Origin of the sequence: Corallococcus aberystwythensis (assembly GCF_003612165.1) — a bacterium.
Lineage (GTDB): Bacteria > Myxococcota > Myxococcia > Myxococcales > Myxococcaceae > Corallococcus > Corallococcus aberystwythensis.
This window is the reverse complement of the sequence record NZ_RAWK01000031.1, coordinates 1-48,133: the sequence shown is the minus strand read 5'-3', so window position 1 is coordinate 48,133 and position 48,133 is coordinate 1. Positions and strand designations below refer to the sequence as shown.

The window sequence follows — 48,133 nt, the reverse complement described above, 5'->3', positions numbered from 1 at the left end:
CCCCAGCACGCCGCGTCCGCCGCCCACGCCGGAGCAGATCCTGGCGCTGGCGACGCGCGAGCACGTGCCGGCGCGCATCGCCAAGGGTGAGCTGGAAGGGAAGATGAAGGCGCGCATCTGGCGCAAGCTGCACGCCGAGGAGGCGAAGCGCTTCGACCAGGTCTACGAGCTGATGAACCAGACGCCGGGCCTGTCACTGGGGGACGCGTTCGGCATCCTCCAGAGCGGCCTGACGGTGCAGGAGTTCATGGCCCGCAAGGAGCGCAGCCAGCGCAAGGCGGCCATCAAGCAGGCGCGCGGCCAGGTGGACAACGCGCTCGTCGCGGACTTCCTGGGCGCGTTCATCGAGCAGAAGACCGAGCTGTCGGTGGTGCTGGCGGAGCGGTCGCTGCTGGACACGCTCCTGACGGAGGAGGCCATCGCCTTCACCTTCGAGCGCACGGGCCGGCTGGAGAAGCTCCAGGTGGTGCTCATCGCGCGCAGGGGTGACTGGGAGCGGCTGATGCCGAACCTGGAGCGCGACGCGAAGCTCACGCAGAAGCCGGCGCAGGTGGCACGGCAGCCGGACAAGCGTCCCTATTCGGATCCGCGTCCGTTCCTGCCGCACATCGGGCAGACGGTGAAGCTCACGCTGCGCAACGGCATCACGGTGGAGGCGCCGCTCTTGCGCGTGGGCCGCTTCGACGTGCTGCTGGGTGAGCCCGGGCACGAGCTGTTCGTTCCGCTGCACGCGCTCTTGCGCTTCGACGCGCCCCCGGCTCCGCCCGAGGATGACGCCGACGACGACGCGGACGCGCCCAAGCCGGACGCCGCGGGCTGAAAACCGCTCGCGGTGCCGTTACCTCCGGGCGGCCTTCGCCTTCACGGGCGGGCCGCCCTTGTCCTTTCCTCCCCTGGAGCCTTCGTCCATGCGCCCCTTCTTCTCCCGCATCATCAAGCCCTGGCTCGCGCTCACCGCGGCGGCGGTCCTCGCGGGGGCATCGCAGCAGGCGTGCTCGAAGGAGTCCTCCGCGAAGGAGCCGGACGCGCCCGCCGCGCAGGAGGTGGGGCGGCGGGAGAACGGCGTGCACGTGGTGGAGCTGGCCGTCACGGAGAAGGGCTATGAGCCCTCACCGGTGCAGCTGAAGAAGGGCGAGCCGGTGAAGCTGGTGGTGACGCGCAAGACGGACCTGACGTGCGCCACCGAGCTGGTGATGGACGAGTACAAGATCGACACGAAGCTGCCCCTGAACACGCCGGTGGACATCACCTTCACGCCGAACCAGTCCGGGACGCTGAAGTACGGCTGCGCGATGGGGAAGATGATCGCCGGCACGTTCGTCGTGGACTGAGCCCGGCCGGCCGTCGGCGCCCGTTAACTGGCGATGTCCGCCCGGCCGGGTAGGCTCGACGCCCTGCATGGGCAGCTCGGAGCTCTTCACCCGGCACGTCTTCCTGGACCTCGAAACGACGGGGCTCGACCCCCGCGTGGATGAGGTCATCGAAGTGGGCTGCCTCTTCTTCGAGCAGGGCCGGGAGGTGGACCGCTTCTCCCGGCTGTATTCGGCGTCGCGCCCGCTGAACCTCACCATCCGCCGGCTCACCGGCCTCTCCGACGGACAGCTGTCCGGGCAGCCCCGCTTCGACGCGGAGCGCGCGGAGCTCCGGAAGCGGCTGGAGGGCTGGACGGTGGTGGCGCACAACGCCCCGTTCGAGAAGGGCTTCCTGCCAGACGTGCTCGGTGGCGTGCCGGTGCTCGACTCGTGCGAGCTCATGCACTACCTGCACCCGGAGCTGCCCAGCCACTCGCTGGAGTCGCTGATGCGGTGGGCGAAGCTGGGCTCGCAGCAGCCCCACCGTGCGCTCCATGACTGCGTGGCGGTGCACGCGGTGCTGGTGCACGCGCTGGACGGCTGCGTGCGGGACGGGCGCGCGGAGGACGTGGCGGACCTGCTGGCCACGATGGACCCCCGGGCCCGCGCGGCGCTGGGGCCCACGCCGCTCCTGGACTCCCTGTCGGAGGAGGACGCGCGCGACCTGGCGGTGGACGCGGATGCGCGGCCCCTGCTGGGGCTCTTGTCCCGGCTGTGGGAGTCCTGCCGGGCCACGCCGGTGCCGCTGAGCCTGGAGACGACGGGCGGCTTCCTGCGCGCGCGGCCGGAGCGCAAGCGCGCGAATGGCGGCAGGCCGCCCCCGGAACCCGAGCTGGACGCGACGCCGCTGCCGGTGCGTCCGGAGGAGGTGGCCCAGGTGCTGGGGCCCGGCGGCGCGCTGGAGCGGGGCGGCGGGTTCCTGGCCCGGGCCGCGCAGCTGGAGATGGCGCAGGCGGTGGCGCGCACGCTGTCGGACGGCGGGCAGGTGGCGGTGGAGGCCGGCACGGGCACGGGCAAGTCGCTGGCGTACCTCACGCCCGCGGCGCTGTTCGCGGCGCGCAACGGGCTGAAGGTGGGCGTGGCGCCGCACACGAAGACGCTCCAGGACCAGCTGCTGGAGAAGGACCTGCCCCGGCTGCACCAGGCCACGGGCGGCGCGTTCGGCTACGCGCTGCTCAAGGGCCAGACGAACTACCTGTGCCGCCGCCGCGCGCTGGAGGCCACGCGCGTGGAGCCGGGGATGAACCACTCCGCGCGGGCGCCCCGGGCCTACGTGCGCGCGTACATGAGGCGCAGCCTGGACGGGGACCTGGACCGGCTGAGCCACTGGTTCCGAGAGCGCTTCCCGGGGATGCACGGGCTGGTGCCGGCGGTGCGCTCCGAGGCGGCGACGACGCTGGGCGAGCGGTGCCCGCACCACAACAAGTGCTTCTACCACTCGGCGGTAGCGCAGGCGCGCGAGGCGGACGTGCTGGTCATCAACCAGTCGCTCGCGTTCGCGTGGCCCGCGCGCTACGGGCGCCTGGACCACCTGGTGCTGGACGAAGCGCACGAGCTGGAGGACGTGGCCACCACCGCGCTCACGGTGGAGCTGTCCGACCTGGCCTTCCTGCGGCTCACGGAGCGGCTGCACGGACGCGACGGGCGCCGGGGGCTCTTCGCGGAGCTGCGCCGGGCGCTCGCCGCCACGCGCCGGGATGAGTCCCGCGTGCTGATGTCCGAGGTGGACGATGCCCTGCGCACGCTGCTCGGGGAGGCGCGCGCCCTGGGTGAACAGGTGACGGCCCTGTGCGAGCCCGCCTCGGCGATGCCCGGCGAGGACGCGGATGACGCGGCCTATGCGCCGGAGCTGCGGGTGACGGACGCGGTGCGCGCCCTGCCCGCCTGGGAGCCCGTGCGCGAGGGGCTGGTCGCGGTGCGCACGGCGCTGCAACGGGTGCACACGCTCCTGGCCGTGCGCGTGCTGGCGGCGCTGCCGGAGCTGGCGGTGAAGCAGCCCTCGCTGGAGCGGGAGCTGGCCGGCGCCACCACGGAGCTGGGCGAGCTGTCGGTGCTGGCGGGAGAGCTGGCCGGCGAGCCGGATGTGAAGCGCTGCTACGCGGCGCGGGCGGAGCCTCGGAAGCAACGCTGGAGCGTGGGCGCGCAGCCGGTGGACGTGTCCGAGTCCGTGGCGAAGGACTTCGCCGCGAACAAGCGCGCGCTGGTGATGGCGTCCGCCACGCTGGGCACGGGCGACGGCGTGCCCTTCGTGCTGAAGCGGCTGGGGTTGAGGCCGCCGCTGTTGCGCGCGCCCTCACCGTTCCACCTGGGACAGCAGGCGCTGGTGGTGCTCGTGACCGACGCGCCGCGCGCGCATGAGGAGCCGTTCATTGACTGGGCCTCCGGGCGCATCTCCGGGCTGGCGCAGGTGATGGGTGGCCGGGTGCTGGGGCTGTTCGCGTCCACGCGGCGGCTGGAGCGCGTGTCGCGCGAGGTGCAGGCGCGGCTGGAGCCGCACGGCATTGAAGTGCTGCGCCAGTCGCGCGGGCACGGCCGTTCGCTGGCGGCGCGGCAGGAGCGAGACACGGGCACGGTGCTCCTGGGCACCAAGAGCTTCTGGCAGGGCGTGGACATCCCCGGGCGCGGCGTGGGGTGTGTCTTCATCGACAAGCTTCCGCTGGAGCCGGCGTCACGGCCGCTGGTGGCCGCGCGCGAGGAGCCGCTGGCGAAGGCGGGCAACGAGTACCTGGGCTTCCTCCAGTACCGGCTGCCGCGCGCGTTGCTGCTCCTGCGTCAGGGCGTCGGGCGGCTGATCCGCTCCACCACGGACCGGGGCATCGTCGTGGTGGCGGACCCCGGACACGCGAGCTACCGGCCCCTGCTGCTCCAGGCGCTCGCGGGCTACCGCGTCGTCGCGCTGCCGTGGGCGCAGGCGCGGCTGCTGCTGCACTCGGAGTTGATGCAGATGGGGCTCGCCGCGGACACCGCGCGGGTGTGAGCCCCACCGCCCTGCCGTGGGCGCAGGCGCGGCTGCTGCTGCACTCGGAGTTGATGCAGATGGGGCTCGCCGCGGACACCGCGCGGGTGTGAGCCCCACCGCCCTGCCCTACTACCGCGCCAGCCGCTCGCGGTAGCGCGCTTCCAGGGCGCTCATCTCGTCCACCCAGGCGCCCGTGGCGCCGCTGGTGCGGGCCTGGGCCAGGAGCTCCGCCAGCACGCGCGCGTCCTCTTCCTGCTGCGTGCGCAGCCGCTGCGTCATGTCCCGCGCGGCCTCGAAGACGTCCTGGAGTTCGTCGCCCTCGCGCAGGCCGTGCTGCGGCGGATGCAGGCGCCCTTCGGCCACCTCGCGCATCATGCGCTTGATGCGGAAGAGCGGGCCCGCCATCCGGTGCGTCACCACGATGGTCGCCAGCGCCACCACCGCGATGAACATCACCAGGCAGCCGCCCAACACCCACCACGTCAGCTGCTGGTGGCGCTCCAGCTCCGCGCGCTGCGCGACGATGGCCGTGCGCTCCGCTTCGTACTTGGCGTCGATGGCCTGCGCCTGCTCCTGGAACTTCTTCTCGAACGCCGGGTCGTTCATGTGCGCCATCAGCTCGTTGGAGAGCGTGGCGCCGGACAGCTCGCGGCTCACCTCCGCCGCCGCCGAGCGGGCGTCCACCGCCGTCGCCGTCTCGTGCATCAGCGAGTTCGCCGCGCGCACCAGGAAGATGCCCAGGAGCGCCGCCATCACCAGCGACACGCCGACGATGTACGCCGTGAGCTTCAGCTGGAAGGGCGCGTCGAGCAGGAAGTTGCGCCAGCGGCGCTTCGTCGTCGGGGCCTGGGCCGTGGTGGTCGTCATGTCTCGCTGCTCCAGTCGAAGGTCGCGGCGGCTTCCTCGATGGCTCGGGGGATCAGGGCCTTCAACAGGTCCGCGGGCGGAGCTCCCGCGGCGTTCACTTCCACCTGTCCCATCAGGGACTGCTCCGGGTACGTCATGCACAGGAGCGCCAGGCGCAGGCCTCCACTGTCCGTCTTCTGGATCTCCGCCGTGATGCGGTAGCCGTGCACGCCCAGCTTCTTGAGCGTGCCCTTCGCCGCGGCCTTCGACTCCTTCTCCGGCGCCAGCTGCGCGCCCCGGCGCACCAGCTTGGAGCGGAGCCGCGCCTCCGTCACCTTCACCAGGTCCGCGGGCACGCTGCCCGTCTTGTCCTTCAGCCCGTCCAGCGACAGGTAGAAGCGCGGCCGGCGTGCCTGGTACGTCTTGATGGCCTTGATGGACTCCGCCACCGCGGCCTGCACCGTGGCGTCCGCCTCGCCCTGCACCGCCTGGAGGCAGTCGAGCCCCTTCGGCTCCAGGAGGGCGCCCAGGCCCTTGGCCACCGCCGTGCGCACCAATTCGCTGGGGTCCTTGAGGCCGCCGCACAGGGGCGTCACCGCCTCGGGGTCCTCGGTGGCGCCCAACACGAGCGCGGCTTGTGAGCGTGCACGCGGATCCCTTCCCTTCTCCAACTGACGACCCAGGAAGGTGATGCGCGTGTCCCCCTGCGCCAGCGCAGCGCACGGCAGCAGGAAGAAGAGGAGCAGGAGTGCTGTCGGCAGCCGCATGGGATGGGCAAAGAAGTGCCAACAGTGTAGCCGCGATTTACCTATCCACGACAGTTGCCTCTCAGGGCAATCGCTCCCACCTTGGAGGCGCACAATGGGCGACGTCCTCCAGGGGGGAGGACGGCTGGGGTGCGGCGGACCCGATGCGGGTCACCGCGGGCTGGGGGAGCAATGAAGCGCGGAGTCATCCTGACGGGTGTTCTTCTGCTGGCGGGGTGGATGGGCGGCTGTCGTGACTCGGACCGCCTGACGTCGGTGGGCAAGCCGCGACCTCCCGGGCCAACGCCGGTGGAGTCCACGCCCACCCTTCCCGACTCCGAGACGTCCCAACCGCCGCCCGGCAAGCCACCGCCGGAGCCGGAGGTGGTGGACCCACCTCCGCCGCCAGACCCGGAGGCGGAGGTGATGGACCCCACGCCCATCCCGACGACGGACGGCGTCCCCGGGCCGCTGCCGGGCGTCTACACGGACAAGGGCGAGGCGCCGGTGACGGACCTCATCCGCGGCCTGGTGTCCTTCCCCATCCGCGACGAGCGCGGGCTCGAGGAGCGCATCGCGGACATCTACAAGCCGGGGGGCTCCCGCTTCCGCCAGTACATGACGCAGGCCGAGTGGATGGCGAAGCACGCCCCCTTGGAGAAGGACGTCACCCTCGTCACGGACTGGCTGAAGTCCGAGGGCATGCAGGTGCCCTACGTCGCCACCAACCGGCTGCTGGTGCAGTTCGTGGGCACGGTCGCCCAGTTCAACAAGGCGTTCGGCGTGACGCTGCGCGTGCTTGAGCGCAAGTCGCCCCAGGGCGGCAATGATCCGCACGACGTCTACGGCTTGGTGGAGGGCGTCAAGGCGCCCACGTTCGTGCAGCAGCGCATCCACGCCGTCGTCGCGCTGGACCTGCCGGCGGAGACGGGCACGCTGCCCGGCGAGTTCGGCCAGCCGTCCACGGAGCCGCCCAACCCCGTCAGCCGGGGCCTCACGCCGCAGCAGGTGGCGCGCGCCTACAACGTGGACACGCTCTACGAGCAGGGGCACCAGGGCCAGGGCATGAAGCTGGGCGTGGTGATTGGCGCCAGCTTCCGGTGGAAGGACGTGCGCGCCTTCTGGAAGATGTGGGGCATCGAGCGCGAGGACCCCAAGGTCATCCAGACCATGGAGGCGCCCGTCACGCGCTACCGCGAGGGCACGCTGGACGTGGAGTGGGCCGCGGCGATGGCGCCCAAGGCGGAGGTGCTCGTCTACATGGGCCCGGACGCGCGCAACACGTCCATGCTCTACACGTACAACGAAGCCATTGGCCGGGCCGAGGTGTCCGTCATCACCACGTCCTTCGCGCACCGCGAGGACTCCGAACCGAAGGCGGTGCACGAGGCGTACAGCCACGCCAGCACCATGGCCGCCGCGCTGGGCATCACCGTCGCCGCCGCGAGCGGAGACTCCGCGGGCGTGGACGTGCCGGGCAACAGCCCCTACGTCACCGCCGTGGGCGGCACGCAACTGAAGATGAACGGCATGACGGTGACGGGCGAGACGGCCTGGTACTACTCCGGCTCCGGCATCACCCGCACCTTCGCCACGCCCGAGTGGCAGAAGGGCCTGGTCCCGATGCCCGCGAAGCGCGCGGTGGTGGACGTGGCGCTCAATGCGGACACCGGCTTCTGGTACACGTGGCTGGGCGTCACCACGCCCAACACCGGCACGTCGTTCTCCTCGCCCATCTTCGCGGGGCTCATCACCGTGGTGAACGGCGCGCGCGCGGAAGCGGCGAAGCCGCCGGTGGGCTGGCTCAACTCGCAGCTGTACACGCTGCCCAACGTCCAGAAGACGTTCCGCGACATCACCGTGGGCGTCACCGACCGCCAGTACGAAGCCGGACCGGGCTGGGACATCCCCACCGGCTGGGGCGCGCCCGACGCGCAGGGGCTGCTGCAGACCCTGCCCTGAGCGGGCAGGCGACATAGAGCGGACGGGCAGTCGAGCCCCGCTCCGGTTGTCATCCCGGATTGACGGGATGCGAATGCATGCGCAGGGCATGCTGTTCGGGACAGGACCATGTCTTTGTCCCCCCTGCGCGCGTCCCTTTCCTGCCTCCTGCTCCTCGCAGCCGCTTGCAGCAATGCCGTCGCTGGACCGAGCGATGCCCTGGCGGAGAACCCTTCCACTTCCCCTGGAAGCGTCGTCCAGACGCCCGCCTCCCCCACGCCGCCCGTGGAGGAAGTGGGCCAGGTGCCCACCACGCCGACGCCCACGGACATCGTGACGCCCGGTGAGACGCCCGCGGCCGAGACGCCGGTCGCAGGCACGCCCGCCCCCACGGCGAGCGTGTGCGCGCCGCTCAGCTCGCTCACCAGCCTGACGGGCAACCTGATGACGTGGCTTCAGACGGCGCCCATCACCGGGGCCAACAGCGGTGGCTTCAAGGAGCCGGGCGGCACGGAGCTGGCCGCGTTCGAGGGCGCCTTCCGCACGCTGCTCACCGAAGGTCCCACCGCGCAGGTGGTGCAGGACCTGGCCGGGATGGGCTACGGCGTGTCCACCTTCCGCAACGACACGGGCGGCGGCTGGCTGGTGGTGCGCGAGCAGGGCCTGCTGTCACGCGGTGGCGGCACCTTCATCATTAATATGTTCCCCGCGCGCAACCTGTGGCTGGAGGCGCCGCACGCGGACTCCGACGAGGGCACGCTGCGCCAGACGTCCACGCAGCTGGTGACGCTGGGCGCTCGCGCGCTGCTGATCACGGGCAGCAACCGCTGCGCCGTCACCACCGCCAGCCCGTGCAGCGGCACCACCAGCGTGTGCGGCACCAAGGGCCTGCGCATCTCCGACGCCGCGCACTACGGCAACAACTTCTTCACCGCCGCGCACCGCGCGCTGCGCGACACGTACCCGGACGCCATCGCCGCCAGCATCCACGGCATGGACGCGGGCGACGGTCCCGAGGCCGCCGTGGTGAGCGACGGCACCAGCGCGCTGCGCCCGGACTCGCTCTCCAACCGCCTGCGCGACGCGCTCAACACCCACCTGGTGGGCACGAAGAAGGCGTTCTCCTGCAACTCGGCGGACGACTCGGGCAAGCACCGCGCGCTGTGCGGCACCAGCAACGTGCAGGGCCGCATCGACAACGGCGCGGGGGACGCCTGCTTCACGGAGGCCGCCGCCGCCACCGACCGCTTCATCCACCTGGAGCAGTCCGCCACGCTGCGCGGCACCGGCGCGTCGTCCAAGGCCGTCATCCAGGCGCTCGCGGACACCGTGCCCTGCACGCTCACCGGCTCCGGCCTGGGCTGCCAGGCGGTCGTGGCCGCGCAGGACTGCCCGTAGGGGCGCCTCCGCCTCCCGGCCGCTCCCACCGGCCGGGCGTGACGTGACGCATCCCACATGCAACGTCCGCACCCGCGGTCCCGCCCGGCTTCGCCTTGCGTGAAGCAGGCGGCTGATCCGGTCCAGGCACCCGCTTCCAGTGTCCGGGGCTGGTCATTCAGCGGGACTGGAGGCGCGGATCATCGGTTGGACAGCGGACGGTTCTCATCCCCCGAGAGGGGCAACCCTGGTCGGGGACGGGAGCCTCCCTAGATTCGAGCGGCCACCAATGCCGCTCCTTTCGACCCTGACACTCTTTCCGGCTTACTCCCTCGACACCTCCATCCTGGTGGCGGTGCTCGTGGGCGTGCTCATCCTGGCGCTCCTCACGGAGACGCTGGGTTGGGTCTTCGTGGGCCTCGTCGTTCCTGGCTACCTGGCCTCGGTGTTCGTCATCCACCCGGAGGCGGGCTGCACCGTCGTCGCCGAGTCGCTGCTCACCTACGGCCTGGCGTTGGCGTTCTCCAGCGGACTGTCCCGGACGGGCGCCTGGAGCGAGTTCTTCGGCCGCGACCGCTTCTTCGCCGTCGTGCTGGCCAGCGTGGTGGTGCGCGCGGTGAGCGAGACGTGGCTGTTGCCCGTGCTGGGGCACTGGATGGACGAGCGCTGGGGCACGTCCTTCATCGTCGACCGCAGCCTGCACAGCATCGGCCTGGTGCTGGTGCCGCTCACCGCGAACGCCTTCTGGAAGCTGAAGCTGCGCCGCGGCCTGTGGCAGGTGTTCGTGCCGGTGGCGCTCACGTATCTGCTGCTGCGCTTCGTGCTGCTGCCCGGCACCAACCTGTCCTTCTCCAGCCTGGAGCTGATGTACGAGGACGTGGCGCAGGACTTCCTGTCCAGCCCCAAGGCCTACATCATCCTGCTGACGACGGCGTTCCTCGCCGCGCGCTTCAACCTCAAGTACGGCTGGGACTTCAACGGCATCCTGGTGCCCGCGCTGCTGGCGCTCACGTGGCTGGAGCCGCTGAAGCTCGTGGCCACGATGGCGGAGGTGCTGCTGCTGGTGGTGGCCGCGAAGGCGGTGCTGTCGGTGCCGGGGCTTCGCACGCTCAACCTGGAGGGCCCTCGCAAGACGGTGCTCGTCTTCTGTCTGGGCTTCCTCGTGAAGTGGACCATCGGCTGGGCCATGGGCGCCCGCATCCCGGGCCTGAAGGTCACGGACCTCTTCGGCTTCGGCTACCTGGTGCCCACGCTGCTGGCGGTGAAGATGCTTCAGAAGCAGGTGATTGCCCGCGTGCTCCTGCCCACGCTGCACACGTCGCTGGCGGGCTTCCTCATCGGCAGCCTCGCGGGCTTCGGGCTGTCGCTGGTGGAGCCGCGTCCGGCCACCGCGCTCACCGCGCAAGCTTCGCACGAGCACGTGCCCGGGCTGGGCCTGGACCAGTCTCCGCTGGGCCTGATGGTGATGGGCCGCGCCACCGCGCGGGAGAGCGACGTGGGCGGCTCGCTGCGGCTGAAGCACGGCGACCTGCGCGCGTACACCGGGCTGTGGAACGGACTGGACGCGTGGCTGGAGACGGGCCGCGCGGAGGGGATGAACGCGCTGCGCACGCAGGCGGTGGCGCTGGGGCTGGAGCTTCGTGAGCTGCCCAGGCAGGACGGCGTGCCCGCGCGCTTCGCGCTGGTGGAGCGCGTGGAGGGTGAAGGCAAGGCGGGCTGGGACACGTCGCTGCTCGTGCCCGGCGCGCAGGGGCCGGTGCTGGAGGTGCCGCGTCCGCTGACGGAGGCGCCGAGCGCCGAGGCCGCCGCGCTCCTGTGCGAGCGCGTGAACTGCCGCGCCATCATCGTGAGCGGCGTGGATTCCCGCCGCGCGGGCCTGGTGCTGGGTGACGCGCTGTCGCAGTCGGAGACGCCGCTGCGCCACGCGCACGACGCGCTGTCGTCGCGGGAGCGGGTGCAGCTGCGCGTGGACCCTTCGCTCAAGCCGGGCCAGGTGGTGCTGCACACGCCGGACGGCAAGGCGCCCCAGGGCCTGGACACGCTGTGGCCGGGCGCGAAGGTGACGGCGGAAGCCCCGCCGGAGCCCGGTGGCAACTGGGGTGAGGCGCGCGTGAGCGTGCTGCGCGCGGGTGCCTTCGACCTGGCCTCGCTGGTGCTGGAGAAGTCGCAGGCGCTGGCCGAGCCCATGACGGAGCGCGACGCGCTGGGCACGCTGATGGTGACGCCGGAAGTGGCGCGCGTGCCCGCGGTGCAGCCGTCGGACGCGGAGCTGCTGGTGCTGGAGCAGCAGGTGGCCTCGCCGCTGCTGGGCGGCGGGACGGCGGACGTGCCGCGGGAGCTGCGCACGCGCTGGGCCGGAGCCATGGCGGCGCTGCTGGGCCTGCGGGTGCACCCGGTGACGGAGTGCGAGGGCGCGGCGGGTTGCTGGTGGGTGACGGACGCGGAAGGGACGCCGGGCCGGCTGGGCGCGGGCCTGATGGTGCGTCCGGGCGGCTCGCCGCTCGCGCTGGAGGTGCCGTCTCCGGCCCGTGAAGCGGGCACGCTGCCGGTGGCCGCGGAGGTGTGGCACGAGGCGAAGGCCACCGCGCTGGTGTTCGCGACCGCGTCCGGTGACGTGCCCCACCCGGCCACCTTCGGTGAGCTGCGGACCAGCTTCCAGGCGTTCCACCAGGCGGTGCACCGCGCGATGCCGAAGGAGCAGGGCTGGGTGCTGCACCTGCGCGGCTTCTCCGGCCGGCCATCGGTGGACGCGGACGTGCTGGTGGACGTGGGCAGCCCCGTGCTGACCCCGGCGCAGCGGCCGGCGGACCTGGAGAAGCTCCTGTCGCAGGAAGGCCCGCTGGGCTGGCTGGGGCAGCGCGTGCGCTACCACGACGGCTCTCCGGAGCTGACCGGCCTCAACGACGCGAGCCCGCAGCAGGTCTTCTCCCGCACGTTCGGCGGGGCGCGGCTGGCCACGCTGTGGCTGTCCGAGCCGCTGCGCGGCGCCTTCGTGGGCCCCCGGCTGGCGGCGGAGGAGCTGGCCATCACGGGCCTCCTGCCCGAGCAGCCGCGCGAGTCTCCCGAGGGCGCGCTCCTGGCGGACCGCCTGGTCGCGCCGACGCAGCCGGTGTCCAACGCGCTGAAGGAGCAGTTCGCGGAGCTGACCGCGAGCGCGGAGCGCTACGTGGCGCAGCAGAACGTGCATGACCTCCGCGCGCTGGCGCAGACGAAGCGCGTGGGCCATGTGACGCGTCAGGTGAAGTCCGGCTTCAGCGCCGAGTACGGCCTGCCCTTCCTCCTGGTGGAAGCGCGGCAGGGCAAGCAGGTGCTGCGCGCCGTCTATTTCCTTCAGCAGCACCCGTCGCCGGCGAAGCGCGCGGAGCTGACCGCGGGTGACGCGGAGCTCGCGAGCACGGTGGACCTGGCGCTGCGGCACCGCCGTCCGGTGGTGTTGACCGGGGAAGTCTCCCGCGAAGAGGCCCGTCGATGAAGACCCGCAGCCGCGCCCTCGTGGCGCTCCTTGGCCTGATGGTGGGCCTGGCCCTCATCTGGGGCGCGAGCCTCGCCGTGTTGAGGAACACCGACACGCCCACCGCCCGGCGCGACGCGAAGTTCGTCAACGCCGAGCGCCTCATCTTCTACCGCCTGGAGCCGGGCCGGGAGATGCGCGTGCGCGTCCCCGCCGACGCGGAGGAACTGCTCATCGTCACGCACGAGCTGCTCCCCGACGGCACGCCCTACGCGCCGGAGAAGCAGTACCAGTACGGCCTCAAGGCCATCCTGCGCGGTCCGGACGGCGTCCTCCTGGAGCGCGCCATCTTCACGCGCACGCGCCAGAGCAAGGGCCAGCCGCAGGAGGACGGCACGTTCCTGCAGGAGAGCGCCTTCACGACGCACGCGGATCAACAGGTGACGGACGAGCGCGAGTTCGTGCTGCGCCTGCCCAAGGAGCGGCCGGACTACTCCGTGCTCTACCTGCGTCCCGCGGGCACCCACGACACGCTGCTGGCGCGCGTCTACGTCCGCGCGCACCGCACGCTGCCGCTGCTGGCGTCCCAGAAGCTGGCCCTGGCCCGCGCGGAGGTGCGCGCCGGCCGCGCCACCTTCGAGCCCTTCGAGAAGCTCTCCACCGACACGCGCCGCTGGCTCGCGGAGGAGCACTGGGAGCGCCTCAACGCGGAGGGCGAGGCGGGCACCGACTACCAGATTGAGCCCGTCTACCGCACCCCCTACCGGCTGCCGCTGGTGGAGGCCACCGAGTCCGTGCAGGAGCGCCTGGGCGCGGGCCGCGCGGTGGCCCTCAACGTCACGGGCCCCGCGAAGCCGGTGCTGTGGCTGTGGAGCGACGCGACGGACGCGAAGGCGCAGCCGCACGGCCCCGTGACGGTGCAGACGCTGTCCACGGACGGCACGGCGCACACGCTGGAGCTGCCAGGCCCGGTGGCGGGTTCGCCCATGTCGCATCCGCTGGAGCTGCCGGAGGGCGTGCACACGGTGATGGTGCGCAACGACGGCCAGGAGGACCTGCGCTACACGGTGGAGGGCCCGTTCGAGTCGTGGCTCCTGCCCGCCGATTCGCGGACCCAGCCGGGCGTCGCGTCGGAGGGCCGCGTGGCCTTCCTGCCGGACACGCGCCGCACGGAGGCGTTCGCCACCGGCCCGGCGTGCCCGGTGCTGGAGCTGGACATCGATCCGCGCATGGACGCGGTGGGACGGCTGGTGCGCATCGACGCGCGCTCGCTGGACCGCGCGCCCTCGCGTGAGCCGCTGCACCTGAACCTCACGGTGCTGGATGCCCAGGGCCAGCCCCTGGGCCAGGCCTCGCTGGACGCGACCCCGGAGCCCGCGCCGTTCGAGAGCGCGGCCCTGGTGCCGCTGCCCGGTGGCGCGCTGCCGTGCACGCCCCTGGCGCAGGTCGCGCAGGACGCGGGCTCGGCCGGCTCCGGCGAAGTGACGGACCTGCCGGCCTGGGTGTCGGGTGCCACGAGCGCCCGGGTGTTCCTGCCGATGGGGGCTCGCAAGCTGCGCGTGGAGGCGCCGCGCGCGACCATCGTGCAGCTCTACAGCTTCCTCTCCAGCGGTCAGCCCGTGGCGGCGTCGGCGCCGTACACGAACGACGCGCTCACGGCGGTGCGCTGGCGCAACGCGCCCGTGGACCAGCGCGCGTGGCACCCCATGCGTCCGGCGAACCTGCCCACGCTGCTGCAGGCGGGCGCCCGTCTGGAGCTGCTCAGCCAGGTGCGCCTGGAGCCCGTGGGCCCGGCGGAGGAGACCCTGCCGCCGTCCGGTGACGCGGTGGTGGTGCGGCCCTATGGCTCGCCCCCGGTGGTGGAGGTGCTGGAGTCCGCGCAGGCGGACACGGTGGACATGGTGAAGGCGCTGTCCACGGTGCTGGAGCCGGGCCGCGCGGTGCGGGCCCGCTTCGATGCGCGCACGCCCACCCGTCCGGAGGTCCGCCTGTCGTTGAAGGACGCGGCGGCGCTGGGCAACGAGGTGGAGGTGCTGCTCGACGGCGAGCCCCTGCACCGCTTCACCGTGCGCTCGACGCGGGCGCGGGAGCTGCTGCCGCCGCTGCCGCCGGGCGAGCACGAGGTGCTGCTGCGCTCCACGGCGCCGGGGCTGACGGCGATGCTCAACCGGCCTCCGGCGGCGGGCAGCGGTCTGCGCTCGCGTACGGTGTATCCGGTGGGCCAGGGCGGCCTGCGCGTGCCGGTGCGCAAGACGGGCGCGGGCGCCGTCACGCTCAACGTGGTCGTCTACACGCCGGTGGCGGAGGGCGCGACGATGCCCCAGCTGTCCGTGACGGTGGATGGCGGCAACCCGGTGCGCCGCGCCAGCGTGCTGGTGCCGCACGTCACCCGCGCCGAGCGCACGGTGGTGCTGCCCGCCTCCGAGCGTGACCCGGCCATGCCGGCGGGCCGCCCGGGCGTGAAGTGGTACGCGCGCACGGTGCCGGTGACGCTGGGTGAGGACATCGCGCCGGGCGTGCACACCGTGCGCGTCCAGGCGCTGGGCACCGAGCCCATGTGGGTGCGGTTCTTCATGTTCGGCCAGCCGGTGGAGAACACCGCGCCGCGCATGTGGAACCGGGGCGGCTGGCAGCCCGACGAGGACATGTTGTGAAGTTCCGTCGGAGGACCGGGTCGTGGCGCCCGCTGGTGGCAGCGGGAGTCGTGTCCGTGCTGGGCACTGGCCTGAGCGCCCGCGCGCAGACGGCTCCGGCCCCGGCGGCGACCGCGAAGCCATCCAAGCAGGACGCGTCCCACGACGGCCTGCGCGCGAAGTCCCCGGCGCGCCCTGCCCCGGAGCGCGTGCCGCAGGAGAACCCTTCCGTGAACGTTCCCGAGCACTCGGGGTGCCGCGTGGACGCGCGCTTCTCCGGGCTGTGGCCCCGCGTGGACGCCGTGATGTTCCAGCCCACCACACTGGAGGAGCGGGCCGCGTTCTCGAAGCTCGTCCCCGCGCTGCTGGCGGCGGCTCCCAAGCAGAAGGACGTGCCCCCGGAGCTGACCAACGTGGCCGCGGCCGCGGGCTTCTTCCTGGAGACGTGGACCACGCCGCGCGACACCTTCTGGGTCCTTCGCGAGCGCCCGGACAACCTCCACGGCGCGGGCGCGTATGTGATCCGCACGGGCGAGGCCACCGACGACGTGGTGCAGGTGCCCCACCCCTACTTCGACATCGGCACGGAGGACATCGGCTCCAGCCTCTTCTCCTGCCCGCCGGAAGGCCGCGCGCCGCGCCTGTTCATGACCGCCACCGCGCACCGCTACAAGGGCTCCCCCGGTGAGACGCCCGAGGACCCGGAGCACCCCGCCGACGTCGCGCACAACCCGGAGCACCTCTTCCAGACCGTCACCGACCTTGCCGCGCGCCAGCTGCCCGCCATCCGCGTGGCGCAGCTGCACGGCTTCGGCGAGTCCAAGGTCCAGAAGGGCCGCACGGAGATGCTCGCGGCGGTGATCAGCGACGGGACGCGCAAGCCCGGAGCGTGGGCCCGGAAGGTCTCTTCACCGCTGGAGGATGTGCTCGGCCCCGGAGTGAAGCTGTTCCCGAACGGGGTCCAGGTGCTCGGTGGAACACAGAACGCGCAGGCCCGGCTGCTCCAGGCCTACCCGCTCGCCCGCTTCCTGCACCTCGAAATGTCATCCCGTACGCGCAAAGCGCTGGCGGCCCCGGCGCGTCTGGACCGGCTGGCCCAGATTCTGTTCGCACCCTTGGAGGACTGAGCGCCGATGTTTCCTGTTCGACGCCGCGCCCGTTACACCCTGCTCGTGGGAGCGCTCGCGGCGCTGCCCGTCATCGCGCAGCCCACCGTTTCCCAGCCGTCCGTCATTGCCCGCAGCGAAGAGGGCATGACGTGGCAGCCTCGCGCCATCCGCGGTCCGGTGGCGCTGGAGGACCTCCGGGGCCACGCGCCCTACGTTCCCAGCGGCGTCCCCCAGGTCACGGGCGCGATGGAGGTGAGCGCGAAGAAGGGCGCGGCCGTGTGGCTGGGCCCGCTGGACGTGGTGCGTGTCACCGGCCCCGCCGGAGCGCTGCGCTTCACCCGCGTGCCGCTGTCGGAGGGTGACGAAGCGCCCGAGCTGCGCGTGGAGGAACAGGGCGTGCCGGAGCGCCCGGGCCGCTGGTACCTGGCGGAGCCCATGGGCGCCGGCAGCATCTGGTGGGTCACGGCGACGAAGAACGCCCGCATCGTGGTGGAGCGTCCCACGCACACGTCCACGGCACGCACCGAGGAGCGGATGCGGGACGCGCTCCTCAAGTGGGTGGACGGCAAGGGCCCGCGCCCGGCGCTGGCGTTCGACGCGGCCACGCGCGCGCGGCTGGACGTGGACGCGGCGCTGGAGGCGGAGCTCGTGAAGGATGAGCCCCCTTCCTCGCCCTTCCGGACCGCGGTGCGCGACTGGCGCAAGGCCGCGGCGCTGCGCGAGTGGGCGCTGGTGTCGCCGCTCTACGGTCAGGCGGTGCGCGTGGAGCGCCCGCGTCCCACCGGCACGGAGGTGGTGCTCGAAGGCATGGACGCGCCCTGGGTCCGCCCGGAGGTGAAGGGCTCGGTCTGGGCGCTGGAGCTGGAAGGCCCGGGCGTGTTCTCGCTGGAGGCGCGCGCCGTGCTGGGCAACGGCGCGCCCGCCGAGGCACCGACGGTGGAGGTCTACGGCGTGGGCGGAGTGCTCGCGCAGGCGCAGCTCACGCCGCAGCCCGCGTGGGCGGAGGCGTCCGAGGGCGCGGCGCTGCCGGACGGCCGCACCGCGCGGGTGCTCGCGTCGGGTGAGCGCGTGGGCATCGTGGAGGAGCTGCGGGTGGCGCTGCCTCCGGGCAAGCACAACTACCGCGTGAGCTGGAAGGGCCCCGCGCCCATGGTGCGCGCACGCGTCGCCACGCGCCGGCCCACGCTGTCCGAGGCGCTGTCGCACACGACGCACTGGACGGAGCTGGCGGAGAAGGCGTGGGAGGTCGTGAAGCAGGACACCGCCGCCCGCCCGTCGCTGCTGCGTCAGCGGCTGGTGGCGCTGATGCCGGACCTGGCGCGCGGCACGTACGGACGGATCAAGACGGAGGGCCTGTCGCCGCTGCTGCGCGCGATGGCCGCCCTGAGTGATGGCGACACGGACGTGGCCGTGGAGGCGCTGAAGGGCACGGACGCGTCACCGCTCGCGTGGCACGTGCGCCTCCTCACCGCGAAGAAGCTGCTGGACTCGGGCAAGCCGGACGTCGCGCACGCGCTGCTGGGCACCGCGCCCGCGCTGCCGGACGCGGGCTTCCTCACCGCCGAGGCGTCGGAGCTGGTGGCCCGCCTGCCGCTGGGAGATCCGCTGCGCAGCCGCGAGCTGGCCGCGCTGGAGTTGGCGTGGCGTGCGGAGCCGCTGTCGGAGGACATCCGCCGCAACTACCGCGCCGCGTGGTGGCGCGCGAGCCGCTGGTCGCAGGTGGCGCCCACGCCCCGTGAGGACGGGACCGAGGTGAAGGCCTCGCAGTGGCTGGACCTCCAGGGCATGGAGGCTGACGCGTCCATGGCGGGCAGCGCGATGTGGCCGCTCGCCGTGGGCGGCACCACGCGCGTGCAGGCCACGGGGCTCGCCGAGGCCCCCACCCTGCTGCGCGCCTACGTGATGACGCCGCCGGGCGCGAAGGCGAACCCGGTGCTGCGCGTGGGGAGCAACGCGTTCCCGCTGTTGCCGCTGTCGGCGGTGGAGCCGGTGGAGATTGCCCTGCCTCCGGGTGAGCACGCCCTGAAGCTGGAGGGCGCGGAGGGGACGCGCGCGTTCCTGTCGCTCGCGCCCGCGAAGGCGGAAGGCGCGCCGGGTGAAGTGGGCTACGTGCGCTCGCAGTGGCCGGTGAAGGTGGACGCGAAGGCCGTGCGCTTCCGGGTGCCGGACGCGAAGCTGCCCTCGCCCGTGCGCGTGCAGTTCCGTCCGCTGAACGCGGAGGCGGGCAAGCCCATCGTGGTCCGCATGAACACGGACGTGGGCCATCCGCGCCGGCTGGTGCTGATGCCGGGCGCCGCCAGCGCGCGCCACATCGCGCTGGAGGGTGCGAAGGGCACGTCGTCCGCGCCGGTGTCCGCGGTGGTGACGCTGCCCGCGCAGGCACGCGAGGTGTGGTTCGAGCCCGAGGATCCGAAGGTGCAGCTCGCCGTCTCGCTGGCGGTGCGCCGCGCCGAGGTGGCCACGCCCGAGGAGTCCCCTGCCCCGCCGCAGCCGCAACAGGCAGGCACGGCGTACGAGACGCTCCAGGCGCTCTCCCGCACGCTGCGCACGGAGCCCGGTGACGTGGAGCCGCGCCTCGCGCGCGCCGAGCTGCTGTCGTCCTTGCAGGAGGACGGCTTCGCTCGCGCGGACGTGGGCCGGCTGCTGGACGCGCAGGCGAAGCTGACGCCGGAGCAGCAGCGGCGCCTGCTCTCGCTGATGGACCGCATGTCGCAGGCGTCCCCGCGCACGGTGCGCTTCGCCCAGGCCATCACGCAGCCCACGCTGGTGTCCCCTGGCTTCGCGGCGCTGGGAACTGACGGCGCGAACCTCTCGGCCACCAGCGCCCAGGTGCGCGAGGGCCACGCGGACGCGGCGCTCGCGGCGGTGTCGGGCGACAAGAGCCTCGCGGGCCGCTATCTGCGCGCCCGGCTGCTGTCGGCCTCCGGTGAGGACGCGGCGGGTGCGCTGGCGATGGCCGCGCTGTACCGCGAGACGGGCCTGCCGCAGGTGGGCCTGGAAGCGCTCGGTATGCTGGAGCGGCTGCAGGACTCGCCCCAGGCGTGGAAGGACGGCGGTGCGCCGCTGGGTGCCGCGCTCGCGGGCCAGCTCCAGGCGTGGGCGGATCATCCCGGCGTGCGCCGCATGCGCTTCACCGCGGGCCGCTGGACGCGCTGGGAAGGCCTGCGCGACGCGGAGGAGACCGCGGGCTCGCTCATGGCCACGTCGGAGGCCGGCGCGGACGACGAGGACGTCGCCATGTCCGTGCGCAAGGCGCTGCTCGCGCCCCCGTGGAAGCTGTCCGAGGCGAAGCTGCTGCCCGCCGGTGCCTCGCGCGTGATGAGCCTGGTGGTGAAGCAGCCCCGGCCGCTTGGGGCGGAAGTCCTCTGCGGCACCACCCCGCGTCCGGGCGTGGACGCCACCGGCACCTGCGCCTTCGCGCTCCGCGTGGACGGCCGCGTGGTGCGCGAGCTGAAGGTCGCCGAAGGCGAGACGGCCATCCTGGGCACACGGCTGGAGGTCCCCGGCCGCCACCAGGTGGAGGTCGTGATGGCCCGCGCCGACACGCAGCAGACCGGCCTGGTGCGCTTCGTGGAGTCCGAGGAGGCCAGCGCCAACGCCCGCGTCGTGGCGGCCCCGCAGCCGCTGTCCCTGCTGCGCAGCCGTCCGGGCGCGCCGGTGGTGATGACCGTGCTGGGCCCCACCGCCCTGCGCGTGCGCGCCACCGCCCTGGGTCCCACCGCGGGCCGCGAGCTGCTCCTGCGCAGCACGCCGCTGCCCTCGGGTGACGGCACGGGCGGCTCCAGCGCGGAGGAAGGTCCGCTCATGCACCTGGGCCTGCCCGCGGACGCCGACCCCGGCCTCCAGGGCGCGTCCCAGCCGCTGGGCCGCATGGGGGAGACGTGGCTGCTGCTGCCCTCGCGCGGTCCGCACCGCGTGAGCCTGGAGTCGCCCTCGGGTGAAGCCCTGGTGCAGGTGCAACTGGGTGTCGCCGCGGATCCGAGCGCGCTCGCGGCCCCGTCGTGGGCCCAGGGCACCACGGGCCTGGAGCCGCTGCCCTGGCCCGCGCTGCCGCCCAGCCTGTCGCTCCTGCCGGAGGGCATGCCTCCGGAAGCGCGCACGGGCGGCCTGGGCATGGTGTCCGCGGAGATGGGCTACCGCAGCGAGGACGTGGAGGAAGGCGAGCTGCTCAACCGCCCGCTCCAGACGGGCCTGGAGGTCCGCCTGTCCCTGCGCCGTGAGCTGTCCCCGGGCCGCGCGTGGCTGCGCTTCACGCCCGAGGCGCGCTATCCGTTGAACCAGACCGCCGTGCTCGGCGGCACCGTGGCCGGGTATGTGAACCAGCTGCCCGGCGACCTGCGCCTGTCCATGCAGGGCTCCGTGTTCACGCAGACCATCGACGGCGCCATGCGCTGGAGCGCGCGAGGCCGCATCGCGGCGGACCGCTACCTGCGCCTGTCCCCGGACGTGGGCCTCATCCCCGGCCTGGGCCTGACGCTGGAGTCCATGCAGGGCGGCAGCGCGGTGGAGTCCACGCGCTACGACCAGAACGTCTACTGGCTCTACGGCAAGGACCACCCGCGGCGCCTGTCGCCCCGGCTGTCCCTGCGCTGGCAGCCGTTCCAGGACCACGTCGCCACGCTGGGCATGGCCGCCACGAGCAACGCCAACTTCTACACGATGGACAACGCGGGCGCGTACGCCAGCTGGGCGGCGGCGCTGGGCGGCAAGCTCCAGGGCACGCGCGTGGAACTGGGCTACGGCGCTTCCCAGCGCTTCCAGGATGATCACCGCGCCACGGCGTACCTGCGCCACCGCGTGTCGGGCCGCCTGGACTGGAACGTGTGGATGGGCAAGGGCGGCAACCGCCTCATGCTCTTCGCGGAGGACCGCGCGTTCCTCTCCGGCCCGTACGGGATGCAGAACATGTTTTCACTCGGAGCGCGGTGGGATTGGACAGGTGGACGTGGGTTGCAGGACGTCACGCCCACCGAGGAGGAGTTCGAGGAGTTGCTGGATGAACGACGTTTGCAGCCCTGAGAAGTCCTGAGCTGTCGTGATCCGAACGCGTGCCTGGGGGGGCCGGGCAGGTTTCTCAAGCAATGAATAGCTCTGGCCGCGACATGCACCCGGCGAACGAACCTCTCGAATCCCAGCTGCTGGAAGCCCTGCCCCCGCTGCACCGCCGTGTGCGGGGGGCCTCGGTCGAAGTCCTGGCCCAGCGGCTGGTGGAAACCTGTCCCCGCCCGGCCGGCCTGGAAGGGCTGGCCCCGTGGCTGGGCGTGGCCCTCGAGGCCCTGGAGACGGAGCTGGCCGCGGTCCACGCGGAGATCGTCCAGTTCACCCGCCAGCACAACGAGGCGGTGGATGACGCCGCCCGCCGTCAGGTCCTGGTGGAGCACCTCAAGTCCACGGTGAAGGACCGCAAGGACCGCAAGGAGGACCTGCGCGCCCTGGACCGGTGGATGGGCTTCGACGCGCTGCGAGAGCGGCAGGAGAAGCGCCGCCACAAGCTGCTGATCGAAGAAGAGACGGCGCTGCGCGCGCTGACGGGCGTGCTGACCACGGCCCCCGCGCAGGAGCTCCAGCCCGCCGCCGTGCCGCTGGCGAGGCAGCTGCTGGACCGCGCCGTGGACGCGCCCCGGGCGCAGAACCGCTTCGCCGCGCTGGAGGCCTTCCGGCAGCTGGCGCAGGCCGTGCCGGGCGTCGCCGCGTCGCTGCCCGAAGTGGGCCCCACGTTGACGAGCCTCGCGGGCCAGGAGGACGTGAGCCCGTTCTTCCAGGCGGAGGCCCTGCGCGCGCTGCTCACGGTGGACGCGCTCACGGGCGTGGCCCTGCTGCGCCAGAGGCTGCGCGCGACGGCCCCGTCGGAGCGGGACTTCCTCTTCCGCCGTCAGGTGCTGGAGCAGTGCGCGCCGCTGCTGCCGGAAGAGCACCGCCTGCCGCTGCTCACCGAGGTCGCGCACCACGACCCCAGCGAGTACGTGCGCATGGGCCTGTGCGCCCTCATCGCGCAGCGTCCGGAAGGCCAGCCGCTCTTGCGCCGTCTGGCGGGCCTGGAGTCCGTGCCGGCCGTCTCGGGACAGACGCTGTCGGAGCCCAGCCCGCGCGTGCGCACCGCCGCCGTGCTGGCCGCGGTGGACGCGGCGCTCGCGGCCCCAAAGGTGAAGGGCCCTGCGCTTCAAGTATTGGTGGATGTGCTGAGCCGTGACACCGCGCCGCTGGTGCTGCGCGTGTCGTGCGAGCGCGCCGCCGCGCTGGCGGAAGCGCTGGGGGCCGCGGGCCTGGGTCCCGCGCACGCGGCGCTGCTGGACGCGGTGGAATCGCTGACGACGCAGCCGGGCGCCTCGGGCCCGGTGGTGGAGGCCGCCGCTGCGGCCGCGCAGGTGCTGCGCCGGGTGAAGGACCCCGTGCGCCAGGCGTGGACGGCGTTCCTCGCGGGCCGCGTCTCCAAGCTCCGCCCGGGCAGCCGCACGCGCCTTCCGCTCCAGCCCGCGCCGGAGAACCTGCCGCCGCTGCCGGAGGGCCCCGGGTTCCTGGGCGCCATCCTCGCGGACCTGTCGCAGGACGGGCACGGCCTGTACGCGGAGCGCACGGACAAGACGCTGACGCTGTGGCACGGCGACCGGCAGGAGCGCCGCCTGTGGCGCGTGTGGCACGAACTGGGCCGCCCCGCGCCGAACAAGCGCCAGGCGTTCCTGCACACCACCGGCCGCGTCATGTCCGGCACGCTGCGCGCGCACCCGGGCCACCTGGACGAAATCACGGAGACGCTGGTCCCCGGCGAGCGCGTCCACGTGGCGAGCCAGGGCAGCTGGGGCCGCCACCTGCCCACGGTGGACGACCTGCTGGACATGCCGCTGTCGAAGGACGGCAAGGTGCACCTGTTCAGCAGCCACGGCGAGACGGTGCTCGTGCCGCCCGCGTCGCGCCTGCGCCGGCTGACCAACCGCCTGAAGGTGTCGAAGGACTACCGGCGGCTCGCGACGCTGCGGCTGGACTCGCTGGGAGGCGAGGAGCCCCGCGAGCGCCGCCGCTTCGTGGAGCACGTGGAGCGCGACCTGGGCGTCCAGGTTCGCTTCACGCCGTACGGCCAGAACAAGCAGGTCCCTTCTCCGCTCGCCACGCTCTTCCAGGAGCCGGAGGCCGCACCGAAGCCCACCTCCACGCTGCACACGCCCGCGCTCCTGGGCCTGCAGAGCGGGTTCCTGGCGCTCCTCACCGAGCGCATCATGGAGAACGAGGGCTACTTCCTGGGGATGGGAGGCAACGGCATCGCGGCGCTGGGCCTCTTCACCGCGGCGCTCTTCTCCGTCTTCCTGGGCGACACATACGTAAAGCGCCAGAACGTGCGGAAGTCCCGGGAGAAGATTCCGCTCGTCATCGGCGGCTGGGGCACGCGCGGCAAGTCCGGCACGGAGCGCCTGAAGGCGGCGCTCTTCTCCGGCATGGGCTTCGAAGTGTTCGCGAAGACGACGGGCTCGGAGGCGATGTTCGTGCACAGCGCCCCGGGCGCCGGGCCGTCCGAGTTCTTCATCTTCCGCCCCTACGACAAGGCCACCATCTGGGAACAGAAGGACATGGTGGAGCTGGGCGCGCGCCTGGGCACGGAGGTGTTCCTCTGGGAGTGCATGGCGCTTCAGCCCAACTTCGTCGAGCTGCTCCAGAACGACTGGATGAAGGACGACTTCGCCACGCTGACCAACGCCTATCCGGACCATGAGGACATCCAGGGTCCCGCGGGCATCAACGTCGCGTCCGTCATCACCAACTTCATGCCCAGGGGCGGCCGGGTGGTGACGACGGAGGACCACTTCCTGCCGCTGTTCAAGCAGGCCGCGCAGGAGAAGGACACCACGCTGCTGCACAGCGCGTGGTGGGAGGCGGAGCTGATTCCCGAGGAGTTCCTCGCGCTGTTCCCCTACCGCGAGCACCCGCGCAACATGGCGCTGGTGGCGACGCTGGCGGAGCAACTGGGCGTGTCGCGGCCGTACGCGCTGGCGCTGATGGCCGAGCACGTGCAGCCCGAAATCGGCGTGTTGAAGGTCTTCCCGCCCGCGATGGTGCGCGGCCGCCAGCTCCAGTTCATCAACGGGCACTCGGCGAACGAGCGCACGGGCTTCATGAACAACTGGATCCGCACGGGCCTGGGGGACGTGGATCCGGATGCGAACCCGGAGCGCGCGGTCATCACGGTCATCAACAACCGCTGGGACCGCGTGTCCCGCTCGGAGGTGTTCGCGCGCATCATGGTGGAGGACGCGCCCGCGGACCGGCACGTGCTCATCGGCACGAACCTGGAGGGCCTCCAGAAGTACGTGCGCGACGCGCTGGACAAGCACCTGTTGAGCACGGAGGTCGTCGCGGCGGAGGAGGTCGCGAGCCCCGAGGGCCAGGCCCGCGCGGAAGGACGGCTCGCGAAGGAGCTGGCGAAGCTGAAGGTGCCGCGTCCCACGACGGTGACGTTCATGGACCGGCTGGAGCGGTACGCGTCCGGCGCGGGACTCCAGGCCACGGCCACGCTGGCGCTGACGGCGGCGGTGGGCAAGGCGCTGGAGGGCGGCGACGACGACGTGAACGTGGAGAAGGTGCGCCGCACGCTGGAGCGCGACGTGGGCCCGCTCATCGACGAGGCCCTGTCGCCGGTGTCTCGCGCGCAGCCACAGGCACTCCCAGAGGTGCTGACGGCCGCGACGAAGGATGAGGTGCGCGAGCACGCGCTGTACCTGCTGGCGCGCATGGCGGTGCACGCGCGGCTGAAGGCGCTGCTGCCTCGCGGTGAGGCGGACGCGCAGGGACGCGTGAAGGCGTTCCACGCGAAGTTCCGCGACGCCTACAAGGCGATGATGCTGGAGCAGCTGGTGCCGGTGTCCGACTCGCAGGCGACGGGCGACCAGGTGGTGGACGCGTGCGCCCGCGCGGTGCCGCCCGGGATGCAGGTGAGCATCATGGGCGCGCAGAACATCAAGGGCACGGGCCTGGACTGGGTGTACCGCTGGATGGCGCTGGACCGGGTGACGACGGCGCTCAAGGCGCTGGAAGGCACGTCGGTGGAAGCGCGGCGGCGGGCGCTGGAGTCGCTGGAGACGTTCGACGACTCGGGCTTCGTGGACGCGGGCCTGGCGCGCACGGTGCTGCCGGGGCTGGTCAGCAAGGCCGCGTCGCCGGACGAAGCGGACCGGCTGCGCAAGCTGGCGGAGCGCGCCCGGGCCAGGCACGAGCTGAAGATTTCGGCGCTGACGCACACGGCGGCGGGCGGTGCGACGCAGGTGGTGGTGCGCAAGCTGGAGAAGGTGTTCGACTACCTGGACAGCGTGACGCGCCGGCGGCTGAGCGAGATGTTGCTGGAGGACCTGGAGTCAGGCCGCGTGTCGCACGCGCGCGCGGCGGTGGAGACGCGCAAGCTGTACGAGCGCCAGAAGGGCGGCTGGCTCTTCCGCGGCCTCAAGAAGCAGCCGAAGCGGCTGGCGCCGGTGCCCGTGGAAGCGCCCGTGCCCGTCGTGGCGGAGGCGCCGCTGCCGGCGCCCGCGGAGGCGGTGTTCAAGACGGACGTGGGGCTCCCCGGCACGAAGGTCACGGTGCCGGTGCGCTTCGTTCCGATGGACACCAACGCGATGGCGAAGGGCGACGGGCCGGTGCTGCTGCGTGACGAGCCGCTCAAGAAGCAGGGCCCGGAGGTCCTGGGGCCCGAAGCGGCGGATGACGCGGGCGAGCCGCTGTCCTGAGTCCCCCCGAGCGCGACACCCGAGGAGAGAGGTTCATGGAGGAGAGTCCCATCACGGACGCGATGCTCGGGGAGCGCGTCCCTTCCCTTCCCCGCCAGAACGCGGTGGAGTCCGCGCCGCACAAGCGGGTGGAGCCCCTGCGCGTGGAGGAGGTCCGCGACCTCGCGGCCTTCGACGCGCTGGAAATGGAGTGGAACGCGCTGGTGAAGCGCGTGGACGACCAGGTGTTCTACCGGCACGAGTTCGTGCGCTGCTGGATTGAGCACTTCGCGCCGGGAGCGAAGCTGCGGATCCTCGCGGCGAGGAACGCGTCGGGCGGACTGGCGGCAGTGCTGGGGCTCCAGGAGGAGCAGGGCCACCAGTACGGCGTGCCGGTGCGGCAGCTGTCGTCGCTGACCAACAAGCACTCCTGCCGCTTCGACCTCATCGCGGAGGAGCCCAAGCGGGCCGCGGTGGCCTTCCTGTCGCACCTGCTGGGCGACCCCAGCTGGGAGGTCCTCCGGCTGTCGGACGTGCCGGAAGGCGGCGCGGCGTGGGAGCTGCTCCACGCGGCGAAGGGCGCGGGCATGCCCTGGGGCGCGTGGCCGAGCGCTCGCTCGCCCTATCTGGTGTTGCCCTCCACGGTGGCGGCGTGGACAAAGGGCCGCGGCAACGCGAAGCCGCTGCGGCGCAGGCGCAGGCGCCTGGAGGAGAAGGGCCGCGTGGAGGTGGAGCGCGTGGCCGGAATCGAGGGCCTGGGGTCGAAGCTGGAGGAGGCCTTCGCATTGGAGCAGAGCGGCTGGAAGGCGCAGGAGGGCACCGCCATCGCACAGGCCGTGCACCGGCGCGGCTTCTACACGGGGCTGGCGCGCACGGCGGCGGAGCGCGGCTGGCTGGGGTTGTATTTCCTGCGACTGGACTCGCGTCCCATCGCCTTCCAGTACGGCCTGGAATACGCCGGTCGCTATCTCGCGATGAAGCCGGGCTACGACGAAGCCTTGTCGGAGGTGAGCCCGGGGCACCTGCTGACGGAGAACCTGATCCAGGACTGCATCGGAAGGGGCCTGGGAGAGCTGGACTTGTTGGGGGATGATGCCCCCTACAAGCGCGAGTGGACGGAGCAGACCCGGCAGCACCACTGGCTGTTCATCTACCGGGACACGTGGATGGGGCAGACGCTGCAGCGGTCGAAGTTCCGCTGGGCGCCGGTCGCCAAAAGGATGGTGGGCAGATGGGTCCGACGGCGCTGACGTTCTACCGGGCCGCGAAGCGGCTCCAGGCGCTCCAGGTGCCAAGGCTCGCGAGCATGGTGGCCACGGTGGGCGACCGCATGCACAACAGCCACGTGGACACGAAGGCCCTGCTGCACCCCACGGTGGAGCTGGGCTACGGCGGCATCGGCGTCATCATCGCGCCGGGCGTGGAGATTGGAGAGCGGAGCTTCATCTCCCAGAACGTGAGCCTGGAGCCCCTGCCCGGACACACCGGCGCGCCGCGAGTCGGCCGGGACGTCTACATCGGCGTGGGCGCGCAGATATTGGGCCCGGTGACGATTGGAGACGGAGCGAAGATTGGCGCCAACGCCATCGTGATGGATGACGTGGCGCCGGGTGCCACCGTGGCGGGCATCCCCGCGAAGGAGCTGAAGCGGCAGGCTCCTCCCACGGGGACGTAAGGCTTCTCAGCTGCCCTTGGGCATGTTCAGCGCCATCGCGACCAGCGAGAGGGTCAGGTCCTCGGGCTGGTAGGGCTTGAACGGGTTCAGCGTCGTGCCGGTCGAGTCCAGGTGATCCAATCCGGACAGCGTCACCGACTTGGAGCCGGGGATGAACGCGTCCTGCGGCAGCACCAGGCCGTCCGACTTCACGCCGTAGCGCTGGTGCATGTACTCCTGCATCGCGAACAGCGGCGACGTGGGGTTCGCTGTCGTGGAGGCCATGCTCACGGTGGGAATGCCCGAGGGCATCGGGTGCTTCGCCAGGAACTCCTTGCGCGAGTCGTACGTCAGGTCCTCACCGGCCTGGATGCTGCCGCCGAGCGCCTCGACCGCGCCGCCCACGCCGTAGCGCACCAGCGGGTTGTCCAGCAGGTCCTGCGCCATGGGCGAGCCGCCGTACGGCGACTGGATGGTGACCAGGGCGCGCACGTGCTCCTTGAGCTCCGGGTACATGGACAGGGCCGCCGCGGAATCCAGGCCGCCCTTGCTGTGGCCGATGAGCACCACCTGCTTGCCGTTCTTCGAAGCCTCCAGCACGGCCTTCCGGACGATGGCGGCGTTGTGCTCCACGCCCATGTCCGTGTCCACGGGCACGCGGCCGACCTGAAGCCCCTGCGCCTCGAGCGCGTCCAGGTTCTTGTCGAAGTAGATCTGCTTGGGCGCCGCCTCCGAAAGCAGCCCGCCCACCGCCAGGAACACGCAGTCCTTGGCCTCGGGGGGCATCACGTTCTGGCCCGCGCGCACGGCCTGGTTCAGCTTCATGAACTCCGCGGTGGAGTCCTTCGCCGGCGGATACGCCTTCTGGATCCACCCGATCTTGTCCGCCTCGCCCTTGCCGGGCCAGGGGATGGGAAGACGCAGCGCATTAACCTGCTGCGAACCCGCCGGAGTGGCCGAGGTGAAGCGGTCGCCCTTCACCACCGCGTTGTAGCCCGTCACGGCATTGGGCCGGACAGGGGCCTCCGGAGCGACCCGCGTCGTGGACGGCGTGAGGCTGGAAGGGCGCGTGACCTGGACCATGAGGGGACCTCGGGAGGGGGGAGCCGAGTAGTGCAGCGGAGAGGCTTGCCTACATTGTCGGTAAATGGCGCCGGGAGTTGCGTGTCCTGTTCCAGGCCCCTGAGAAGGCAAGAAGGCGGACCGTTCATCGTTGAACGAATTCATGCTCCCGCAGTGTTGTTGGGGGCCCCATGCCCAAGGTACCAAGCCCCATGAACATCCCCCTCCGTCCCAGTGGCATTCCCGCGGTGGGGGACCTGCCCTGGGGCTCCCACTTCTGCCAGTTCTACGGCGACCGGGATGACCTCGTGGACTCGCTGGTCCCCTACTTCAAGGCGGGCCTGGAGAACAACGAGCACTGCCTGTGGGTCACGTCCGAGCCGTTCGCGGCCACGGATGCCCGGACGATGCTGCGCAACGCCGTGCCTGACCTGGATCAGCGCATGGCCCGGGGACAGATTGAAATCATCGACCACCGCGACTGGTACATGCAGGCCGGGGGAAAGAGCCCGGACGAAGTGCTCCAGGGGTGGGTGGACCGGCACGGACGGGCGCTCGCGCAGGGCTACGCCGGACTGCGCCTGACGGGGAACACCTACTGGCTGGAGCGTCAGGACTGGTCCGGCTTCGTTGATTACGAAGCCCGCGTCACCGACACCTTCAAGAGCCACAACATCATCGGGATGTGCAGCTACTGCCTGGACAAGTGCGGCCCGATGGATGTGCTCGACGTGGTCCGCAACCACCAGTTCGCGCTCATCCGGCAGGCGGGCGCCTGGGAGCTCATCGAGAGCGCGTCGGTGAAGAGCGCGAAGGCGGAGCTGCACAAGCTCAACGCCGAGCTTGAGCAGCGCGTGCGGGAGCGGACGGCGGAGCTCCAGCACGCGCTCCAGATGCGCGAGGAGTTCCTCACCGTCGCGTCGCATGAGCTCAAGACGCCCATCACCTCGCTCCAGCTCTACATGGAGAGCCTGCTTCGCTCCAATGAGAGAGGCACGCTGACACCCGACCTGGCGGCGCCCAAGCTCCTCAAGGCCAAGGAGCAGTGCCGGCGCCTGGAGAACCTCATCAACAAGATGCTCGACGTCTCGCGAGCCTCGGCATCGGATGATCCGCTGCCCATCGAGCCCGAGGAGGAGGTGGACCTCGCGGAGGTGACCCGGAGCGTGGGCGAGGTCTTCACCGAGGCGCTTCAGCGCGCCGGCTGCCAGCTGCGCCTGCAAGCGGACCAGCCCGCCGTGGGCCATTGGGACCGGATGCGGCTGGAGCAGGTGGTGACGAACCTGCTGTCCAACGCCATCAAGTACGCCCCGGGCACCGAGGTGGAGCTGGCGGTGCACCCCAGCAAGAACAGCGCGACGCTGGTCGTCCGCGACGGCGGACCGGGCATCCCCGAGGAAGCGCAGCAGCGCGTCTTCGAGCGGTTCGTGCAGCTGTCGCCGAAGTCCCACGCCGGGGGCTTCGGGCTGGGGCTGTGGATCGTCCGGAGCATCGTGGACGCGCACGGCGGAAGCATCCAGCTGGACAGCAAGCCGGGAGAGGGAACGACCTTCAAGGTCGAGTTCCCGTCCCAGCGAAGCGCGTAGGGCCCCGGGAAGGGCTTCACCGGGTCAAAGGCTCACGCCCGTCAGCGAACCAGATACGCCGGACGGGTCCATCCGCGAGCTGCTCCTCACGCAAGATGATGCCATCCGCTCCGATGGTGCACTGCCGCGTGCGAGTTCCATGCTCCGTGCGGACCGCGCACGCATAGAACCCACGAGGCACGCCCAGGTCGTCCCGCGTCAGCAGCAGCCAATGATCCCGGAAGGCCAGGGCCAGGAGCATCAGCGCGGCACACCCTGTCAGCAGCCAGGGGGCCATGCTTCTCTCGCGAGTGGACGCCATCTCAGAACTCCGGCTGTTCATACCAGGGACGCTGCACCGGATGACGCCTCTCCCAAATCCATTCGGCAACACCGTCCCACTTCCCGCGTTTCGCCCAATAGCGGACCTGGAAGCCCAGGGGCACCGTCTTCCAGTAGGTGGCTGACCAGGGCTGCATGACCTTCCACACCGCGCTCCCAGGCACCAAGACTCTCGACGGTTGCGAGGACCACCTGGCGAACTCCTCCTCCGCGAGTTCATGCCCCCCCGCCTCAAGGCAGTGTTCTTCCCCGTCACTCCAGCCCTTGGAGTAGCGGCTCCAATCCGCTCGGGTCATGGACTCCCACGCCGCGCCACCCTCGGACGTCAGGCCGTACCAGAAGCCCGAGTAGTGCCCTGGCTTGCATTGGCTCATGGCGAACGCGCTTTCGATCTCCGGCAGCGACCGGGCGCGACCGTCTGAATCCTCACGCGTCACCTCGATGAGCCCTGCCTCGCACAGGGAGGCCAGCATTGGCGCCAGCTCCCGCGCTTCCAACCCATGGGTGCGGCGATTGGTGATGACCTCGATGTCGAGGCTCCCCAGGACCGCCAGGTTCTCCCTCGACTCCACGACGGCATCCAGGAACCAGAAGCTCCTGCGATCAACGCGCATGACCAGGCCCTGGCGAAGCAAGCCGCTCGCTCGCATGTGGGCCGCGGCCATTGTACCGCGACCGTTGCTCCGGGTCCGGAACCTGGAGCCCCAAGCGTTGGCGGCAGGGCACCCACAAGGGCCCCGGCCGCTCCCCTGCCCTCCTGGCGTCAGCCCTGCCTACATGGGCCGTCCCCCAGGGGATGACCCGTCCAGGAACTGCTGCGCCCGGCCCTCTTGTGGCATATACCCACACCATGCCTTCCGCCCTCACCGCCTCCCAGATCCGCGAGGCGTTCCTCCAGTTCTTCGAGGAGCGCGCCCACCGCCGTGTCGCCTCCTCATCGCTGGTGCCCGTTGGCGACCAGACCCTGCTGTTCACCAACGCCGGCATGGTCCAGTTCAAGGACGTCTTCACCGGCCGCGAGCAGCGGGACTACCGCCGCGCCACCACGTCCCAGAAGTGCGTGCGCGCGGGCGGCAAGCACAACGACCTCGACAACGTGGGCTACACCGCGCGCCACCACACGTTCTTCGAGATGCTCGGCAACTTCTCCTTCGGCGACTACTTCAAGGCCGACGCCATCTCGTTCGCCTGGGAGTTCGTGACGAAGCGGCTGGGTCTGGCCATCGACCGGCTCGCCGTCACCGTGTTCAACGGTGAGAACAACATCCCCTGGGACGAAGAGGCCTTCGAGCTGTGGGCGAAGGAGGGCGTGTCTCGCGACCGCATCCTGAAGCTCGGCTACAAGGACAACTTCTGGGCCATGGGCGACACCGGCCCGTGCGGCCCCTGCTCCGAAATCCACTACCACCAGGGCGACGACATCCCCTGTGTGGAAGAGGCCGCGGGCAGGAAGTGCCAGGGCGTCGCGTGTGATTGCGACCGGTGGCTGGAAATCTGGAACCTCGTGTTCATGCAGTTCGAGCGCAAGGAGAAGGACGCGCCGCTCATCCCGCTGCCCAAGCCGTCCATCGACACCGGCGCCGGCCTGGAGCGCATCGCGTCCGTCGTCCAGGGCAAGCGCTCCAACTACGACACCGACCTCTTCCAGGGCATCCTCGCCACCGTCAGCGAGCTGTGCGGCAAGCCCTACTCGCAGGAGACCGGCGCCTCGCAGCGCGTCGTCGCCGACCACGCCCGCGCCACCGCGTTCCTCGTGGCCGACGGCGTCCAGCCCTCCAACGTGGCGCGCGGCTACGTCCTGCGCCGCATCATGCGCCGGGCCATCCGCCATGGGGACCAGCAGCTGGGCATCAAGGAGCCCTTCTTCTTCAAGGTCGTGGACCGCGTCATCGAGCTCATGGGCGACGCGTTCCCCGAGCTGCGCGACGGCCGCACCTTCATCCTCGAAGTAGCCAGGCACGAGGAGGACGGCTTCCGCCGCACGCTCGACCGCGGCCTCAAGCTGATGGACGAGGAGCTGTCCAAGCTCCAGGCCTCCGGCGGCAAGATGATCTCCGGCGACGTCGTCTACCTGCTGCACGGCACCTACGGCTTCCCGTGGGACCTCACGCAGATCATCGCGCGCGAGCGCGGCTTCGACGTGGACCTGGAGGGCTTCAAGCAGCTCCAGGAGAAGGAGGCCGCCAGCCAGGACTTCCACGGCGAGAAGAAGTCCACCACGGAGGTCTTCCAGACCGTCCTTTCGCGCACCGCGCCCACCCAGTTCCTGGGCTACGACGGCGAGGGCCACGAGGGTGAGGGCAATGTCCTCGCGCTCGTGCAGGACGGCGTGGAGGTGCCGCAGGTCTCCGCGGGCGCCACGGTGGACGTGGTGTTGGATCGCACGCCCTTCTACGGCGAGTCCGGCGGCCAGCAGGGCGACACGGGCCGCATCGTCGCGCACGGCGGCAAGACCGTGGCGCAGGTGAAGGACGCGCAGCGCCCGGTGCAGGGGCTCATCGTCCACACCGTGGAGTTGAAGGAAGGCACGCTGAAGGTCGGCGACATGGTGCAGACGTCCGTGGACGTGGAGCGCCGCAAGTCCATCCGCGCGAACCACTCCGCCACGCACCTGCTGCACAAGGCGCTCAAGCGCGTGCTCGGCGAGCACGTGAAGCAGGCGGGCTCCGTCGTCGCGCCGGACTTCCTGCGCTTCGACTTCTCGCACTTCTCCCCCGCCACCCAGGAGCAGCTGGAGCAGGTGGAGGACCTGGTGAACACCTGGGTGCGCGACAACGCGGATGCCCAGACGCGCGTGATGAAGCTGGACGAGGCGAAGAAGTCCGGCGCCGTGGCCATGTTCGGTGAGAAGTACGGCGACACGGTTCGCGTCGTCACCGTGCACCCGGAGTCCACGGAGCTCTGCGGCGGCACGCACGTGAAGCGCAGCGGTGACATCGGCCTGTTCAAGGTCACCAGCGAGAGCGGCGTCGCTTCCGGCGTGCGGCGCATCGTGGCCGTCACGGGCGTGGGCGCGCTCCAGTTCGTGCGTGAACAGGAGCACGAGCTCAAGAAGGTCGCGGCGCTGTTGCGCACGAACCCGAAGGAGGTCGCCACCCGCGTGGAGGCCACCCAGAAGCGCGTGAAGGAGCTGGAGCGCAAGGTGGAGGAGGTCTCGGTGAAGGCCCAGTCGGCCTCGCAGAAGGACCTCATGGACCAGGCGCGCGAGGTCAACGGCATGAAGGTGCTGGCCACGCGTGTGGACCCCGCGGACGACAAGGTGTTCCGCGGCATGGCGGATCAGCTGCGCGACCGCATCGGCTCGGGCGTCATCGCCATTGGCGGTGAGAAGGACGGCCGCGCCGTCATCCTGGTGGCGCTCACCAAGGACCTGGTCGCCAAGGGCATCAGCGCGGGCAACCTGGTGCGCGAGATGGCCAAGGAAGTGGGCGGCAAGGGCGGCGGCAAGCCGGACATGGCGCAGGCCGGTGGCCCGGACGCGGACAAGCTGCCCGTGGCGCTGGAGAAGCTCTACGAGCTGGTGAAGGGCGCGAGCCCGGCGTGAGTCCTCGCGCTTCATCCCGCACCCTGGCGTTCCTGACGGCGGCCCTCCTCCTGGGGGGCTGCACGAAGGAAACCTCCACGTCCGAAGAGGGCCAGGAGGCCGAAGCGCGCACGCTCCAGAAGCTGCGTGCGGAGGCGGACCGGGTGAAGCAGGGCGGCGCCACGACCCCGCGTCCGCGGCCTGCCCAACAGGAGCCGGAGGAGTCGAAGCTGGCGGTCCTGGCCGCGGGCCTGGGTGACAACGGGCCACACAAGCTGCGGCTGCCCGGGAAGAACGACACCGTGCACGTGGACACGGTAGCCGTGAAGGTGACGGGGCTGGAGGCGTCGCACTCGGTGAAGGGCGGCTCCGGCAAGGTGGGGCTGGGACTCACGACGGAGGACCTGTTCCTGCGCGTGGAGCTCATCACCCAGAACGTGGGCGGGATGCCCGCGCCGCTGACGTTGGATGGCGCGAAGGTGACGGACGCGAAGGGGCAGATGTATCCGCTGGCGCGTGACGCGCAGGCGGTGGCCGGCACGAAGCCCCTGCCCACCACGTGGGCGCCCGAGCAGCGCACGGAAGTGGTGCTGCTGTTCGAGGTGCCGCCGGACGCCGTGCAAGACGATGGGCTGGCGCTCGTGGTGCAGGGCTCCGGCGGGGACGTGCGGATCCCCTTGCGATGACCGGGCCGGCCCCCAAGCTCCTCCCCCTGCGCATCCGACTCCCGTACACGGAGGAGGAGGAGTTCATCGAGCGGTACGGCTCGAACGTGGGGCGCGGTGGAGTGTTCGTGGCCACGCGGGCGCTCAAGCCGGAGGGCACGGGGCTGGCGTTCGAGTTCGTCCTCGCGGACGGCACGCGGCTGCTCCGCGGTGAAGGCGTGGTGCTCAAGGCGCAGCCGGATGCGGGGAGTGCCCGCACGGGCATGACGGTGCGCTTCACCAAGCTGGATGCGGCGAGCAAGGCGCTCATCGACCGCATCGTCGCGCGGCGGAGCGGGACGGAGGCAACGGTGGCTCCGCCCGCCGCGCCCAGGACGGACGCCGCGCCGCTGCCGCCAGGGCTCATCCGGCGGACTCCGGCCGTGAATCCGTCACGGCCTGTCGCACGCGCCGGCACGGAGACGGTGCCTGCTTCGCTGGAGACTCTGGCGAAGACCTCCCACGAGGAACCCTGGACGCGCGGCGCGACGCCGAAAGCGTCCATGACGTTGCCGGCCGTGCAGGTGCCCGTGGCCGTCACTCCGCCAGACCTGGCGGAACCGGACGAGCCGGTGTCGCTCTTCCCGGAGCACGCGGCCGAGGAGGAAGAGGAGCTCGCGCCCCTTCCAGACGTGGGCCTTTCGCGGAAGGAGCGGAGGGTTCCGGCTGGCGAGGGGATGCAGCGGGCGACCCAGGAGATGTTCACGGTCCATCCGGCAGCGGAGCAGCGGCCTCCCGCGGCCTCCGGCACCTTCGCGGCCGTGATGCCGCCCCCGGTGGACGCCGGGTGGGCTGCACAGGGTCCGGCGGATCCAGCGCCGCAGGAGCCAGCTGACGCTCCTGAGGGGGGTGATGCCTCCGAGTCAGGCCCCTTCACCTCCGCGTCGGTGGATGCGTTTGATCCGAACGCCGTGCTCGGAGCCCCGCATGCTCCCGAGCATTCCGGGGGGAGCGCGGAACCGGAACGTGTCGAGGCGCGGGCCAACACCGACGAGTCGTTCGATTTCGACGTCGACCTCAACATGGAGCCGGAGGAGAAGCCCGCTCCGGCAGCCTCCAGTTCCTCGTTCGCGCCAGAATCCGACGCAAGGGGGCTCGCGGCCGAAGCAACGCCGCATGAGGGAGCCGCCACGGAAACAGCGCTCCCGACGGAGGAGCACGTCCCTGCGGCAGCCCCCGAGCCCGCCGCGGTAGAAGACTTCGCCCAGGCGACGTCCCATCCCTCGGAACCGGCTGCGACGCCGAACCAGCGGGAGGCCGAGCGCCTTCGCGCGTGGGGCATCGACCCGGAGACCCTCCCGCACGAGCTCAGCGCGGCTTCCGAGGATGTGGATCCGTTCAGCGCGGCGCTTGAACAGGCTGTCGAGGCCACGGAGCCCACAGCGAGTGAAGACGCCGCCGCGTCACTCACCGATGCGCCAGGACACGAGCCGAACACGCAGCCCACGTCCGACACGACCTCGGCCGAGAATTACAGCGCAAGTTGGGAGTACGCACCGGCTGCTGGATTCTCGGCTCCGCAGGAAGAGGACGACGCATCGGCAGTCGTGGTCGAACCGCCGGCAGAGGATGCATGGACAGCGCTTGTCGGATCCGCTCCGCTGGCTCCATCCGACGACACGGCCGCTTCTGAGAACGAGCAGTCTTTCGCGGCACCGCCAGCCCCCTTCGCGGAAGACGCATCGCCCGAAATTGAACCCGCGCGGGTTCAAACGCCCGAGCACGGAGAACCGCTCGATTCGGTTCTGGATGAGGAGTCCCCTCCCCTTTCCGCATCCACGGATACGGTCGCTGCCGAAGCGGTGCCGACCGACGCCGAGGAGGAAGCTTCTTCCCCTGAAGAAGCGCTGTCCGCATCCCCGGCCGCACCGGGCACAGCGCTCCACGAAGAGGCTTCGCCCCCGCCTGTCTCCGCCACGGAGGACACGGCCTCCGCGACCGCTTCGGCTTCCGATGATCAGCCGTCCATCGGGGAAGCTTCAGCCGCGACAGAGCGCTCGGACGAAGTGGCGTCCACGGGTACGGCAGCGTCCATCCACGTCCCGGTTGACGCCTCCGTTACAGCCGTCGCTGACTCACCGCCGGTTCCGGACGAAGCCACGCCCTCCGCCGTGGAGCAGTCTCCAAGCGACCACGATGCCGCCGCTCCAGTCAGCGCGACTTCGGAGCAACCGCCCTCGCGAGAACCCGCTGCGCTCCAATCCCCGGATGCCATCGAAGCCACGTCCCCGGTCAGCGCGGCTTCGGAGCAACTGCCTGCGCGGACATCCGCCGCACCCCAAGCCCCGGATGCCATCGAAGCCACGTCCCCGGTCAGCGCGGCTTCGGAGCAACTACCTGCGCGGACATCCGCCGCGCCCCAATCCACGGATGCCCTCGAAGCCACGGCCCCGGTCAGCGCGACTTCGGAGCAACTACCTGCGCGGACATCCGCCGCGCCCCAAGCCCCGGATGCCATCGAAGCCACGGCCCCGGTCAGCGCGGCTTCGAATCAACTGCCTGCGCGTACCTCCGCCGCCCCCCAAACCCCGGATGCCATCGAAGCCACGGCTTCGGTCAGCGCGGCTTCGGAGCAACTGCCTGCGCGGACATCCGCCGCGCCCCTATCCCCGGGCGCCGTCGAAGCTACGGCCCTGGTCAGCACGGCTTCGGCTCAACCGCCTTCGCAAGCACCCGCCGCGACCCACGCCCCGGGCACCCGCGAAGTCCCTGCCGTAGTCAGCACGGCCTCGGATCAATCCCCTTCGCAAGCACCCGCCGCGCCCCAATCCCCGGGCACCTTCGAAGCCACGGCCCCAGCCAACACGGCTTCGGAGCAACCGGCATCGCAAGCACCCGCCGCGCCGGAGTCCCCGCGCGTCGACGACGCCGCTGCTCCCATCAGCACGGCTGCGTCCCAGACCTCCGCCGCGACACCGTCCCCACGGACCGACGAAGCCGCCCCACCGCCCTCCGCAGAGGCACAGAGCAGCGCCGCCACCGCGCGCAGCCGCCGCCGCACGCTCTTCGACATGGCCCCCGCCGTGCCCGTCACCGGGCCCGCGGCGGCGGAGGTCGTGCTCGGCATCGACGTGGGCACCTCCCAGGCCCGCGTGGCAGCGTTCATCGACGGCGTCGCCATCCCCATCCCCATCCCCGGCACCGACGGCACGGGCCTTCCCTCCGTCATCGCGGTGAGCAGCTCCGGCGAAATCCAGGTCGGAGCCGCTGCCCTCGTCGAAGCCTCCCGCGCTCCCCGCCGCGCCGCGGCCGGCCTCAAGCGCCTGCTCGGCGTGCGCGCCCGCTCCCCGAACCTCCGCTGGCTCTCCCCGCAGCTGCCCTTCCCCATCGCCACCGACCTCCACGGCGACGCGAGCGTGGAGCTTGGCGGCCGCGTCATCGCGCCCACCCTCCTCACCGCCATGCTGCTGCGCGAGCTGCGCCAGGCGGCCACCACGTTCCTCAACCGCAAGGTGACGCGCGCCGTCCTCTGCGCGCCCTCGCACTTCACGGAACGCCAGCGCGCCGCCCTGCGTGAAGCCGCCACCATGGCCGGCCTGGACGTGCCCCGCGTGCTCACCAACAGCGCCGCCGCGGCGCTCGCGTACGCACACGGCCGGGGGCTCGCGCGCAAGCGCGTCCTCGTCGTGGACCTGGGCGGCGGCGGCCTGGAGGTCTGCGTCGTGCAGGTCACCGGCGATGACCTGGAGGTCGTCACCACCGGCGGGGACCCCACCCTGGGCGGCATGGACTTCGACGGCCGCATCGCCGAGGCGCTCGTCAGCGACCTCTCCGAACAGGGCCACCCCCGCCCCGAACACCTGCTCGACTGGGGCCCCCTGCGCACCATCGCCGAAGCCACCAAGGAGACCCTCTCCACGAAGGACTCCGTGGACGTCACGCTGCCCACCGGCCCCGGCCCCACGCTCGACCGCGAGCGCGTGGAGGCCCTCACCGCCGACCTCGCCCAGCGCGTCGTCTCCGTCACCCGCGAGGTGCTGGAGTCCAACGCCCTCTCCCCTCAAGGCCTGGACGCCGTGCTCCTCGTGGGCGGCCAGTCCCGCGCGCCGCTCGTGCGCCGCCGCCTGGAGGAGAGTCTGGGCGTGCCCGTGCGCGACGACGACGTGGACGCCCGCACCGCCGTGGTGCGAGGCGCCGCGCTGCTCGGCCACGCGCTGCTGCTGTCGGAGACCGGCAAGCCCGCCGCCAGCGTCTCGGAGGTGCTCACCGCCCCCATCGGCGTCGCCGAGGACGCCGGTACCTTCCGCCGCGTGCTGGAGCGCAACACCCGCCTGCCCACGGCCAAGACGCTCGTCATCCCCGTCACCACCCCCGGCCCTCAGGTGCTCGCCTTCTTCCAGGGCACCGCCGCCACCGCCGCGGAGAACGAGTGGCTCGGCGCCCTCTCCCTCACCGTGGAGCGCCCGGGCGAGGTGGAGGTGCACCTGGAGCTGTCCACCGACGGCACCCTCGCCTTCAGCGCCACCCTGCCCGGCGCGAAGCGGCAGCCCGTGGTGCTCGCGACGGAGGACCTGGACGACGCCACCCGCGACGCCCTCGTCGCCCGCTCGCCCTTCCACACCGAACCGGAGGCCCGTCCGAGCGGCCTCTTGTCCGGTTTGAAGAAGCTCTTCGGCCGGCGCTGAAGGCCCTCGGCCTCCTGGCTCCGTCCACGAGGCAGGTACGCTGTCCGTCCCTGCCGTCCCAGCTTCCATTCCAGGTCCCACAGTTCACAGACCGGGAGGAGCCTGGACATGAAGAAGACTTCGATGATGGCGGGGGTGGTGGCGACGGGCGTGTGCATCGCGGCCCCGGCCTTCGCGGTGGACGCGACCCAGGTCGGGCGCAGGATGGGCTTCAACGAAGAGGAGGTCAAAGCCGGCCTGGACGTGCGCGCGGGTCTGGGCGGCTTCACCGGCGAGCTGTCCGACGAAACGGGCGTGGGGGGGCTGTTCGGCATCACCGCGGTCGCCCAGCCCGCGCCCCTCGTCGGCGTGGAGGTCGGCTACGAAGGGCAGCGCATCCCCATCAATGATGACCGCGTGGGCGACGGCAACCACATCTTCCGCAACAACGGGACGGTCCTGGGCAAGCTGGGCCCTGTCCTCAAGGAGCACTGGCAGCCGTTCGTCGGGCTCGGCCTGGGCCTGAGCTACCTGGACTCCTCCGACAGCGCGTCGCCCGTCTACCAGAATGACTGGCAGACGGAGTTCCCGATGGCGGCGGGCCTCGACTACCGCGCGGGCAACCTCTTCGCCGGCGTGCGCGCCACCTACCGCCTCCTCGGTGGCGAGGAGCTGACCACCGTCCCTGGCACCACCAGCGACGCGAAGGGCAGCCTCTTCAACGGCAACGTCACCGTGGGCGGCCGCTTCTAGCCCGCCGCCCACGCAGTCCGCGTCCGCGAAGGGACGCGCTTCACAGCTCGAAGCGCGTCATCAGCACTTCCGGACGCGGATCTTCCTTCCACGCGTCCAGCACCGCCTGCGCCGGCGACCGGCCTGAAGCCGCCACCGCCTCCAAAGGCGCGAGCAGCGGCGCGTCCTCGGGGTCCAGCCGCAGCAGGCCCCGCTTCGCGATGGCGACCATCTCCCCGGCCAGCCGGTGCAGCTCACGCGGCCCCAGCTTCCCGGCCAGGCCCTCGCGGCGCGCGGTGTCGTGGAAGGCCAGGTGCTCGGTGAAGTTCAGCCGGGGCAGCAGCAATTCCGCCTCCTCCAGCGCCTGCGCGTCGTAGAGGATGCCGCGCCAGAGCGCCCCCAGTTCCTTCTTGAGCTGCACCTCCGGGAAGAGCGTGGACAGGTGGTCCGTCCAGTCGGCCATGTCCGGCGGATTGCCCTCGTAGCCCTCCTTCATCAGTTGGCGGAAGGTGAGACGAGCCCTGGGTTAAGGGGCGCTCGGCGCTGGCGGTTGATAGTTCTGCGTAGTGCGAGCGGATGCAGGCGAAGGACAGAAGTGACGGAAGTCACAGGCATCACACGTTGCATCGTCGCCACCGGCAGGCCAGTGGGCGATGATTGTCCCGTGCTGCGCTTCATGTGCAACACATGACTCGATGTTGACGACGACGTTATCGAAAGCGCTAACGGCGGCATCAATGCTCGGCTGCGTGATGGGGACAATCCGGATCGCTCGCTGCATCCGAAATGCCGCCGAGAACGCGGGAGCAGCGGCCCCAGGGCGCCATGTTCGCAGTTGATAGTCGTCCGGGGAGCCCGAAACAGGCCGCACATCGGTGCGGCCCTGGTTGACCTCTCGCTGCAGTTGACTGATTCCCGACGGAGCGAGCTCATTGATGTATAGCAGCACTCCCGCCACGATAGGAGCAGCGCCCGGCTGCCGAGACCGGAGCCAAGCGTACATTTGTAATTGCCAGTCGCCTTGGGTCCAGTACTCATCATCCAAGGCGGGGCGCCGCGAGCCTTTGTAGTCAACGATAATCTCTGCACCAACAGGCAACTGCGGCACTGCGGCCCGGACTGCATTACAGATCATATTATTAGTTGTGGCACTCACCGTCATGGAGGACAGTACATCCATGATTCCATGAAGTTCGTACATCTGGGCGCGCGCTCGAGTTCCATGCGGCATCGTGAGCGAGCGCGTACCAATCACCCGTTCCTCAGCAGAACGAATGAGCGGGAACAATTCGGGACCAATCTCATTGACTGCCCGCTCGGCCCGTTCATACGCGGACTCGCGCAAGCTCTTGCTCCGTGGGCTTTTTCCTGCTGCATCAAGTGTTGTCTCTACTAAGTCCCCGATTATTCCAATATCATTCGCGGCACGGCTCGGGTCCGGGCTGGTGTTGTAAGGAGTCGGCGTGCAGGGCCAGGGGAAGGGCGGGTGGCTAGTCAACCAAGTCCGGTACGCCGTCTCCATCACGCCGTGGATGAACTCGCCGAACCACATCTGAACAGGCCGGGACGGCGGTAGAGCGCTACCACTTTGATATCGGTACTGTAACCCGCACCGCATGAATGAGAGTAGATCTCCCGTCAGCGAGTAGTTGGGGACAAGTTCGGGCTCTCGACGTTGTTGAAGCATCAGATCAGCTCCAGAGGAAGGTTATTCGCCTGCGGAGGATGGCGTTGGCCTGAATACGGAGTCCTCCAATCCCAGGTGCCATCGGCCCGCCAGAAGGTGGCGGTATGGCGGATGCTCGTTGAGTACTGCAGGCAGGTGTCCAGACCTACGAGGAGCAACGCGGATTGAGGCCGACTGTAGGCCACATAGTATAGGCGGATCAGATCCTCGAAGGTGCGTTGCAGAGCGGTGCGTTGCAGGCGCAGCGTACCAACGGAGCAAGACGGGGCGAGCTCATCCTCCAACTGGGTGACATTGCTTGGCTTGTCGGGGAATCGCCGGAACCGGGTCTTCGCGTGGTTGGTCTTGAAATCTGAGCCGACATCCACGATGACCAAGGGAAATTCGAGCCCTTTGGCCTGATGGATGGTCATCATGGCGAAGCGATCCCGAGGCACGCTCGGCATGATTTCTTCATCTACATCTATCGAGCTTTCAGCAATGGGAGCGAAGATGTCTCTCAGGGCGTTCTCTACGCTGATTCGATCATGCTGCCCCGAACCGTGAAGCACCAGCGCGCGGTAGGGCGAGAACGTCGCCGACTGTGAGATGGCCCGGGTTACTGCCTCCAAATGCACCTGTCCCTCGGGGTCATCGCGCAGGTTCGGGAACCATGCAAGTAGCGTAAAGCAGAGTTCAAGGATTGGCCATTCACGCGGCCACGGGTTGCCCGACTGGGACTGGCGGCGCCTCCAGGCAGAGGCGAAAGCAGACAGTCCATGCGGGTGAACTGGCAGAGGGTTTGTGCCGGCATACTGAGTGTAGGCGTCGCGGAATAAGCTAAGGTACTGCTGGGCCTCACCGCGAAGGCGCATGGCGCTTTGCAATACCGCTCCAGGATCTAGGCACTCCAGCATTGCTCCCACCAACTGCCGGATCACAGGAATGTCACGAAGCGCCTGCCCTCGTGGGTTGAAGACGCCGACATTTCTTACAGCCAACTCCCTCCGAAGCTCATGGGGAAGTCGGGCCCGCGGAGTCGAGCCCATGAACCCTGACGTGAACTCGTTCACTGAGTGCGACAGGAGCACGGCATCACCGAAGTCTCCCCCCTGAGGTGCCTTGGCTATGGTCACTTGTCCCATGGTGCCGCTGACGGCACGTCCATTTCCACGAAACACGTCGTAGAGGAAGGCCGCAAGGTCCGTTGCCAGCGTCGAAACATCCGAACGGAACATGCCCATTACTCGTGCCCCATTGGAGGGAAGTTGGGCTCGGATCGCCGGTTTGGGAGGCTGGACGCGCGCGGGCGAGAAGTCAGGATCGTTGACGATGAAGGAATTGAAGAAGGAGACGAGTTCAGGAGTCGAACGATAGTTTGCGATGAGATCTAGGCGCTGCGCGGCGATGTTAGGCACTACGGCCGCAAGCCGCGTCCGAAAGTCCCGGAAGAGTTCAACTGTGGCCCCGCGGAATCGATACAGTGATTGATCGTCATCACCCACAACCGACAACGACCCATGAGTACGCCGGAAGAGTTCGAAGTAGATACTCTCCTGGAGAAGGTTGGTGTCCTGGTACTCATCCACGAGGATGGCACGGACGACATCGGTGAAGCGTGTAAGGCGTCCAGCCCGAAGCCTTTCAAGGAAAGCCTGCTCAAGTAGCGCAAAGTCCAGGCGATTGGTGTCCCGCAGGTGCTGCATGTAGGCGCTATATCCCCGGACTAGCAGTGCGCGAGCCCCTGTGTGGGTTGGCAGGGCCTGGAATGCGGGCAGATTGATGATGTCGTGCGCGAAGCGATCGAAGAGCGGGCGCACGCTTCGGATGAGGTCCCCCACATTTCTCGGAGCAGTGCCGTCAAAAGTGAAGTTCGCAAGGAAGCTGGCAACTGCGGGATCAATCGTGCCGTTGTTGTAGACCGTATTGGTGAGGCCGCGACGGTGCATGAGCGCATCCGCCGCGAACCCCTCAAGCAAGGCGGGAGCAGGGTCTGTGGCAGCGCGCAGCGTGCGCAATGCATCCTCACACACGCTGTCGAGGGTTCCCGTTACGAAGCGGTTGACGTCAACTTGGGCTAGGTGCGGTTGCAAATGGGGGGGGCCGTGCTGCTTCAGATAGCCCACCAACTGGAGCCCCCACTCAATGAGCCGGGTGCGAATCTCCGCTGCCGCCTTCTTCGTGAACGTGGTGAGCAGCACATGCTCGGGCAGAAGACCGTCGACAATGACGAGCCGGAGCGCCCTGAGCACGAGCACGGTCGTCTTTCCACTGCCGGGACCCGCGACAATCTGAAGAGGCATTGCAGGAGGATGTAGGATGCACGCCTCCTGTTGTGCGTCCGGTGCAGGAGGACGGCCAACCTGTGTCCGGAACCGAGGAATCGCGAGGCGGATGGTGGGGATGAAATCGCTGATGGGCAGCAAGGCAGTGGAAACCGGCATGAGAGGGGCGTGGAGGTACAGATGTCACCCTGACTATGACACACTCAGGCGGGCATTGAGCTTGCCCGGACTCGGTGGCTCTCCCGCGCTTTGTGTGATGCGTAGGCTCGGCGGCGAGCAGCGCGCGACGGCGCAGCAGGTCGAAGCTGGCGCGACCATACATCTGATGACTTCGAGGGCTTCATGCTGCTGCCGCCGTGAGGCGTCCGGGGGCATTTGAGCCAGCACTGGCGCGGCGTACTCCAAGAGGGTTTCAGAGATTTTCGAGTCCATGGGAGTCCTTTCACGTAGCGGCGTGCAGGTGCGGTAGCAGAGGCGGCTCGCCGTGGAGCGCTGCCAGCACGGCCGCGCGCAGGTAGGCCTTGGGCTCGACGCCGCAGCGCTTCGCCGACTCCAGCAGATTGTAGAGAATGGCGGCCACCTCGGTGCCGCGGCGACTGCGGCTGCCGTAGTGATTCTTGCGGCCCACCACCGGCCCGCGCAGGGCTTTCTCGGTGGCGTTGTTGTCCAGGGGCACGTGGGCGTCGTCCAGGAAGCGCGTCAGCCCCGGCCAGAGGCTTCCCAGGTAGCCCAGGGCCTTGCCCAGCGCGGACTCGGGCAGCGCGCGCACCGCGAGGGCCCACGCGTGCAGGCGGGACACCACAGGACGGCTCTTCTCTTGGCGAAGCGCGTGCAGCCGCCCCACGTCGTGCGGGCCCGTCTGGTACTCGCGCTCCACCTGGTAGCGCTCGCCAATGAGTCGCACGGCGACGTCGGCCTCGGGTCCGCCGCACTCCAGGAATTTCCTGCGCACGTGGGCCCAGCAGTGCGCCACGTGGAGGCGTCCGGCGCGCTGCTTCGCCACCGCCGCGTAGACGGCGTAGCCGTCCGTGTCACCAGCACGCCCGAGAAGTCCTTCAAGAGTTCTCTGGCGGCCTAAGCCCCCGGACATAGATGTTGTCCAGGGAAGCGAAGCCGCAGGTGGTGACGGCGCAATGCGCGCCGCACTGCCCTCAACAAGTCGTCGAGGGTGGCGTAGCTGCGCTCAGGCAACTCGTAGTGATTCACCACTTGCAGCCCGGCCTCCACGTCGTTGAGCTGTGGCGAGTACGCCGGCAGGTAGAAGAGGCGCAGGCCCTGACGGCTCAACGCGTGCGCCGCGTTCTGGACCTGGTGGGCGACGTGGATGCCCACGTTGTCCAGCACTACCACGCAGGGGCACAAGCCGGAGGGCAGTCGGCGTAGCAGTCTCACCACATCGTGCGCCATCAGCGTGCGCGGGCGCACCAGGAAGCGCAGCCCGGGCTTATCTCCAGACGGGCGGTACGCCACCAGCGCGTTGACGCGTCGGCGCTGCGGGTTCTCGTACGGCACCAGTTTGCGCGTACCACCGGCGGCCCAGCTGTAGCCGGTGGGCTGGGTCGGGCTGAAGCCGCACTCGTCCAAAAAATAGAGGTCTAGTTTCCCCTCTCGGGATTTTTTCAGACGCAGCAGGCGCGCTCGGGCCTGGCTGACGGCATCAGGCTTTTGCTTGTGTGTCAGGCTCATCTTCGTGCGCCGCCAGCCGGCCCCCATGGTCGCCAGATAGCGACGCACCTGTCGTGGGCCCAGGTGGATTCCGTGCGCCTCCAGCGCCCCCGACAACTGGCCAGCACTCCAGGCGCGCGGCGCTTCGAGCAGCCCATGCAATGCTTGTTGCACGCGCTGCTGGTGCTCGAAGTCAGGCGTCGGCCCTGGCAGCTTCTTGTAGAGGGCCTGCTCGCCTTGCATGCGCCAGCCCTTCAGCAGCCGACGCACCGTCTTGTCGCTGACGCCCAAGTGGCGTGCGATGCGCGGCGCACTCCAGCCTTCGGCGGCAAGCAGGACCATCTGCACACGGTCCCGTTCGTCCGCATCCACATCTGCTGAGCGGCCAATGTCCCGCAGCCGCTCACGCACCGCATCGTCCACCCGTAGCGGTCCCATGCCAGGGGTGGACAATATCTATGTCCGGGCGATTAGGCGGTCGAAGCCGTTGGCGCCTGCGTGGTGTACCTGCTCACCTACAGCCCGGACTTCAATCCCGATGAGTTGTGGTGGGCGGGCCTGAAGCTGCCGCTTCGTCGGCTCGCACCTCGGGTCATTGAGGAACTTGGCACGGACGATGAAGCAGTTACGTGCGGCCACTCCGCTCGCGAAGCTTGCGGCTTGGTTCCGCCACTGCCTCTCCGTCCTTCAACTCAAATGATCCCGGCGTTAGCCTGCCGCTAGCCAAATCCTCCGCGTCCGCGGAATTAGGCCCCGCGTCCGCGGCACTCCGCCGCGGACGCGGCCTCACGGCTTCACAGCTCGAAGCGCGTCATCAGCACTTCCGGACGCGGGTCTTCCTTCCACGCGTCCAGCACCGCCTGCGCCGGGGACCGGCCCGAAGCCGCCACCGCCTCCAGCGGCGCCAAGAGCGGCGCGTCCTCGGGGTCCAGCCGCAGCAGGCCCCGCTTCGCGATGGCCACCATCTCCCCGGCCAGCCGGTGCAGCTCGCGCGGCCCCAGCTTCCCGGCCAGGCCCTCGCGGCGCGCGGTGTCGTGGAAGGCCAGGTGCTCGGTGAAGTTCAGCCGGGGCAGCAGCAGCTCCGCTTCCTCCAGCGCCTGCGCGTCGTAGAGGATGCCGCGCCAGAGCGCGCCCAGCGCCCCCGTCATCGCCGCGGTGGAACAGTCCGCGCCGCGCACCTCCAGCACCTTCTTGAGCCGCACCTCCGGGAAGAGCGTGGACAGGTGGTCCGTCCAGTCGCCCATGTCCGGCGGCTTGCCCTCGTAGCCCTCCTTCATCAGCTGGCGGAAGGTGAGCTTCGGGTGGCGGTACTCGCCCTCGCGGCGCAGGAACAAGAGCGGCGCGTCCAGCGCCCAGTCCACATACGCCTGATAGGAGAAGGAGCCGTCGAACCAGGACGGCAGGTAGCCACACCGCGTGGGGTCCACCTCTTCCCAGACGCGGCTGCGGAAGGACATGTAGCCGGACGGCTTGCCTTCCAGCAGCGGACTGTTGGCGTACAGCGCCACCAGCAGCGGCGACAGGCGCGCCACCGCCACCGTCTTGCGCACGCAGTCCGCTTCATCCGCCCAGTCCAGGGACACCTGCCCGGTGGACGTCATCAGCATCATGTTCAGCGCCAGCCGGCCGCGCTCCGGCAGCGTGCGGCGCATCACCTGGTAGCGCGTCTTGGGCATCCAGGGCATCTCCCCCGTGGTGCCCACCGGCCGGTAGCCCAGCGCCACCAGCCGCAGGCCCAGCGCGGACGCCGCCGCCTTCGTCTCCTTCAGGTGCTCCAGGTTCTCCTGGTGCGCCTCGCGGGCCGTGCGGAACGGGCTGCCGGACAATTCGAACTGCCCACCCGGCTCCAGGGAGATGGCCGCCATCCCTCGCTGCAGCGCGATGACCGGCGACTGGGGCGTCTCCCGGAAGCGGTCGTAGCCGCCCGGGGCGATTCGCTCCAGCAGGGCGCCAATTCCGTTCGGACCCTCGTAGGTCGGGGGTTGGGCGGACCCCACGGGATAGACGAACTTCTCGTGTTCCAGCCCCAGCCGATGCTGAGTCCGGGGCTTCTCCCCTTTGCGAAGCTCTTCCACCAGGGGGGCGGCGGAAGTGAGGGGCTCGGAGGCCACGCGCTTGAGGTCGAGGGACATGAGGGCGCCCTATATAACGGCTGTCTCTTATACACATCTGACGCTGCCGACGACTTAATAGGTGTAGATTTCGGTGGGTGCCGTATCATTAAAAAAAAAAAA

The 48,133-nt window shown here is 70.4% G+C and carries 26 protein-coding genes and 2 pseudogenes; 17 read left to right on the top strand and 11 right to left on the bottom strand.

The window, feature by feature from the left end; translation table 11 throughout:
• The 3 genes and pseudogenes from D7W81_RS07190 to D7W81_RS07180 form a co-directional block, all read left to right on the top strand.
• Window positions 1–820, top strand: a pseudogene (locus tag D7W81_RS07190) (hypothetical protein); the annotation flags it as partial.
• 88 nt (window positions 821–908) lie between these two features.
• Window positions 909–1,331 (top strand): cupredoxin domain-containing protein, encoded by a 423-nt coding sequence (locus D7W81_RS07185; protein WP_120554579.1) that lies wholly within the window; start codon window positions 909–911, stop codon window positions 1,329–1,331.
• A gap of 67 nt (window positions 1,332–1,398) precedes the next feature.
• Window positions 1,399–4,329 carry a helicase C-terminal domain-containing protein gene (locus D7W81_RS07180; RefSeq protein ID WP_120554578.1) on the top strand — a complete coding sequence of 977 codons (2,931 nt, stop codon included), beginning with the start codon at window positions 1,399–1,401 and terminating at the stop codon, window positions 4,327–4,329.
• 111 nt (window positions 4,330–4,440) lie between these two features.
• On the opposite strand, the gene D7W81_RS07175 is transcribed toward D7W81_RS07180, so the two are convergent.
• Both D7W81_RS07175 and D7W81_RS07170 read right to left on the bottom strand, forming a co-directional pair.
• Window positions 4,441–5,178: a HAMP domain-containing protein gene (locus D7W81_RS07175; protein ID WP_120554577.1), complete on the bottom strand. Its 738-nt coding sequence runs from the start codon at window positions 5,176–5,178 to the stop codon at window positions 4,441–4,443.
• Window positions 5,175–5,924: a HEAT repeat domain-containing protein gene (locus D7W81_RS07170; RefSeq protein ID WP_120554576.1), complete on the bottom strand. Its 750-nt coding sequence runs from the start codon at window positions 5,922–5,924 to the stop codon at window positions 5,175–5,177. The genes D7W81_RS07175 and D7W81_RS07170 overlap by 4 nt, the downstream gene beginning before the upstream one ends.
• 171 nt (window positions 5,925–6,095) lie before the next feature.
• Here D7W81_RS07170 and D7W81_RS07165 point away from each other — a divergent pair, with 171 nt between their 5' ends.
• The 9 genes from D7W81_RS07165 to D7W81_RS07125 all read left to right on the top strand — a co-directional run bounded on the left by D7W81_RS07165 (window position 6,096) and on the right by D7W81_RS07125 (window position 27,772).
• Window positions 6,096–7,865: a S53 family peptidase gene (locus D7W81_RS07165; RefSeq protein WP_120554575.1), complete on the top strand. Its 1,770-nt coding sequence runs from the start codon at window positions 6,096–6,098 to the stop codon at window positions 7,863–7,865.
• A 282-nt stretch (window positions 7,866–8,147) separates the two neighbouring features.
• Window positions 8,148–9,242, top strand: coding sequence for a hypothetical protein (locus tag D7W81_RS07160; RefSeq protein ID WP_147445374.1), 1,095 nt, complete (start codon window positions 8,148–8,150; stop codon window positions 9,240–9,242).
• Window positions 9,243–9,510: 268 nt separating this feature from the next.
• Complete coding sequence (locus tag D7W81_RS07155; RefSeq protein WP_120554573.1) at window positions 9,511–12,693, top strand: poly-gamma-glutamate biosynthesis protein PgsC/CapC; 3,183 nt, start codon at window positions 9,511–9,513, stop codon at window positions 12,691–12,693.
• Entirely contained in the window at window positions 12,690–15,326 is a 2,637-nt protein-coding gene (locus D7W81_RS42270; RefSeq protein WP_158621482.1) for a hypothetical protein, read from the top strand. Before D7W81_RS07155 ends, D7W81_RS42270 begins: the two co-directional genes overlap by 4 nt.
• A gap of 35 nt (window positions 15,327–15,361) precedes the next feature.
• Complete coding sequence (locus tag D7W81_RS07145; protein ID WP_147445373.1) at window positions 15,362–16,432, top strand: hypothetical protein; 1,071 nt, start codon at window positions 15,362–15,364, stop codon at window positions 16,430–16,432.
• Window positions 16,433–16,438: 6 nt separating this feature from the next.
• Window positions 16,439–21,433 (top strand): hypothetical protein, encoded by a 4,995-nt coding sequence (locus D7W81_RS07140; protein WP_120554571.1) that lies wholly within the window; start codon window positions 16,439–16,441, stop codon window positions 21,431–21,433.
• A 62-nt stretch (window positions 21,434–21,495) separates the two neighbouring features.
• Window positions 21,496–26,118, top strand: coding sequence for a hypothetical protein (locus D7W81_RS07135; protein ID WP_147445372.1), 4,623 nt, complete (start codon window positions 21,496–21,498; stop codon window positions 26,116–26,118).
• Window positions 26,119–26,153: 35 nt separating this feature from the next.
• Entirely contained in the window at window positions 26,154–27,347 is a 1,194-nt protein-coding gene (locus D7W81_RS07130; RefSeq protein ID WP_208721203.1) for a GNAT family N-acetyltransferase, read from the top strand.
• Window positions 27,329–27,772, top strand: coding sequence for a serine O-acetyltransferase (locus D7W81_RS07125; RefSeq protein ID WP_120554569.1), 444 nt, complete (start codon window positions 27,329–27,331; stop codon window positions 27,770–27,772). Before D7W81_RS07130 ends, D7W81_RS07125 begins: the two co-directional genes overlap by 19 nt.
• A 6-nt stretch (window positions 27,773–27,778) precedes the next feature.
• Here the strand turns inward: D7W81_RS07125 and D7W81_RS07120 are convergent, their stop codons facing one another.
• Complete coding sequence (locus tag D7W81_RS07120; RefSeq protein ID WP_120554568.1) at window positions 27,779–28,834, bottom strand: esterase/lipase family protein; 1,056 nt, start codon at window positions 28,832–28,834, stop codon at window positions 27,779–27,781.
• Between the two features lie 191 nt (window positions 28,835–29,025).
• Here D7W81_RS07120 and D7W81_RS07115 point away from each other — a divergent pair, with 191 nt between their 5' ends.
• The gene (locus tag D7W81_RS07115) at window positions 29,026–30,399 is read left to right on the top strand and encodes an MEDS domain-containing protein (RefSeq protein ID WP_158621480.1); all 1,374 of its coding nucleotides are present in this window, start codon (window positions 29,026–29,028) and stop codon (window positions 30,397–30,399) included.
• Between the two features lie 16 nt (window positions 30,400–30,415).
• Here D7W81_RS07115 and D7W81_RS07110 read toward each other — a convergent pair whose 3' ends face one another.
• Together D7W81_RS07110 and D7W81_RS07105 are read right to left on the bottom strand one after the other, a co-directional pair.
• The gene (locus D7W81_RS07110) at window positions 30,416–30,676 is read right to left on the bottom strand and encodes a hypothetical protein (RefSeq protein ID WP_147445371.1); all 261 of its coding nucleotides are present in this window, start codon (window positions 30,674–30,676) and stop codon (window positions 30,416–30,418) included.
• Between the two features lie 25 nt (window positions 30,677–30,701).
• A complete protein-coding gene (locus D7W81_RS07105; RefSeq protein WP_147445370.1) occupies window positions 30,702–31,334 on the bottom strand; it encodes a hypothetical protein in 633 nt (210 codons plus the stop codon).
• A gap of 236 nt (window positions 31,335–31,570) precedes the next feature.
• On the opposite strand from D7W81_RS07105, the gene alaS reads away from it, so the two are divergent.
• The 4 genes from alaS (at window position 31,571) to D7W81_RS07080 (ending at window position 40,304) form a co-directional block, all read left to right on the top strand.
• Window positions 31,571–34,264 (top strand): alanine--tRNA ligase, encoded by a 2,694-nt coding sequence (gene alaS, locus D7W81_RS07100; RefSeq protein WP_120554564.1) that lies wholly within the window; start codon window positions 31,571–31,573, stop codon window positions 34,262–34,264.
• Window positions 34,261–34,929, top strand: coding sequence for a DUF4352 domain-containing protein (locus tag D7W81_RS07095; protein ID WP_120554563.1), 669 nt, complete (start codon window positions 34,261–34,263; stop codon window positions 34,927–34,929). Before alaS ends, D7W81_RS07095 begins: the two co-directional genes overlap by 4 nt.
• Window positions 34,926–39,572 (top strand): TIGR02266 family protein, encoded by a 4,647-nt coding sequence (locus D7W81_RS43310; RefSeq protein WP_244227023.1) that lies wholly within the window; start codon window positions 34,926–34,928, stop codon window positions 39,570–39,572. The genes D7W81_RS07095 and D7W81_RS43310 overlap by 4 nt, the downstream gene beginning before the upstream one ends.
• Window positions 39,573–39,680: 108 nt before the next feature.
• Entirely contained in the window at window positions 39,681–40,304 is a 624-nt protein-coding gene (locus tag D7W81_RS07080; RefSeq protein ID WP_120554562.1) for an outer membrane protein, read from the top strand.
• A gap of 40 nt (window positions 40,305–40,344) precedes the next feature.
• Here the strand turns inward: D7W81_RS07080 and D7W81_RS07075 are convergent.
• From D7W81_RS07075 to D7W81_RS07050, 6 genes and pseudogenes are all read right to left on the bottom strand, one after another.
• A pseudogene (locus tag D7W81_RS07075) lies at window positions 40,345–40,800 on the bottom strand (glutamate--cysteine ligase); the annotation flags it as partial.
• 9 nt (window positions 40,801–40,809) lie between these two features.
• Complete coding sequence (locus D7W81_RS07070) at window positions 40,810–41,901, bottom strand: PD-(D/E)XK nuclease family protein (protein ID WP_244227027.1); 1,092 nt, start codon at window positions 41,899–41,901, stop codon at window positions 40,810–40,812.
• Window positions 41,902–41,969: 68 nt separating this feature from the next.
• Complete coding sequence (locus D7W81_RS07065) at window positions 41,970–44,333, bottom strand: UvrD-helicase domain-containing protein (RefSeq protein ID WP_244227025.1); 2,364 nt, start codon at window positions 44,331–44,333, stop codon at window positions 41,970–41,972.
• Between the two features lie 343 nt (window positions 44,334–44,676).
• Window positions 44,677–45,324 (bottom strand): IS66 family transposase, encoded by a 648-nt coding sequence (locus tag D7W81_RS07060; RefSeq protein WP_120554559.1) that lies wholly within the window; start codon window positions 45,322–45,324, stop codon window positions 44,677–44,679.
• Window positions 45,309–46,322, bottom strand: a complete 1,014-nt coding sequence (locus tag D7W81_RS07055) for an IS630 family transposase (RefSeq protein WP_158621478.1) — start codon at window positions 46,320–46,322, stop codon at window positions 45,309–45,311. The genes D7W81_RS07060 and D7W81_RS07055 overlap by 16 nt, the downstream gene beginning before the upstream one ends.
• A gap of 371 nt (window positions 46,323–46,693) precedes the next feature.
• Window positions 46,694–48,031, bottom strand: coding sequence for a glutamate--cysteine ligase (locus tag D7W81_RS07050; protein WP_120554557.1), 1,338 nt, complete (start codon window positions 48,029–48,031; stop codon window positions 46,694–46,696).
• Window positions 48,032–48,133 lie beyond the last annotated feature (102 nt).

What these genes read in the sequence shown, in the direction of transcription:
- D7W81_RS07185 (WP_120554579.1), top strand. Translation starts at nt 909, where the DNA reads ATGCGCCCCTTCTTCTCCCGCATCATCAAGCCCTGGCTCGCGCTCACC.
- D7W81_RS07180 (WP_120554578.1), top strand. Translation starts at nt 1,399, where the DNA reads ATGGGCAGCTCGGAGCTCTTCACCCGGCACGTCTTCCTGGACCTCGAA.
- D7W81_RS07175 (WP_120554577.1), bottom strand. Translation starts at nt 5,178, where the DNA reads ATGACGACCACCACGGCCCAGGCCCCGACGACGAAGCGCCGCTGGCGC.
- D7W81_RS07170 (WP_120554576.1), bottom strand. Translation starts at nt 5,924, where the DNA reads ATGCGGCTGCCGACAGCACTCCTGCTCCTCTTCTTCCTGCTGCCGTGC.
- D7W81_RS07165 (WP_120554575.1), top strand. Translation starts at nt 6,096, where the DNA reads ATGAAGCGCGGAGTCATCCTGACGGGTGTTCTTCTGCTGGCGGGGTGG.
- D7W81_RS07155 (WP_120554573.1), top strand. Translation starts at nt 9,511, where the DNA reads ATGCCGCTCCTTTCGACCCTGACACTCTTTCCGGCTTACTCCCTCGAC.
- D7W81_RS42270 (WP_158621482.1), top strand. Translation starts at nt 12,690, where the DNA reads ATGAAGACCCGCAGCCGCGCCCTCGTGGCGCTCCTTGGCCTGATGGTG.
- D7W81_RS07140 (WP_120554571.1), top strand. Translation starts at nt 16,439, where the DNA reads ATGTTTCCTGTTCGACGCCGCGCCCGTTACACCCTGCTCGTGGGAGCG.
- D7W81_RS07135 (WP_147445372.1), top strand. Translation starts at nt 21,496, where the DNA reads ATGAATAGCTCTGGCCGCGACATGCACCCGGCGAACGAACCTCTCGAA.
- D7W81_RS07130 (WP_208721203.1), top strand. Translation starts at nt 26,154, where the DNA reads ATGGAGGAGAGTCCCATCACGGACGCGATGCTCGGGGAGCGCGTCCCT.
- D7W81_RS07125 (WP_120554569.1), top strand. Translation starts at nt 27,329, where the DNA reads ATGGGTCCGACGGCGCTGACGTTCTACCGGGCCGCGAAGCGGCTCCAG.
- D7W81_RS07120 (WP_120554568.1), bottom strand. Translation starts at nt 28,834, where the DNA reads ATGGTCCAGGTCACGCGCCCTTCCAGCCTCACGCCGTCCACGACGCGG.
- D7W81_RS07115 (WP_158621480.1), top strand. Translation starts at nt 29,026, where the DNA reads ATGAACATCCCCCTCCGTCCCAGTGGCATTCCCGCGGTGGGGGACCTG.
- D7W81_RS07110 (WP_147445371.1), bottom strand. Translation starts at nt 30,676, where the DNA reads ATGGCCCCCTGGCTGCTGACAGGGTGTGCCGCGCTGATGCTCCTGGCC.
- D7W81_RS07105 (WP_147445370.1), bottom strand. Translation starts at nt 31,334, where the DNA reads ATGCGCGTTGATCGCAGGAGCTTCTGGTTCCTGGATGCCGTCGTGGAG.
- alaS (WP_120554564.1), top strand. Translation starts at nt 31,571, where the DNA reads ATGCCTTCCGCCCTCACCGCCTCCCAGATCCGCGAGGCGTTCCTCCAG.
- D7W81_RS43310 (WP_244227023.1), top strand. Translation starts at nt 34,926, where the DNA reads ATGACCGGGCCGGCCCCCAAGCTCCTCCCCCTGCGCATCCGACTCCCG.
- D7W81_RS07080 (WP_120554562.1), top strand. Translation starts at nt 39,681, where the DNA reads ATGAAGAAGACTTCGATGATGGCGGGGGTGGTGGCGACGGGCGTGTGC.
- D7W81_RS07070 (WP_244227027.1), bottom strand. Translation starts at nt 41,901, where the DNA reads ATGCGGTGCGGGTTACAGTACCGATATCAAAGTGGTAGCGCTCTACCG.
- D7W81_RS07060 (WP_120554559.1), bottom strand. Translation starts at nt 45,324, where the DNA reads ATGTCCGGGGGCTTAGGCCGCCAGAGAACTCTTGAAGGACTTCTCGGG.
- D7W81_RS07050 (WP_120554557.1), bottom strand. Translation starts at nt 48,031, where the DNA reads ATGTCCCTCGACCTCAAGCGCGTGGCCTCCGAGCCCCTCACTTCCGCC.